Here is a 57,671-nt window from a genome sequence, read left to right on the forward strand (position 1 = left end):
GTAAAGCCCATCCGGCATTCCGGATGCGGACCACGGCTGAAGTGAAGAAACATTTGGCCTTTCTGGATACAGGCGAAAGCAGTAATCTGATCGCCTATCAGATTGCCGACGGAGCTAATGGAGACGACTGGTCCAATATTGTTGTCGTCCTCAACGGCAATGAAGACTATCAGAGTGTCAACATCCCGGAAGGAGCCTGGACTATTGCCGTGGATGGCGGGCAGGTAAGCCCGGAAGGGCTCGGCACCATAGAAGGAGGTGTGCTGCAGATCCCGGGCAGAACCGCTATGGTGCTTTACCAGTAACCTTCTGATAACAAACAAAAAACAAGCGAACTATGCTGGACATGCAAAAGCGGTTGACGAACTTCTTCTATGTCAACCTCAGCCTTCCCGCTACCGCCATGGGCTTTGCTCTTTCGGTACAGATTTCTGCCCTGAGCTGGATTCTCAGCACTCAGTACCACCTGGAAATAGAGGACATTGGACTGGTTTGGGCTGCCGGCCCCATAGCGGGCATTATCGGACAGGTCCTCATCGGTGTAATCAGTGATAATGTGTGGTTTTTGAATGGGCGGCGGCGCCCTTTCATACTCATTGGCGGTGTACTGGCGGCGCTTATGCTTCTGGCGCTGCCTAATATCGGAGTCATTTCAGATGCAATGGGGGCGGAGTCTATTCTGGGCATTGCTATTATTGTAGCGCTAACCCTTGATCTGGCCATCAATGTGAGCTTTAATCCTACACGCTCCATCATTGCAGATGTTACCCCCGAGGGCAAAGAACGCACCAAAGGATACACCTGGATGCAGACCATTTCGGGTACATTCGGCGTACTGGCTTATGCGGTAGGTGCCATTTGGAACAACTTTGTACTCATTTATTTCGGAGCTGGCCTGGTGCTCGTCCTTTCGGTACTGCCCGTCTTTTTTATAGAAGAACCCCGGGTGCTTAAGAGTTCCGGAGCGGAAGAGGAAAACGAAACGAAACCAGGCTTTTCCCTTTCGGAAACGCTGAATGCCATACGGCCCCTTTGGGGATTCCTGGTCTATGCCATTTATGCCATGACTTTACGGATAATGGATATTGACCGGGAGCCGGGTTTTGTGGAGGGCTTCTGCCTGGCGCTTACTGCGGTGGTGATGATACAAGCCCTGCTCAAGAGTGAAACCGGGAAGCGTAAATCAGAGGCGGGGCTGATCGGTTTTCAGAAAGTACTGGCGGCTCATTCCTTCACCTGGATTGGGGTGCAGACCATGTTTGTCTACATGTTTTCCTACGTGCAGCACGATGTGTACGGCTTCAGGGCGGGCGATGTGATTCCTGAAGACATTAAAATCGAAATGGGCCGGGTGGTCTCAATTGCTTTCCTGGTCCTTAATGCGGTTGCTGCCATCCTGCCTGCAACCGTTCTGGAGCCAATGGCGGATAAATTTGGGCGCGTTAAAGTACACTTTGCCTGTATTGCTGTGATGGCGGTTGGGTACTTCAGCTTTTTGGTGCCGGGTATCAGCCCAACGCTCATTTATGTGCTGATGGGCGTGGCGGGCGTCGGCTGGGCAGCTACCGTGAGCCTGCCCTTTGCCATCATGTCGCAAAAAGTGGATCAGGCTAAAATGGGGCTTTACATGGGGCTGTTCAACCTGTCGGTAGTGTTGCCTCAGCTAGTTGCCAGTTTAGGTGTGGGGCAGCTGATTGGCAACGCCGAAAATAAGAGCATCACCTTCGTGGTATGTGGCGTGACGCTCGGTATTTCTGCCCTGGCCTGGCTTATGGTTAAGGAAGAACAGACCGGAGACGCAGCAGCGGTTGCGCCGGCAGGACATTAGAAAACAGGAAACCCGCATTTTTTCATAGCTGGTTTCCTGTTTCACCTACCACCGGTACAGTTTGGCATCCTTTGTAAACCGCTTACGCACATCCTGAATCGCTGCTTCAATCTCGGCTTCGGAGCGGTAAGTCCGCTGTACGCCTACTTTAGTCAGATTGCCTGCTTTTTCGGTATAGGGTTCGTACCCGGCATCGTAGATGTCGTCGATGAGTTGCTTTACATTATCCGGGTTGCCAAAGACCCCAACAATAATGACGTAAGACTGCTGCCCGGGAACAGGTGTAGGCTGTTCCGTATCTGTGCTTTCCGCTCTTTCGGAAGAGCTTTCCGCCTTGTTTTCTGATTCCGCCACAGCTTCGTTCTCTGACGGAGCCGCATTAGCTGATGCTTCGTCACCCGGCCGCACGTTCACTCTTGAAGTCGGCACAGGGTGCAGGGGTTGCTCCTGTGTCTGATCAGCACCAAAGAGCAGGAAATAGATGGCTACGCCAACCACGATTGTTGCCGCTCCAATAGCTGCAATCAGCCCATTGTTCGTGGCTTGTGCTTTTTTCGCCGATACGGGGCGTGCGGCTGTTTTTCCAGGCTGTTCCTTCACCGGTTGGGCCCGGTGGGACCGGGCTACCGGATAGAAGCTTACCGTGGGCAGCCCATAGGATTCCACATCGTAGTTATTCCCGTCAGGTAAGAATTGCAGATTGTTTTCATAGTCCCGGTACAAGCGCCCCACTTTGGGGAAGACGACAATTTCTCTTCGCCCAATCGCTTCTTTTACTTCATGGACGTAATCCTCAAGCGTCTTTGCAGCATCTGTAGCCGGCAGGCCGTAGCGGTCCTGAATCATGCTGCATAACAGGCCATCATCGCTCACCAAATTGGGATTGAAGGAAATGGTATTCCCCGGTGGGTGCAACTCCCCCTGCACCTGATCAATTACTGCAGGCTGATAGGCAGCCTCAAAGCTGCCCAGCCCTGGCAGGGCAACGGCCTTATTTTTGTAAAGAAGTAAACTGATATAACTACCTATATCCATTTCCATATCTGCTGCTTTTTGCTGTATTCCGGGCGGTTGTGCCGCCTCAGCTCTGCAAAGGTACGCCTTTAGGCATTAAAATGCTCACTTGACTAAGCTAATCAATTTTGGCCACTTTCCAATATATGCTACCTTTGGCAACCACAATTTAGGGTATTTGTTATACCTGCTGTGGTCAATCCTTCAAAACTTAACGCATTCATGTCGATCCGCGATATACTCCAGCAAAGAATTCTAGTCATTGACGGTGCTATGGGCACTATGATTCAGCAGTACCAACTTAAGGAAGCTGACTACCGTGGCCAGCGATTTGCAGACTGGCCCCGGGATATTCAGGGGAACAACGATATTTTGTCCATTACCCAGCCCCAAATCATAGAGGCGATCCACAAGGCTTACCTGGAAGCCGGAGCGGACATCATTGAAACCAATACTTTCAGCGGTACCCGTATTGCCCAGGCCGACTATGGTATGGAGGAATACGCCTACGAGATCAACCTCAAGGCGGCGCAGGCTGCCCGCAGGGCTGCCGATGAATTTACGGCTAAAAACCCGGAGCGCCCCCGGTTTGTCGCTGGTGCTATAGGGCCGACTAACCGCACGGCCTCGCTATCTCCTGATGTTAACGACCCCGGCTACCGGGCGGTTACCTTCGATGAGCTGCGGGACAATTACTACGAGCAGGCCAAAGGCCTTATGGATGGCGGAGCCGACCTCTTCCTCATCGAAACCGTTTTCGATACGCTCAATGCCAAAGCGGCTCTCTTTGCTATTGACTTGTTGCATGAGGAACGGGGCAGGGAACTGCCTGTCATGGTGTCGGGTACGATTACGGATGCCAGCGGAAGAACGCTATCAGGCCAAACTGCTGAGGCGTTCTGGATTTCCGTCAGCCACATGCCGCTGCTTAGTGTGGGGCTGAATTGTGCGTTGGGTGCACAGGAAATGCGCCCGCATATTGAGGCGCTTTCCGATATGGCCGATTGCTTCATTAGTGCTTATCCCAATGCCGGCCTGCCCAATGAATTTGGAGAATACGACCAGGAACCGGAAGAAATGAAAAAATACATCCGGGATTTTGCGGAGAGTGGCTTCGTCAATATCATTGGGGGGTGCTGTGGGACTACCCCTGAGCATATTCAGCTCATGGCTGAGGCTGTAGCCGGTTTACCTCCGCGCCAGGTCTCCCCATCTCCGGAATACACCCTGCTTAGCGGGCTGGAACCACTCATCATCCGCCCCGAGACCAACTTCGTTAATGTGGGAGAACGGACTAATGTCACCGGCTCCCGAAAGTTTGCACGCCTGATTAAATCCGGGGCGTATGACGAGGCTCTTTCCGTAGCCCAGCATCAGGTGGAAGGCGGAGCACAGATCATTGACGTGAATATGGATGAAGGGCTGCTGGATTCTGAAAAAGCAATGACGGATTTTCTCAACCTGGTCATGGCCGAACCTGATATTGCCAGGCTGCCCATTATGATCGACTCTTCCAAATTCTCCGTCATCGAAGCGGGGCTGAAGTGCGTTCAGGGCAAGTGCGTGGTCAATTCCATCTCCCTGAAGGAAGGGGAGGAGGCCTTTATCCAACAGGCGAAAACCGTTCGGCGCTATGGTGCCGCAACGGTCGTCATGGCTTTTGACGAAGAAGGGCAGGCCGACACCATCGAGCGCAAGGTGGCCATTTGCGAGCGGGCCTATAACATTCTCACCCAACAGGTAGGCTTCCGTCCACAAGACATCATCTTCGATCCTAATATATTCGCAGTAGCCACTGGTATAGAGGCGCATAACGAATACGCCATTAACTTCATCGAAGCCACCCGTCTGATCAAGAAGCGCTGCCCGGGCGCAAAGGTCAGCGGTGGAGTAAGTAATATCAGTTTTTCTTTCCGGGGCAACAACGTAGTCCGGGAAGCTATGCATGCTGCATTCCTTTACCACGCTATCAAAGCGGGCATGGATATGGGCATTGTGAATGCCGGCATGATTGAAGTATATGATGAGATACCCAGAGACCTGCTGGAACGGGTGGAAGATGTGCTTTTCAACCGAAGGGAAGATGCTACCGAGCGCCTCACCGACTTTGCCGAAAGCGTAAAGGGCGATGGCGGCCGGACCTTCAAAAAAGATACGGCCTGGCGGGAAGCGCCTCTGCACGAGCGCATCAAACATGCCCTGGTGCGTGGCATCACCGAACACATTGAAGCGGACGCGGAGGAGGCCAGGCAACAGCTGCCTTCACCTCTTGATGTGATTGAGGGCCCGCTGATGGATGGCATGAATGTAGTGGGCGACCTCTTTGGGGAAGGTAAGATGTTCCTGCCTCAGGTGGTGAAAAGCGCCCGGGTGATGAAGAAAGCCGTGGCTTATCTTACGCCTTATATTGAAGCTCAAAAAGCAGCGGGCGAAGACCGCAGTAAAGGCAAAGTCCTGCTGGCCACCGTCAAGGGCGATGTACACGATATCGGTAAGAATATCGTCGGCGTGGTCCTGGGCTGCAACAATTACGACATCATCGACATGGGCGTGATGGTCCCGGCAGACAAAATACTCGCCAAGGCAAAGGAAACCGGTGCAGACATTATCGGACTGAGTGGACTGATTACGCCTTCGCTGGATGAGATGGTGCATGTGGCAAAGGAGATGGAGCGGCAGGGCTTTACCGTGCCACTGCTGATTGGCGGGGCGACGACTTCTAAAACCCACACCGCAGTAAAAGTGGAGCCTCAGTACTCCGGCCCCGTTGTACACGTACTGGACGCCTCCCGGAGCGTATCAGTAGTCAGCAGTTTGCTCAACGAAAATGAAAGCCAACGGAGCAACTACGTGCTGGACATCCGCAAGGACTACGAACGGGTACGCGAACTGCGCGGCAACCGAAAGTCCAACAAAAAGTACCATACCCTGAAACAAGCGAGAGCGCACCGGTTGGAGCTGGATTGGGCCGCCACCCCTGCCGTTAAGCCTGCACAGCCTGGCTTGCAGGTGATCGAAGATTACAATCTTGAAGATTTAACTGAATTTATCGACTGGACGCCATTCTTCAGCAGCTGGCAGCTCAAAGGCAAGTTCCCGGCGATTTTGGAAGATGAAGTTGTAGGTATCGAAGCTCAAAAACTGTACAATGATGCCCGCAGCATGCTCCGGCAGATTATTGATGAAAAGTGGCTGACCGCTAAAGCTGTATTTGGGCTGTTCCCTGCTAATGTAGTGGGTGAGGAATCTGTCGCCGTATTTACCGGTGAGGATCGGAAAGAACAGCAAGCCCTGCTTCATTTTCTGCGGCAGCAGCGCCAAAAAGCACCCGGCCAGCCTAATTTGAGCCTGTCAGATTATATTCGAAAGGCGGAAGACGGGCCTGACTATATCGGCGCTTTTGCGGTAACGGCAGGCATTGGGATCGAACCTCACATCAAGCGCTTTGAAGCGGAGCACGATGACTACCATGCCATCATGCTTAAAGCGCTGGCTGACCGGCTTGCGGAGGCCTTAGCGGAGCGCCTGCATCAGCGGGTACGTAAGGAATTCTGGGGCTATGACCAGTCGGAAGAGCTGGATAATGAAGCGCTGATCGCGGAAAAATACAAGGGCATCCGCCCTGCTCCCGGCTACCCGGCCTGTCCGGAGCATACTGAAAAGGGGACCATTTGGGAACTCCTGAAGGTAGAGGAAAATATCGGTATCCAGCTAACCGAGTCCTATGCTATGTACCCGGCTGCCTCGGTGAGTGGTTACTACTTCGCTCATCCGGAATCGAAGTACTTTGGCCTGGGGCAGATCAGTAAAGATCAGGTGGAGGACTATGCCCGCCGCAAAGGAATGTCAGTGGAGGAAGCAGAACGTTGGCTGGCTCCGGTGCTGAATTATGATGTGTAAGCCTGCAACAGCCATTGCAACAGATAAGCCAGCCCGATGCCCAGGTAATTGCCAATGGCATAACCCAGCAATCCCATGGCGATGCCGGAAAGGATTAGCTGCCGGTTACCGGTGATGCTGGCGATCTGGCCTATAAACGGGGGGCCGTAGATGGCAGCTACGGAGGTAAAAAGAAAAGTGTCCCGATCAATACGGAAAAGCCGGGCCAGAAGCAGGTGCAAAAGGATAGTGCCCAGCAGGGCTACTGCTGTGAACTGAACAATGCCCAGCCCCTTTTCAAGAATACTTTGGAAATCGGCCAGCATGCCCAGAGCCACGCAAAAAATCAGCAGAAAGTATTCACCGGTCTCGAAGGTGTTTTCCCAGTTCCTGACGGTGGGTATAAAAGACACTGCCAGGCTCAGGCTCGTCAGCATCAGGATGAGAAACGCCAGTTGGCCCAGTTGGCCGTAGACCAGCCAGGTTAGCCCCAGAGCGCTGCCTATCACCAGCATCGTTAAGCCTATCGCACGGATGGCATGCCCGTAGCTGAATGCCTGGTAGGGGTCAGTTTCTGTTTCGTCCGCCGTTGCTGCCTTGTCGTGCTGAAACTCCGGCAGTACAGCTTTCAGCCATTTGGGCACCACCGAAGTGAGCAGCAACAGGTACACGCCACCCAGCAGCACATCTGCCGCATTTACCAGAATGATGGTTTCCTGCGGTGCTTTCAGTGCGAGCCCGATGGCTTGCATGTTGGGTGTACCTCCGGTGTAAATCCCTGCGAGCATACCTGCCAGCCGCCAGGTATCCGGCAGGTCATTCAGGAACCAATATGCTGCGGCTAACGTTGCCACAACACCACTCAGCACACACAACCCGAAGCTCAGCACGCTGCTGCCTGCGTGGGATAACCACCGTTTCAGGTCAGTTGCATAAAGCAGAAGTGGAATTGCAAACAAAATCCCGACCTCCGTAGCGGTAGTTGAGAACGGATCGTTGAGCGGGAAAAGGCTGGTATTCTTGAGAAGAATGCCTGTTGCATAGCAGAGCACCACCGGGCTCAGCCAGTCCGGCAACAGCCCCCGGCGGGCAAGCCTGCGGCTCAGGAAAGGAACCCCCAGCAAGATCGCACCTTGCAGCAAAATCCAGGGCATGAGTTATTTTTTTGGCAGGTAGTTTAAGGTGAGCTGCTGACGGTCAGACCAGCCTATGATCAACCGGCCGGGACGGTCTACAGGATGTTTAAGCATCCATCTGGCCACCGGCATCACCACATGGTCTTCCAGCGCCCTTTGAAGAGGCCGTGCCCCGTAGCGCTCGTCAAAACCGATACGGGCCAGGTAGTGGACCAGCGCAGGCTCGAATTGTACCTCCAGCCCGGTCTTCTGGAACCCTTCCCGGCCTTTTAAGCCTTCCAGTTCCTTCTCAGTGATTTTGAGAATGTCTTTGGCTTTCAGGGATTCAAAAACAACCAGTTCATCAATACGATTTACGAATTCCGGGCGGAAGTGGCGTTCCACTGCCGAACGGTAAGCTGCAGCATCGGGATATTTATCTCCGAAGCCAGGCACAGAGCGGTTGCTGGCGCCGAGGTTGGAGGTCATGATGACAATCGTATTGCGGAAATTGGTTTCCCGTCCGTAGGCATCCACCAGCACGCCTTCATCGAGCAGGCCGAGCAGCGCATCAAAGATGGAAAGGTCCGCTTTCTCCACCTCATCCAGCAAGAGGACAGAGAAGGGCCGCTCCCGGACTTCCTTAACGAGCTGACCGGGTTGCCGGCCCGCCCCGATAAGCCTGGTGAGTTGCTCCGGATGCTGAAACTCGCTCATGTCTATTCGGATCAGAGGCGACTGGCGCTGGCCTTTGCCGAAGAAGTACTCAGACAAGGCTTTCACGCTCGCTGTTTTGCCAACGCCTGTAGGTCCGGCAAACAAAAAGGAGGCGATGGGGCGATGAGGGTTGTTTAACCCGGCTTTGAAGATTTTGACGACCCGGGTGAGGGCATCTACAGCCTGTGGCTGGCCAATAATCCGGGCTTCAAAGTGGCTTTTTAGGGCTTTCTGGTCCAGCGGCAGCTCATCCCTTAGAAATAACTCCGGCAAGCCCGTTTGCTGGATGAAATTCCGGATAACCTCCGTTTTGCCAATTTGCCGCTCCTGCCTGGACCGGGCTTCATTCAGGGATTGCCCCAGGAAGCTGACTGCTTTGCCGGGAAAACTGGCATAGGGGTGGTATCGTAACAGCAGCCGGTAAACCAACTCCCGGGCTTCCGGTAGAATATCCACTTTCAGGTTTTGGGCGGCATAATTAGCCAGCTCATTCATGACTTTACTGACCTGCTGCTCCGTTAGTTCCCCTATTTCAATAACCTGAAAAGCCTCTGCAAATCCGGGCAGTAACCTGCGCATACTTTCCAGTTCCTGTGGCGTAGCCTCTCCGACCATATGGAGCTTTCCCTGCTGGAGGAAGTTCATTAAAAAAGCCGCTACACTGTCTTCCGGCCCTTCGCCCCCGGTCTGCAGCAATTGCACCATCTGTTCCACCCAGATAATGCCGTTTGCCATGCTGAGTTCTTCCACCAGGGTTTCTACCGTTTCTTCCCAGTCGCCCAGGTATTTAGCGCTTGCCGTTATTCGCTGTGGCATAATGCGCCAGAAAGTGTATCCCAGCTGCTGTTTACGGGACTGGTTGCTGATGCGTTTTAGTGCTGCCGTGAGCACCGCGCTTTTTCCAGTGCCGGACCGCCCGACAATAAGGACATTGGAACGGGTGCCTGCAATTTTATCCATTGCCTGCGCAACGGCTTCTTCCCGTTCCCAGGCGGCGTCCGGAAATACACTGAGGCTACGCTGCTGGCTCTTGGTGGGCGGATAAGGTTCTGCCAGCCGGTTGAGCACTTCGTAGGTGCGCTCATGGCTCCAGCCTCCCCAAAAGTATTCTCTTTCATAATTCACCCTGAGCTCTACATGGTCCAGCACAGGTTTGGGGTAACGCATCAGGCGGTATAGCTTCTCAGGGGTAGCCTGATTGAGCAGGGTGAGGCTCGCATGTTGTACAAGGGCATCAAACTGCTTAGGCTCGTAATAGAAGAAATTTTCGCGAAAGGTGGGAATGTGGCACTCATAATGCCCATCTTCTACCGCGCCGTAAACGATGGGCAACCGGATTTTTAGCGTGTCCGGCAACGGGAATACCCCTCCCTGAGACCGGTAGGAGGGGCGTACCTGAAGCTCGACCATTTTCAGCCGGGGGGATTGAATTTCCGATGGCGGGTAGTCATCGTACTTTTTATACTGCTTCTGAAGGTAGGATAGCAAAGTCTTCTTTAACCCCGCCAGGCTACTGTCCACAGCTTCAATATCCGTACCTACGAGCTGCCCGAGCAGGGTGTCTTCGTTAATAGGATAATAAAGCAGCGGATATATAATTTTTTCCATACCGGGAATTATTCCCGGCTAAGATAATTATTTCTGTCAGACCTGAAACGGCCGCTTAAAAGTCATTGTCATGGAGCATAGGGACCGTTTCCATACGCTCTACTTTACGGCGTATTTTAAGGATGTGCTGCAGCTGTTTGTTGAGGAATTCATTGATATCTTTTGGCACACCAGTTTGGGCAACGGCTTCGCGGTAGGCTCTGGAGATTTTCTTTTCACTATCCTCGCAGAATTCTACAACCTTTGATTTATTGTTGAGCAGCAGAGCCTCCCGGAAATCGCCCCAGTGCTCGTACAAGTAGGAGCGGGACTGCTTGCTGATGGGCATAGGCGTGGGTGGCAGTGCATTCATCCACTCAAAAAGCGGCTCATAGAGGCTGTTCCGATAGCGAGCGAGGCTTTCCAGGTATTGCACCAGACTCTCATCGGTTGCTACTGCGGCAGCTTCCCGGTAACGCTCTTCCGCATCTTTGTTGCGCATCATGAGGTTATTGATTAATGCTATGCCGGAGGCATGCGTATTGGCGTCGTAACGTTTCTTATTCCAGGGTTTATCTTGATTGTTAGCCATAATTTGATTGTTGTTTTTTTGTGATGGAGAAAGCGAGTCATTAAAAAGGCCCGGCAAGGCTATTCTTTACCGTTCATAGCAGATGCTTTCAGCATGGTATTCAGCTTTTCGCCTCCCTTGATGCCGAAATCCAGTGTGCGGATGGGGAATGGAATCATTATATCATGCTGATCGAAGGCTTTTTTGATGGCGATGACTGACTCGCTTTGGGCATTAAGCAGCCCTTTCTGCGTGATGTCGGCCAGCCAGAAGCGTACGATGAAATTGATGGAACTGTCGCCGTAGCCTTCGTAGTAGAATTCTACAGGAAAACGCTCGTCATATTCTACGTTGTCTTTTACTGCTTTGACGGTTACCGCACGCACTTTTTCGAGGTCTTCCCCATAGGAAATGCCGCAGCTCAGTGCTAACCGGCGCCGGCCTGATACGGTATAGTTTGTCAGGGGATTTTGAATAATACTTTTGTTAGGCAGAAGCACTTCCTCCCCACTCAGCTGCTCCAGTATGGTTGAGCGCAGGTTGACTTTCCTGATCTTGCCAAAGTAACCATTGGTTTCAATCAGGTCACCAACATTATAGAGGGATTTGGTTGACATCAGGATACCTGAGAACAGGTTCATGAGTGGCTCCTGAACGGCAAGGCCAACGGCCAGACCTACCACGCCGGCACCCGCCAGCAGGGAGGTCAGCGCCCGGTCGAGACCGAGAATCCCCAGGACCACGAAGAGCATTACCATTAAAAAACCGGAAGTGATGATGTTGGCCAAAAGCCCGTTGATGGTATGATTTCCGGAGAATCTGGACACTACTTTACCTGCATATGTCTTTATGAACCGGGACAGGAAGATGGAAGCGACCAGTACGAGGACAGCTAAAATGATATTAGGCAGATTAGCTATTAATCCTTCCAGCCACCCCTCTAGTGTGTTCCAAAAAGCTTCCAGCGAGGCATTGAAGTCGTTCAAGGTACAAGTTGGGTTTGTTCAGTCTTTGAACGGGGACAGCCCCGAGATGTTCATCCCTGACAAATCAGCCTGCAGGCTTCCACTTAAAGGCAGCGGTAGCTACCCTTCGGCTGTTGCGCCCATCAGGCATAGGCTCTTCCAGGATGAGGTTTTTTGCCTGCTCCCGTTCGAAGACTTCGCGCATGTTGCGAATACTCCCTACAGGCACCCCGGCCTCTCCCAGTTTCTTCATCCATGCAGCCCGGTCAGCCCGTTCAAAGGCAGGGCGCAGCTGATCGCAAAGCTGGCTACGATGCTGTACCCGGCTTTTGTTACTGGCAAAGCGCTCATCCTGCGTTAACTCCGGCAGGCCAAGGCATTGGCAAAGCTGAGTAAACTGGCCTTCGGTACCCGCTGCCAGGACAAGAGGCTTGCCATCACTACCGTAAAAGATATCGCCGTAAGGTGCTATATTAGGATGCTGCATGCCCATAGGCTGAGGGATATGCCCCTCCATTAGCCAGTTGGTAGCCTGATTGGCGAGCGAGGCAATAGCTGCATCGAGGAGAGAAGTGGAGACGAAACTCCCTTTGCCGGTCCGGTAGCGGTGCAGCAGTGCCAGGAGTACCGCTTCTTTGAGCTGATGAGCGGCCAGAATATCAATAAGGGCTACGGGCATTTTGACCGGGTCCCGGCCTGGTTCGCCATTCATATACAGGAAGCCAGCCTCGGCTTGGAGCACCACATCAAAAGCGGGCAGGGGGTCGTCGGCACCAAATGCATCCAACTGCGCATAGATCAAGGCAGGGTTGTGCTCGTACAGCGTGTCATAATCCATGCCCAGCTTTTGTGCAGAGGCCCGCTTAAAGTTGCTCACCACGATGTCCGCATCTGCGATCAACTCCAGGACTTCCGCTCTGCCCTGAGGGGCAGAGAGGTCGATCATTCGAACATTTTTTTTGTAATTTACGCTACAGTAATAGGCGGAGTAATCCGCTTCAGCTGGTTCTGAGGGCAGCTTCCAGCGGCGGGTCACATCACCTTCGGTCCGGGCATTTTCAACCTTAACCACTTCTGCACCAAGCTCGGCGAAAAACAATCCGATGGCAGGCCCCGCCAGTACGCTGGCCAGCTCAACTACTCTGAGCCCTTCGAAAAACTGTTGCTTATCCAAATGAAAAATATTTTATGAAAATTTGTTCTGCTGCTCAAATTCGGGAACTCGACGCATATACCATAAATCACGAGCCGATTTCCTCCCTCGAACTAATGGAACGGGCGGCAGCCTGCTTCACCCGGTGGCTTATTCAGGCCTATCCGGACCAACAACGGCCGGTGCATATCTTTTGCGGGATTGGCAATAATGCCGGAGACGGTCTTGTGGCAGCACGGCTGCTTCATCACTCGGGGTACGATGTGAGGGTGCATACCTGCCGGATTAGCCCCAACCGGTCGGAGGATTTTGAAGCCAACCTGAAGCGGTTGCCCGGGCATGGCGCTATCGGAGCCAGCCCCATTGCTGAAGGGGACCCGATGCCAGAGTTACCGGAAGAGGCACTGGTCATTGATGCCCTGTTTGGTTCGGGGCTTAACCGTCCTGTAAAGGGATACTGGGGCGATCTGCTACAACACCTCAATGGCCTGAATGTAAACAGAGTGGCTATTGATATTCCATCGGGCGTTTACGCTGACCAATCCACAACCGGAGTGGCTTTTCACGCGCATCGTACTTTTGCTTTTGAGTTGCCTAAACTGGCTTTCCTTTTTCCGGAAAATGCTGAAAGGGTAGGCCAGTGGACGGTCCGGTCAATCGGCTTGCACCCTGAAGCCATCGCTCAGGCAGAAACTTCCAACTACTATCTGACGGAAGAAACAGCGTGCACGCTACTGCGGCCACGAGCTAAGTTTTCTCACAAAGGCACCCACGGGCATGCCCTGCTTATCATGGGTAGCTATGGCAAGATGGGAGCTGCCCTGCTGGCTGCGCGTGGTGCATTGCGGTCTGGTGCAGGGCTGGTGAGCCTGCATGTTCCCAAAATCAGCTATAACATCGTCCAAACGGCCCTTCCGGAAGCCATGGTCAGCCTGGACGGGCACGAACTCCAATTCACTGAAGTCCCGCAACTCGATGCGTATCAGGCTATAGGCATAGGCTGCGGGCTTGGGCAGGGCACGCTTACGCAAAAAGCACTGTCCCAACTCATTGCCCTGGCCGATCAGCCACTCGTCCTCGATGCCGATGCCCTGAATATAATCAGCACACAGCCAGATTTGCTGAAAGCACTTCCTTCCCAGAGTATCCTCACGCCCCACCCCAAAGAATTCGAGCGCTTGTTTGGCCCCACCCCCAATCACTTCAAACGCCACGAACTACAAATCCGTAAAGCCCGGGAGCACGGGGTAATCATTGTGCTCAAAGGCGCGCATACCAGTATCGCCCTCCCCAATGGGCGTTCGTACTTCAACAGCACCGGGAATGCCGGCATGGCTACCGGTGGCAGTGGTGATGTGTTGGCAGGTATAATTACCGGGCTGCTGGCGCAAGGCTATACACCGGAAGCAGCTGCCCTGCTTGGCGTCTTTTTGCACGGGCTGGCCGGCGATTGTGCCCTGCAACGGGAAAGCGAGGAATCCCTGATCGCCGGCGACATCCCGGATGCCCTGGGCCTGGCCTACCAGCAATTGCGTAAAGCCGGCAACCGCCATTAATCTAAAAAGCAGGGCGGTTCAGAGAAAAACAGAATGAAAGAAGCTTGCAATTTCTAAATTGGCCCTTCAACAACCGTAAGAACTGCCATGATCGACAAATTCAAACAAGCGATAAATGATGCTACCGGGGCCTTGCGTGAACAAGCCGCACAGTTCGGTGAAGGCGCCAAAGAAAAAAGCTTCCAACTGATCGAAGAATGGCTAACGGTCTTCCCTAAACTGGAAATCTACGGGCTTGAAATTCGCAGCTTTGCCCTTAGTGTGGCTATTAGCCCTGCTTTGGAAGTCGAAATGGTAGGCCGGCATGAGGATTTCCGGCCGGAACGACTGGATGAAATTATTCAGGAGACGCGCAAGAATGCGGCCCTTGTCTCTGTCTTTACCACCATACGGACCACTTACAATCTGCACCGCCGGACACTGGCTAACCTCAACGATCCGCTTGTAGTTAAAGTACGGGTGCGGCTTTCTCCGGAGATTAAGGTTTATCTGGGCGTACCCTTAATTGAGTAACGTTGAGCATGCGCTCATTTATCAGACGGGTACTTAGGGTTTTACTGACTGCAGGCCCGGTTATTTGAGCGGACCGGGCACCAAGAGCCGTAGCGCCTGATAGGGTTGGAGCTTCAAAACAGGGCCACAGAACTCCGCCTGCCACCAACAGTATAAAGTGTATTAGTGATGTTCAGGATTGCCCTTCTGCGGTACGGCTTTCACAATAAGGAGGGAAGCCTAATCATTCAGCTGGCAAGTCCAAATCGTCACCGCCCGTTCACCCCGGTTGATCACTACAGGCAGATCCACCTGAGTGACCGGGTCAACCAGTACCCCCGTATTATCGAAGCCTTTATACAAATGAAGCTCCAGACGGTCCTCCCATTCCGGGTAAAAGTTCAGGTACTTCTCGGTTTCCTTTAAGACGCGCTCGAAGGAGAACCAGTTGTCGGCATCAAACTGATAGAACCAAAGCGCCAGGGCATAGGCACCGAAATGAGAATCTGGGAAGTGCTCATCGTAGCAGCGTTCCACCAGTTCGCCAGCCAGTTCTGCCGCTTTGCTGTTGCTGTAGCGCTCCAGGGAAATTTGTTCTACCTGCTCGCCTACGAATTCAGCAAGGCTGGATTTAGAGTCGATCACTTCCTGAAAAGCAGTTTCGTCTTCAAAAATAGAAGTAAAATACTCCAGTTCCCAGTTGCTGAGGATCACCCCATTGTACATATTGCTGCGGAAAGCCTGTGCAGCCGGCTGTTTGAAAGCATGCATGAGGTCTAGTATTTTATCTTCACCGATACCAGGTACCGTTTCCACCTGCCGGAGATCCTCAAAACGGCGCCCGGGCAGCTCAGTGCGGGCTTTAAGCAGGCGGTCAGCGACCTTCTCTCCAATCCCCGTGCCTTTTTCCTGCCGACGGTCGCGGATAGCATCAGATAAGGCAGTGGCATCATCAATGTGGTTGAGAAAACCGAGCAGTCGGCGCTCCATTGCGGGCAGCAGTTCTTTCCTGAGATCCATAGTTGCACTCATTTTAGATGCAAAAGATAGCAGGTCTGCCGTAAATGAACGGTCTTTTCAGGAAATTTTACATAAAATTAAAATGGAGACCATAAACGGGCTTATAACCCGTACTGCTTAATCTTGCGGTAAAGGGTCCGCTCTGAGATACCTAAATCGGAAGCTGCTTCCTTTCGCCGGCCATTGTGCTTGCGCAGGGCTTTATAGATGAGCTCCTTTTCGTTGTCTTCCAGCGAAAGATTCTCTTCCAGCTCTTCCGTTTGAGCGTAGTGTTGCTGCTGTTCCGGATCATCGTGGTTGAGAATGATAGGCTTGACGCTATCGGGCAAATCCTGAGTCGGGAAGTCGTCATCGTGGTAGTCGTGGAGAAAGTCGGTGACGTCGCGTTTGTCGGCCGCATTCGTACCCGGGTAGTCGGAGGAAGGCGCCTGCAGGCTGCGGATATCACTTGCATCCGGCACGCGGAGGTCGTTATTGCGGATGAGCTCAAAAACGAGCGTTTTCAAGTCATTCAGGTCGTTCTTCATATCAAGCATGAGCTTGTAGAAGATTTCCCGTTCCTGCATGCTTACTCCATCTCCATCGTTTCCTTTGCGATCGGCAATCATTGGAAGATTGCGGCGGCTGAGCTGAGGTGCATACTGCAACAGCTGCCCGGCATCCAGGAGTTTCTCCTCTGCCATAACCGACGCCTGCTCCGCCACATTTTTGAGTTCCCGGATATTACCTGGCCAGCTGTAGTTTTCCAGCATCAGGCGGGCTTTTTCATCAAGCTGAATAGAGGCGGTGCGGTACTTTTCGGCAAAGTCAGTAGCAAACTTCCGGAAGAGCATGTAAATATCCTCCCGTCGTTCCCGCAGCGGCGGTACACTGATGGGCACGGTATTCAGGCGGTAGTAAAGGTCTTCCCGAAACTTACCTTTCTTTACCGCTTCCAGCAGGGAAACATTGGTAGCCGCAATGATGCGCACATCCGTTTTATGCACCTTGGAGGCACCTACCCGGATGAATTCTCCGGTTTCCAGCACGCGCAGCAGAAAAGACTGCGTATCCATGGGCATTTCGCCGATCTCATCCAGGAAAATCGTACCTCCGTCATAAGTCTCAAAATAGCCTTTACGCTCGCTTGTAGCCCCGGTGAAGGCCCCTTTTTCATGTCCGAACAGCTCTGAGTTAATCGTACCCTCCGGAATAGCCCCGCAGTTGATGGCAATGAAGTTGTTGTGCTTGCGGGCACTCAGCGCATGAATAATTTTGGAAAATACCTCCTTGCCCACACCGCTTTCCCCGGTAATCAGTACAGACAAGTCTGTACCTGATACGCGGACGGCAGTGCTCAGCGCGCGGTCGAGTAGGGGAGACCGCCCGATGATGCCAAAGCGTTGTTTAATGGATTGGAGGTTGGCGTCCATTTAAGGTAGTTGGTTTTCGGTATGAAAAATCTGGCTTAGGCCTGTACCATCTCGCCAATCAGGGTGGCGCTTGTGGCATCGTTTACTTTCACGTAGCAGTAGTCGCCGGGTTGGTAACCAGGCTGTTTGTCGAAAACCAGCATTTTATTCTGGGAATTCCGGCCCTTGAACTGCTGATCAGACTTCCTGGAATCGCCTTCGATCAATACTTTGAAGGTCTTACCGATGTCCTGCTTGTTGTGGGCAAAGGATACCTGCGTTTGCAAACGGATGATTTCCTGCAGGCGGCGTTTCTTCACCTCAAGTGGGATGTCATCTTCATACTTACGGGCAGCCATTGTGCCGGGGCGTTCTGAGTAGTAGAACATATAGGACATACTGTAATTCGCAAATTCAATCATGCTCAGGGTTTCCTGATGCTCTTCTTCCGTTTCGCTGCAGAAGCCGGCGATAATATCGGAGGAAATCGCACAGTCAGGCATGATTTCGTAGATGCGGCGTACCTTGTTCATATACCACTCCCGGTCGTAAGTCCGGTTCATCAGGTCAAGCACACGGCTGTTGCCAGACTGTACCGGCAGGTGGATGTACTTGCAGATGTTATCGTACTTTTTCATGGTATAGAGCACCTCGTCCGTAATGTCTTTCGGGTGAGAAGTGCTGAACCGTATGCGGAGGTCAGGGTGGACTAGTGCCACCATCTCCAGGAGATTGGCAAAGGTGACTGTTTCTTCGGTCTCCGGGTTTTCCCATTTGTAGGAGTCGACGTTTTGCCCCAGCAGGGTAACTTCCCGGTAGCCCCGTTCGTACAAATCAGTGGCTTCCGCTACGATGCTGAACGCATTGCGGCTCCGTTCCCGCCCACGGGTGAAAGGCACCACGCAGAAGGAGCACATATTGTCACAGCCCCGCATGATGGAAATAAAAGCCGTCACGCCATTACTGTCGAGGCGCATGGGGTTGATGTCGGCGTAGGTCTCTTCACGGGAAAGAAAGACGTTGATGCCTTTGTCCCCGTCTTCGGCTGTAGCAATCAGTTTGGGCAGGTCACGGTAAGCGTCCGGGCCAATGACGAGGTCTACCAGCTTTTCTTCGTCCAGCAATTTGGTCTTCAGCCGCTCTGCCATACAGCCAAGGACACCTACCAAAGTGCCGGGGCGGTTGTTTTTTACCTTGTCGAACACCCGCAGCCGCTTGCGTACGGTATCTTCCGCTTTTTCCCGGATAGAGCAGGTGTTGATGAGGATGAGGTCTGCAATTTCCATATTGCGGGTAGACTGATATCCTTCCTGCCCCAAAATGGACGCTACAATCTCGCTGTCGCTAAAGTTCATCTGGCAGCCGTAGCTCTCAATGTAGAAATGCCGAACCCCTTCCGGGTGGGCCTCTGCGGCCTGCTCCTGAAAAAAAGCTTCGCCTTGTCGCTGTTCGTCTATGGTCTTGGTCAAGCCGACCAAGGTTGGATTATCATCGTACATCGTCGTCCCGTTTTCAAAGTAGTCGGCAAAGATAAAATAAATTCACCGGCTGAGTGACAATTTGGCAGGTAGATTTTGTAATTTGTCTAAGGGCTTCTCGAAAGTTGTGTATTTGATTTTTGCCCCACTACTTATTATGAAAACCTTAACAACTCCGGGCACACCGGGTTCAGCCAAAATCGCATCAAATACCTGTACATCCAAACCTGAAAACCATGAAAATGACACTTCGCACCCTGATCCCATTATTCGTACTGGCTTTTTCAGCTATGGCCTGTGACGGACGCTCCGGCTCCTCAGATTATTCCTATGCCATGGAGGAAGCTCAGGCTATTCCTGATCAAACCACCGAAGCTAAGTCTGGTGGCGGGCCTGGTGAGGCTGTCCCGGAAAAGAAAGTGATCCGCACGGCCCGGTTGCGGATGGAAGTGGCCGACTACGAGGAGGCGATTAGGAAGGCGAAGCAGGTCATCACGGCATTTGAGGCCGAAATTACATCCGAGGAAGAACGGCAGTACGGGCAGCAACTGGAGAATCAGCTGGTGATCCGGCTGGCACCTGCACAACTGGACTCCATGCTCAATGCCCTGGAGGGGCTGGCGCTGCAAATTGACTCTCGTTCGGTTAATGCGGAGGATGTTACGCGGCAGTACGTTGACCTTGAAACCCGGCTGGCATCCAAGCGTGCCGTCATTGCCCGTTACCAGGAGCTTTTGGCGGAAGCCCGGAATGTAAACGACGTGCTGGCTGTGGAGAACAACCTGCGACAGGTCATCGAGGAGGTGGAGTCTATGGAGGCTCAGTTCCGTTACCTGAAGCAGCAGGTAGACCGGAGCACCATTTACCTGACTTTGTACGAGACCAGCTCAGCGGGTATTGCCCAGCGCAGCTTTGGCAGTAAAATAGCGATGGCTTTTGCAGATGGATGGGGGCTGCTGAAGAACCTGGTACTCGGTGCCATTACTGCCTGGCCCGTACTGATTCTACTGGCACTGCTCATTTGGTGGTGGCGCCGGCGCCGGTCAAAGCGATAGCACTACAACAAGATGGAGTTGCTCAACCTGTATCCGGTCAGATTTGGCAGTCGGCCTGTGAGGTGCTGCAAAGGGGGAATCCGACACAGTCTATCCTAGCCGGTTACGGCCTGAAAAGCCCATCATCATAGGCACCACAAACAGGATTATTGCAAAGAGTATCATCAAAGAAAAAGTTCCGCCTGTCATGATTGTCGATTTTGGTGATGAATTAACTTCAAGGTAAGCGGAACAGCGGCCGGGAGCGTTGACAGGGGTCAGCGGCGGGGCTGATTTTTGATAGGGTGTGGTTTATGGTAAAGGAAAGCGGAGGGTGAAAGTGGTACCACGCCCTTCGCCCATGCTTTCTACTGAAACACTGCCTTCATGCCGTTCCATAATACGTTTGACAATAGCCAGCCCGGCACCCGTCCCGGGGAAACGATCCCGGGTATGCACAGACTTGAACAATTCAAAAAGTCGTTCTCGATTTTGGAGCGGGATGCCTATGCCGTTGTCTTTTACCGCCAGGATGACTGTTCCATCCTTCTTTTGTCCGGTAACCTGAATCTGCGGATGATCCACGGACCGGGTAGCTTTGACGGCATTGCTCAGCAGGTTAGTCATGACCTGACGAAAGAGTAGGGGGTCGAAGTAGCAGTCCGGCAGGGGAGACTGGATCGTGAAACGGTATCGTTTCAGGAGATCAGGATAATAGTGTTTCAATTGGTTGAAAATATCGTTCGTTAGGGTTTCAGTTGAGATCTTTTCAGGCTGCAACTCCATTTCATCCGCTGTTAAATAGAGCGATACGTCTTCCACCATTTCCTTCATATGGGTCAGCACGCGCTGTAAATGGTCAAGAGACTGCCGGGCACCGATGTTAAGGGTGTCTTTTGCTTCTATTTAGATCAGTTCGGCGAAGTTTAAGGCAGAGGAGAGCGGCGCCTTCAGATCGTGGCTCACGGTATAGTTAAAGGTATTCAGTTTATCTTCTTTATTGGCCAGCAGATCGTCGATCGTTTTCAGGTCTTGCGTTTTTCATTGCCGTACACTTTTATTTCACGGGAAGTTCTTTGAAAATTGGAAAGAAAGATTCATAGCATGCCTGACATAAAATCGGACAGCCCTCAGTCCAATCTGAAACACGGACAAGCTATCGATTCGGTCTTTACGGCAGAATTTGCCCAACTGAGCTGAGGTTCGGGCATCAAACTCGAACAAGATACAGATGATGAAAGCCAGGCTAGCCACGATCAAGAGATTGAACAAGGTTTGAGGCTCTTCAATCCTGGTTTTATGAATGTGGAATCCGCGAGATTTGATATCGCCGAAAAAGGTTTCAATGTGATACCTCTTTCGGTAATATGTTTCGGCTTGTGGGCCATATTCCAAGCTGGTCAACAGATACAAAGGTCGGTCATATCGGGTCCGGTCATGCCAGAACAAGACATTGACTGGCCCAAACCCTTGCTTAGTCACATACATTTGGGGCAGGAACAAGCTTTTTTGACCGATACTTGCGGCCAAATGGCCAAAAGCCGAAGCATTCTCCATGTTCGGATGATCGGCTACCAAAGTATCCTTCGCCGTTTTTAGCACGTACTCCCAACCGTGAGCCAAACAAGACTGTTGCAACTCGCAGCCGTCGAATTCGGCATCTCCCAGCAGGAAAATCCGGCAATCCTGTTCCAGGATACTGTCCATAAGCATCGCCACTTGACCGATAATGGCCACGTGCATGTGTTCCGGGAAATGGCCTTTGGGAGCTTTACGAACTACCCAACAAATGGGAATGGCTCGCCTGCGCCAGATTACACTGACCATCAGCGCCATGCAGTCTTTGCCCACACAGGAGCCATCGATGGCCAGAACTAACTCTCCAGCCTTGCTCAGAGAGTGGAGAATCGGAAGAAGGTAGGGTATAAAGTGTACCGTGACATCGGTCCACTTATTTTGCAACCAACGCTTGGCCTTCTTGACCCGACTTTCCAGGTCAGTGGGGTCTTCCATATGGCGGCCCAACTCTGATAAAGATGCCCGGCCACCTTTGATTAAGGCACCTAATAAACCAGATAAGACGGTTAATCGACGCAAGGCGTTGCCTTGTGGAACCTCAGATTGATGCTTTATCAACCATTTTTTAGATCTTTGCAGAACGGCATTTTGAAAGGGTTTTCTGCAAAGATTTTTAAAATCTCAGAAAACCCTTATTTTTTCTGTCTCTCTTTCCAAACTTTCAATGAACTTTTTGCCGAGCTAAAAGTGTACGGCAATGAATCTCTCTTTCCAAACTTTCAATGAACTTTTTGCCGAGCTAAAAGTGTACGGCAATGAATTGCGTTTTGACCTCTACTTCCCGCTGCAGGATTTCAGCAAATTTTTTCCTTCGCCTGACTTTAGCGCCAGAAAGGTCGCTACGCTGAGAGCAAGTAGACTGACCAAGACAAAGATAATAATCCAGGTTTGGTATTTCCATTGTGCAATCCGCTTTTGATACTGTAATTGCCGGATATCTTCCTGCTGCTTTTGATTTTTGAATTTGGCGCTGTAAAAAGCAGTCAGACGTGCTTTTTCCTCATTGAAAAGTTCGGCATCCGCTTGCTGTATAATTTTGACGGATGCCAGCGCTGATTCAAAATCTCCGATGGTGGTGTAGTACTGCTCGGCCAGTTCCAGCGCCCGCAGTCTGGTTGTTTGAGATTTAATGTCCGCTTCCTGTAATTCCCGGACTATGGTTCCGGTCTGCTTCAGGGCGCCGATGGCGAGGTAGTATTTCCCTAAGGACACCTTGACCTTGTTTATGTAAAGCCCCTCCACATACAGGAAGGCGCTATCCAGCAGCGGTTTGGCGCGCTCGGGTTGCTGAAGTTTTTCGATGTATAACTCCGCAACGGTGATGTAGGCAAAGCCGGCTGTTTTCATATTCAAGCGTTTATCCAGCCGGTCCAGGTTTTGTATGCACAATTGCCCATAGTGCAAGGCAGAGTCTAGTGGTCTGTCAAAGTTAAAGATAGGGGTTGGAAAAGACATCTAAAAGGTTGAACTTACCTGCAACGAACCTCAGTTGCGATGAATAAAAAATACATTATCAGGCTAAGCGAATCAGAGCGCGAAGAAGCTCTGCGGGTCACTACACAGCTAAAAGGGAGCAATCAAAAAGTACGTCGGGCTCAAATTCTTCTACAGGCCGACGTTAACGGCGCGAACTGGCCCGATAAGCAAATCTCGGAGGCTTACCGCTGCCGCGTCAGCACTGTAGAAAATACACGCAGGCGCTTCGTTGAGCATGGTTTTTCGGAATGTTTGAACCGTAAAAAGCGGGACACCCCACCAAACCCCAAGCTGCTTGATGGAAAACAGGAGGCGTCCATCATTGCCATGCGGCTTGGGGCTGCTCCCAAAGGCTATGCCAACTGGTCTTTGCGGCTGCTTGCCCGCAAGGTGGTGGAATTGGGAGTGGTTGAGCAGATCAGCCACGAGACGGTACGCAATACGCTAAAAAAAACGGTATGAATTCGCAGCAGAGCCTTGAGTATTGGGTTATCCCACCAGAAACAGACGCAGAGTTTGTGGCGTGTATGGAAGAGGTGCTAGATACCTACGAATTGCCCTACGACCCTCTGCGCCCGATGGTGTGCATGGATGAACAGCCAGTCCAGCTCGTAAAGGAGACACGCAAGCCCATTGAGGCTACTAAAGCACGCCCTAAACGGGTCGACTATGAATACGAGCGGGCTGGGACAGCCAGTATCTTTATGTTTTGCGAACCCTTGGCAGGCTGGCGCCAAGCCACAGCACGCGATCAGCGGACCAAAGCCGACTGGGCCTTAGAAGTTGCACAGCTGCTTGATACCCGATACGTTGACTGCAAACAGGTCACACTAGTTTGTGACAATCTGAACACCCACACTAAAGGGGCATTCTATGAGGTGTTCACGCCTGAAAAAGCAAGAGCCTATGTCAAGCGCATCCATTTTGTGTACACACCAAAACATGGCAGCTGGCTTAATATTGCAGAGAATGAGCTTAGCGCAATGACAAGGCAGTGCCTCAAAAACCGGCGAATAGGGACATTGGAAACGCTACAAGAAGAAATAGCAGCATGGGCGACGGATGTCAATCTAACTCAACGGGAAGTTGACTGGCAAATGAAAGTCGGTGATGCTCGCATCAAACTCAAGGCGGTCTATCCTAAAGTCAAGACATGAGCCTTCCATAGCCAACCCCCATCTTTTATGTTGACAGACCACTAGATAAAATGAAGTGCCGCCCCTGGCTTACCTCATTCCGGGCAAGTCAGGGGTAATGGCAGCACAAGCTCCAGACCATTAATTTGTGCAATTAATTACGGAAGGAGGTTGGATGAGGCGTTCATCCAGCCTCCATTTTTTTTAAAAAAAATGCTGGCTCTGGGAATTTTTCTTTCCCGCCTGCTGTATGTATGTCTGACAACAGCAAATAACCCTTCAAAAATACATCAGGGCGTATAGATTTCACGCTCTAAAGAAGTAAGCCATATTGTATCCGAACCGTAGCAGCGTTTCTGTACAGCGCTCTGGTGCCCGCCTGTGTGGGGTAGGGTATACCGTTTGGTGCGATAGGGTTTATGCAAGCATCTGGATACTGCGGTCGATGGTTCGAATCCATCTGGCGCTTAATCGTGCCATAGTTCAGCTGGTTAGAACACAGTACTTGTTTTCACGGGGCTTTGCCCTGTACCAAACGCCATTTTGGGCAATGGACTGATAATCCATCTGGAAGTTCTCAGGTTCTTCCCTGTAAAAAACCTGGACCGTACGTGCAGCAGCGGATGCCCGTGGATTTTATAGTCAGGCTGTAAGCGATTCACCATCCGAAGGGCTACCGGTTGGGCAGGATACCGTCTGCCGGAGGCTGTGCACTTGGAAAGGCTTTTGGTGCTGCTCCGACGGGAAACTGTCATACAATGTACCAAATGTCTTTTTCGCAGCGCCGTGGGTAGCAGGTACGCCTGTTGCATTACGGGGCGGCGGGCTATGGTAATCCCCGGGAATTCGGCAGGGTTGTCAAGGCTCAACTGTACAGGCTGCCACAGACTGAATGCCGGGCTCGTATCCCTGGGATTGAGGCGCCGTTGCTGTACGTTTTGTAAGGAATCAAAATTTTTAAATAGTTCACAACTGCAAAAAACCAAGTCATGAAATTCGTAACGATCAGCCGTCATGAGGTTGGCCTGTTGTTCCGGGGCAAGTCCTTTGTAGGCGTGCGCCTCGAAGGTTGGCATGTAGTGGGCTGGAGGCAGGAATTGCTGGTGTTCGACCGGACCACGCCATTAGTTTTGCCTGTTGACCTGAGCATTTTGCTGGAGGATGAGCGCTTTCGGGCTGAAGTCCACCTGGTAGAAGTAAAGGACCACGAGCGTTGCCTGGAGTACCGGGACGGGCTGTTCCACAACCTGTTGTTGCCAGGGCGCCATGTCTACTGGAAGTCTGGTATCGACTACGACTTCCGGATGGTAGATACCCGCAAGGATGAAGTCGGGGCCGTTATCGAACCAGAGTTGCTCACCAAATTGGTGGTTTTCCGTCAGGTACACCGGTATGATGTGGCTGCTTATGAGACCGGGCTGTTGCTGATTGACGGTGAACTGAAGCAAAAGCTGTCTGCCGGACGGCACTACTTCTGGAAAACGGCTGAGGACCTGAAAGTGCTTTTGGCCGACCTGAGGGTGCAGACGATGGAAGTCAGCGGTCAGGAAATCCTCACCAAAGACCGGGTGGGCATCCGGCTCAACTTCCAATTGCAATACCGCATTACGGATGTGGAGCGGGCATTGCTGGAAGTGAGCGATATGCCCCGCCAATTGTACCTGTTGGTGCAATTAGCACTGCGGTCTTATGTGGGCACCCGAACGCTGGATGAAATCCTGGCGGACAAGGACGCCGTTTACACCAGTATAAGGGACGAACTGGTTGAAGCCGCTGAAAGCCTGGGGGTAGCCGTTTTATCCGGAGGCCTGAGGGACATCATCCTGCCCGGCGAAATCCGGGAGATCATGAACCGGGTCCTCGTGGCTGAAAAGCAGACTCAGGCCAATACCATCCTCCGGCGGGACGAAGCAGCTGCCACCCGTAGCCTGCTCAACTCCGCTAAGCTGATGGAGGACAACGCCATGCTGCTCCGCCTCAAGGAGATGGAGTACGTGGAGAAGATCGCTGAGAAGATCAACAGCCTTTCTGTCTCCGGTGGCGGACAGGTGATTGATCAGTTGCGCGAGCTTTTTATCGCGGATAAAAAGTAGACAAGGGTTTGCTTGCAGGGCTGCTCAGTTTTGGGCAGCCCTTTTTCAATTCGCTTAGAAATCAAAGTCCAGTCTCATCGTCAAATTGCGGGGCGCTTCCATAATGCCCGGCCGGGGCGAGTAGGCTTCATTGAGCAGGTTGTTGAGCAGCAGGGAAAGTTTAACAGACTCGGTGAGCTTATAGCTGCCGCGGAGGTTGACCACGGTAAAGCCCCGGTCGTTGCGCTCCCGGAAGTCCCGCAGCCCGTTGATGAACAGCAGGAATGCCGCATCAATGGCTTCGATCTGGCTGTTGTAGAACGTCTCAACGCCAAAAGACGCCTTTTTGTAATCCGCCTGCAGGTCGAGCTTGAACAGGTGGCGGGAGCGGTACTTCAGGATATTCTCATCTAAAGACGAATTGTTGGCGTTGATTTGCCCCTGTGTGCGGTCTTGGCCGGCAGGGACGCGGGTCGTATCAAAGGCTTCAAAACGCGGATCAACGTAGGTGTATCCAGCTAGTAAGCTTACCGGAAGACCTAAAATTTCGCCTCTGCCAGCGGCGGTGACTTCGAATCCATCAATCTGGGTATCCCCGATATTGATGGCCTGAAAACTAAAGCCTACGATATTGAACTCCATCATATCAAAGTAGCGGGAGCGGAAAACCGCAAAGTCCAGAAACCCTTCAAAATTGGAAATCCGGAAGCCTTGCTTAACGCCTAATTCTGCTGTCCAGCCGGTTTCAGATTGCAAGGTGGGATTGGGTACAATGCGTAGCGCGCCGGCTTCTGTCACGATATATTTTTCAGCTACGGTAGGGTAGCGGTAGCCCTGTCCCCAGCTCGCCCGCAGGAAGGTCGCCTTGCCGGCCTGATAGTTGAGCCCGAGGCGCGCCACGGGTTTGGCTTCCTCCTCATCGGAAGGGTCCACCGTGCCGCCATCGTACTCGAATCCCGGATTGCGCAGCACATTACGCTCGTAGCGGAACCCTACCGACGCATTCAGTTTGCCAAAAAACTCCTTATCGAATTGGGCGTAGGCCGCCAGGTTGCGGGAGGTGAAGGTGGTGTCGCCGTACAGCTCCGCTTCGATATCCGTGCCTGATCCGACCAGGCCGGCTGTGAAGACCAGGTCTGCTGCTGCCATCCGGCGCTGGAACTGATACTCCGCGTAGAACATATCCGAGAAATTGCTCTGATTAAGGTCGTTCTCATTGTCGATATTGTAGAAGCGGCTCAGGATGCGGTGGCGGTTGTTGGCGCCATCGTAGTAGGTGACAGTTGGGTCTATATTGTAGCGCAACCGGCGGCGGCCACCGAGCGTATTGGGCCCCGGCTGATAAGCGGCGGTATCGCTGGCCCAATAAAAAAAGGAGGCGGTCTCCCCGGCATTAATATTGGCATTCAGCCCGATGGTCAGGCGGTCGGTAGCGCGATAGCGGGTGCCTACATTGAAGCGGCCGGTGCGGCGGAATGCTCCTTCGTTGTAACTCTCTTCATTCAGGTAATAGCCGCCCATAACCAGGTCCAGCTTGCCCATCTTACGGCGGTGGGCCACACTCGCTCCGATGGTGCGCGGTGCGGTATCCCACCATTTCAGACGTTCATCTTCGGGGCTGAAATTATGGGTGTAAAAGACCGCTGCTTCGGTCTCCGGTGCTGATTTGGCGTAAGCTGTACGGACGTTGATGATGCCGTTGAGTGCGGAAGAGCCGTATAAAGCCGAGCCCGCGCCCTTGACCACTTCCACCTGCGCGATATTTTCGATCGGCACATCGTCCCAGTTGGGGAAGCCGGCATCGGCAGATAGGATAGGAATATCATCCACCAGCAGCAGCACCCGGCTGCCAGCGCCTTGTGAATAGCCCGAGCCGCCCCGGATATTCGCCTGCCCGTCGATGATGGTGACGCCCGGCAGTTTCTCCAGCGCCTCGTCAATGGATACCTTGCCCGTGTTCTCAATCAGGTCAGGTTGAAGGACTTCCAGGGAGACGGTCACCTTGCTGAGCGGCTTTTCGAATTTACCGCTGGTTACGGTAGCGGTTTCGAGCACGGTAGCGCGGGGATCAAGCGCCATATTTAGCTCAATGGTGCCCCCTTCCGGTAGGTTTACTTCTGTTTCATAGGTTTCATAACCCACATAGCTGGCTTTCAGGAGGTGTTTGCCTGCATCGGCCTCCAGCTCGTAGAACCCATCGAAGTTGGTTACCGTACCCTGACCTTGCAGGCTGATGGTCGCTGCAATCAGAGGCTCCCCGGTTTTGGCGTCCGTCACCCGGCCGGTGAGCAGGGTTTGCTGAGCGGTAAGGAAAGCGGAAAAGGACAGAAAAATTAGCAGAAGGTAGTACTTGGTCATATGCAATGAATTAGGCACAGCACTTAAAAGTAGTGGCTGTGGATGATCTCCAAAATGTTCAGGGTGCTAATTTCAGGGCGTGTGGAAGCACAAATCTAAGGCATTCGTGTTACTTGACAAGCAAGTTCCTGAAAAAAATCGCTTTGCACGCAGCCGACAGATTCCAATAAATCCATTTAGCTTTCCCAAAAGTTTTCTAACTTCGGCAGCTAAATAGAGTTGATAAAAGTAAATTTTATGTGCCCATGATTCATCTTTTCTGCCAGCTCTGCATCACGTCCTCACCTTAGTAGCTTAGGCTACTAGGTTCCGGGCGCTCTTTGATCTGACAAAAAAGCTTGATCCATGACCTACACAAAACCTACATTCATCAACTCTAATTCTTTACCAAACAACACGATTATGAATCGAATTGTACTGATTTTCTTGGGGGTTATCCTCGCCAGCGTTGGGTACGCACAGGATTGCCAGCCGGACGAAACAGTTCCGGATTCGGTGGTGGTTGCTCCACTGCCTTACAATGAAATGCTCCGTCCTGACGGAGGCATCAAAGATACGGCATGCGTAGGCAGCCCATATGAGTTTGTCTTTACATTCAATATTCCGGCAATTTACAATGTGAGCGGGTTTGAAGTGCCGCTCATTGATGTGAGCATCCCTGCGGAAGATGGGATTGATAACTTGCCGGCCTCTATGGATTATGTTTGTAATCCGCCCAACTGCGTGTTTGCCGCCGAGACTAAAGGCTGCATCCTGGTGTCTGGTACAGCCACGGCTGATGAAGTAGGACAGCATGACCTGACGATCGCAGCAGTTATTAATGCCGGGCTCGAACTTCAAGTTACGGTCCCGGGCGATCTGGAGGCAGATGCCCACTACTATCTTTTTGTAAAGGAAGAAGGCGGCACCAACTGCTTCTCCAACACCAACGAGGCCTTTGCAGCTGACTTTGAGCTGAGCAACCGCCCCAACCCATTCGGGGACCTCACGCAGGTGGTGGTGGATGCCAAACAGTCGGGCATGTACCAGTTCTTCGTTACGGATTTGCTGGGTCGTCAGGTGCACCAACAGCAAATTCAGCTGATCGAAGGTGAAAACCATATCGACTTCAACGGTAGCCAACTGGCAGAAGGCATGTACCTTTACGGTATCACCGATGGCCGCCACGCCGCTACTTCCAAAATGATTATTAACCGGTAGTACCCCTGCCGGGTCTCCAAGAATTCAGTCCTTCTGACAAGGAGCGGGGTGCTGCCCACCCTGCAGCGTGAAGCCCCGCTCCGACACCCTATAAAATTTTCTTTACTGGCAAACCGTTCTTGTACAGCGCCTTGTGCTGCACAAGGGCGGTCTTGTTATTTAAAATTCAGAAGGACATGAAGTACTTATACCTAACCATCCTGCTTTGGGGGCTTAGCCTTTCGGCGAAAGCCAACTGCCCCGGCTGTACGGTCAATCTCCCCGCTCTCCCGGAGGATACCATCTACATTTCGGCTGCCCCGGACGGGCAGGTCGGTCAATTTTACAGCGAAGACCTGTCGTTCCGCCTGCCCCAAACCACCACGCCGGTTAATGCCACCGACCCGGATACGCCTCCGGGGCTCCCAATTTCCCAAATGACGATCAGCTCTGTGGCGAATGTGCCGCCTGGGCTGCAGTGGGAAGCCAATCAGCTGGCCTTCGACGTTAGTGAGGTGACGGATGGCTGTGTGCGCTTCTGCGGGACGCCTCTGATTCCGGGGCTGTATGAGGTGGAAGTCATCATTTCGGCTCAGGTTTTGGTGGCTACGCAGACCTCGGCGGTGACCATTCCTATTCTTATCCTGCCCGGACAGGTCATTTCAGAAGGCTTTACTATCGACAATACCTCGGGTTGCGGAGAAGTGGTGGCGAACTTTATCAATAATGTGCCTTCCAACGGCACCGATGGCTTCAGCTATATCTGGGACTTCGGCAACGGGCAAAGCTCCACCGCTGAAAATCCGGGCACGCAGGTTTACGATACACCCGGCGAGTACGGCGTAAGCTATCAGGCGATTGTGGACACCTTCGGGCATCAGCTGACGGAGGTGGTCATCACGGATGTGGACTGCAACGATATCTTCGGGGGCGCGCCCGACCTCGTTTTGGAAGTCTACAACCCGCTGGGCGACAAAATTTTTGCCTCTGATGTCGTGCAGAATGCCAGTCTGCCTGTTGTTTTTGCGCCTGGCATTTTCATCGAAAACGGCCCCTACCAGATTCAGGTCGTGGATGACGATCAGGGGCTGGACGGAGGCGATGACGTCTGCGGCGTTTTTGGCTTTGTGAAGACTTCAAACGGGGAGCTGGAAGACGATGGCGCTACGGTAGACATTACCATCATCAATCCTGTTGACACCATCCGCTCCGAAGGCATCATAACAGTCTACGAGCAACCGGAAAAGCCCGAACTGCAGGGCTATAGCGGTGAGGATCTCTGCGATGGCGACTCCCTGACGCTGATGACCAACTACACCGAAAACACCCAATGGTACCTCGACACAGTGCCCCTGTTTGAGGCGAATGGCGATCTGCTCTCTGTGGGCGAAAGCGGCTTCTACTGGGTCACGTACACCAATGCTGATGGCTGCAGCGCCACTTCTGACACCCTTTTGCTGGATTTCAACGACCTGCCGGCTTTCCCTATCTTCCAGATCGAGCAAAACCTGCTCTTTCTGCTGGATCCGGACACCCTGCCTGATCCCTACGAGCTGCAGTGGTACCTGGATGAGCAGCCCCTGGAAGGCGGCAATGATTTGGAATACTGCATCAGCACCTCAGGCAGTTACACCCTGGAGGTAGTCAATCCGCTTACGGGCTGCAGCCGATCATACACCCAAAGTATGACCTATGACCCCGATTTCCCCAACTGCATGCCGGTAAGTGTGGAAGAGGCGGCGCTTCAGGCTTTAAAGGCTTACCCAACGCTGCTTGCCCCCGGTGCGCCGGTTTGGATCAGCGGGGATATGCCCGGCGGCCCAATGAATATCCGGTTGATGAATACGCTTGGTCAACAGCTGCAATCGTGGCGGTTGGAAGGGGGCGATGTGGGCGAAACGCTGCGGCTCGACCTCCCGATATTAGCCACCGGCGTACATTATTTACAAATTCAGACCAAAGCTGGCGGGAAGACGATCCCGGTCGTCATTCAATAGGCTTTTGAAAGCTGAGATTAAAAAAGATTGTGTCTTAACTGTTAAAATATATGAAAAATCATATATTGAGGGGCTAAACAAGCAAGAGCAACCTAAAAAGCCAGGGCGCGTTGTTCGGTCCGGAGCAGCTATTGATTTGGTACTCAGCAGGGTATCTGAAAAAAGTGTAGCTTTGCGGGCTGAACACTGCGCATAATCCCAAACTGAATTCGGCACCGCAAGTCTGAACTCCAGGTCTTAGATAGTCGGTCCGATGGTGGAATATCCCACCGTACTCTTGCGAACCCTGAATTATGACAGTTGAGATTAGAAGAAAAGAAATAGGCAACCTTCTACTTGAGAACATCCCGGAAATCCCTGTCTTGCTGAAAGACAAGCTACAATTGTATCAGCAGACGCGCGAGGCGGCTTTGGCCGATTGGCTGCCCGATGGCAGTGGGTTACTGATCTCAACCCGGTTTGGAGAAGCTGCACAGATTCACGAAGTGGTCCGCCCCGGGCACTTCCGTAAACAACTGACCTTTTTTGACGAGCCGGTTTATATTGCCCGCACCTGCCCCGATGCTGACCGTCAGGGGTTCCTGTTTGCGCGGGATACCGGTGGTAACGAGGCTTATCAGCTGTACTTCTATGACTTACGGAAGCAGGAATACGAAATGCTGACGGATGGGGAATCCAAGCACAGCAGTGGCGTATGGAACCGGGAGGGCAGCGCTTTTATTTACAGCAGTACCAAGCGCAACGGCATTGATCAGGATTTGTACCTCTACGACCTGGCAGGTGGTACAGGCGAACGACTGGCCTTTACCGGCAAGGGCTATTGGTACCCGGTCGCCTGGGCATCAGGCGGGCGGTATGTGACCGTTATCAACTACCGGTCGATCAATGAAAGCCACTTGCATATTCTGGATGTGGAGACGGGTATGTTGCAGACCATTCAGGCTGATCCGAATATTGCCTGCCGCTCCGGCAGCTGGTCCGCCGACGGCCGCCGGATTTACTATACGTCTGATGCCGATAGCGAATGGCGCGGGCTGATGTTTTACGACCTGGATACACAATCGAAGCAAAAGATTACTCAGGGGCTGGACTGGGAAGTGGAAGGCTTGCAGCTTTCTGCCGATGGCACACAGCTGGCCTTTGTTATCAATAAGAACGGCATTTCCGAATTGTACCTTTACGATACGGCCCGGGAACGCTACGAACGCGTCGAAGTCCTCCCGGAAGGCGTCATTGCCGATATGCGCTGGCACCCCAAGGCCCTGCGCCTTGCCCTGACCATCAATACGCCTCAGGCGCCGGCCGATGCCTATGTGCTGGATGTGGAAACGATGGACCTGCAGCAGTGGACCTTTTCAGAAGTGGGTGGGTTAGACCGCAAAGGGTTTGTCAAGCCCAGGCTCATTCATTATCCGACTTTTGATCAGGTAGGGGGCAAAGACCGGGAGATTCCTGCCTTTTATTACCGGCCGGAGCCACAAGATGCGCCCATGCCCGTGCTGATATACATCCACGGTGGCCCGGAGAGTCAGTTCCGGCCTGGCTTTTCACCGGCTTTTCAGTACTACCTTAAAGAACTTGGCGTGGCTGTGCTCGCTCCGAATGTGCGGGGCTCTTCGGGCTATGGGAAGCACTACCTCAAGCTGGATAACGGCTTTAAGCGGGAGGATTCTGTGCGGGACATCGGGGCACTGCTTGACTGGATTGAACAGCAGCCCGAACTGGACAGCCGTCGTGTGGCGGTTATGGGCGGTTCCTACGGTGGCTACATGGTGCTGGCAAGCATGTCGCATTACAACGACCGTCTTTGTTGCGGGATTGACATCGTGGGCATCAGTAATTTCATTACCTTCCTGAAGAATACCAAGTCTTACCGCCGCGATCTTCGCCGGGTGGAGTACGGGGATGAGCGTGATCCGGCTATGCGCCGGCATCTGGAGCAGATTTCTCCGACGACTAATGCTCATAAGATCACCAAGCCGATGCTTATTGTGCAGGGGCAAAATGACCCAAGGGTGCCGGCCAGTGAGGCGGAGCAAATGCTGCGGGCAATCCGTACGAATGGGGGAGAGGCGTGGTACTTGCTGGCTAAGGATGAGGGGCATGGCTTCCGGAAAAAGTCGAATCGTGATTTTTACAATCAGGCGGTGATCTTATTCCTGCAGACTTATCTGATGCAGCCGCTGGAGGTGGGGGTGCCTGAGGCGTTGGTGACGAGTTAGGGCTTTGATTGCAATTGAATTTGAGGTGAGTTCATGATATAGGGCGTAATGTGCGACTTCTACGAAGTCGGTTAGCATTGGTGCTGCTTGTGTTACTAAGGTGTGACTTCTACGAAGTCGGCTAGTGTGGGTTTTGCTATGGAAGAGTGGGGTGTAATTCTGCCTGGCACCGCTGCGGTGGCCAGATTCTGCGAAGTCTTATGCCTGTTAAGTTGCCGGAGGCATCTCCGTTTGGGTTGTCTGTTTTATTCGTTTTTTTAGTCACCAGATCATTATGAATGCACCGCTAATGGAGTGCTATTACAATCAGCGCAGTGCCCGGCTGGCCTTCCGCAAAACCACGGAAGCAGATATTCCGTCCTGGTCGGTTTTCTTTACAGGTAATGACCGGCTGCATTTCCTGGGCATGCCTCTGGACGGTACGCCCATGGAGCTCTCTGCCTGGTGGATTCACAAGCAAGCAGAGCGGTACCGGGACACGGGTTTTGGGCACCTGGCGGCTACGCTGCCATCGGCGGGCGGGCTCATTGGCATGGCGGGCGTCATTCCCCGTGACCTGGACGGGGAAACTTTTTACGAAGTGGCTTACTCCCTTATGCCCGGCTACTGGGGACAGGGCTACGGCACCGAAATGGCGCAACAGATGAAGAGCTGGGCTTTCGAACACCTGCCGGTGGAGCAGGTCATTTCCATTATCCATAAAGACAATTTGGCGAGTCAGCACGTTGCCCGCAAGAATGGGCTGCTGCCCTGGAAGGAGACGGATTACAGCGGAATGCCGGTGGTGGTGTACAGGGGGCTTAGGTAGGGGATGGGCCTGAGTACTCAACTCTGCACATCAGAAGCTTGTTAGGTGTTCTGTATTCAGGTGGCCGAATTCTTAGATGTGCGGATCACGGTCCTACCAATTTACCCGAACCAGGCCAAAACCACAAATCAAAGCTCGAATGGCGATAGAAAAATCAACACCGGCTTCCGGCCTTTCCAGGAGAGGGGCTCCCCTGGCGGTCTCCGCTGCCCGGGTGGACATGGACCTCTTCTTTGAAGCTGCTCAAAATCTGTACGATCCGGAGGAGAATCCCGAAGGGTACTTCACCCTGAATGTGGCGGAGAATGCCCTGATGATCCCGATGATGAAGGCGCGCATAGATAAAATTTTGCAGCAGGGCGCTGTTCCCGAATGGGCCTTCCAGTATACCGATCCGAATGGGCACCCGGAAGTCCGGGAGACCGTGGCGGCATTTATGGAGCAATACCTGTGCCAATGTCCCATTGCGCCTGATTCCATCGCCTTTTCTGCCGGTGCTGCAGCGACCATAGAGGTGAGTACGTTTATGCTGGCCGATGAGGGGGATGTGGTGGTGATTCCGGCCCCCGCTTACCCCATGTACACCAATGATGTGGGCTTGAAAAGCGGATTGCAGCGCTACGATTTGCAAACGCATCACCATCCTGCCGATCATGGGGATCTTTCCCCCCTGACCACCGCACACCTGGATGCTGCCTGGGCGGATATCAGCGGGCAGGGGCAAAGGTTCAAAATCCTGCTGCTGACTTCACCGGATAATCCCACCGGCTGCATGTACTCGGAACAACAGCTGAGGGAGATTGCCGAGTGGTGCATGGCACATGAGGTGCACCTGGTTGTCAGTGAAATTTACGGCTTATCATTGGTGAATATCGAGGACGGTGACATCCGGGCAGATTATACGCCGGCAACGGTGCCCCAATCTTTCGCACAGCTCATGGCGGAGCTTCAAAGCGATTACCTGCACCTCTGGTACGCCCTGTCCAAGGATTTTGCCATGTCAGGGTTCCGGTTTGGTATCGTACATTCCTTGAATGAAAGCTTCCTCAAGGGTTTTGGGAATGTCAATATCCCGCAGATGGTTTCCAACCTTGCGCAGTGGGTGATCGGGGAGCTGATGAAAGACCACGCCTTCCTGGAGCGCTACATCGCAACCAACAAAGCCCGGCTTACCGGGAGCTACAAAGCAGTCGTCAAGGCCCTTCGGGAGTTGGAAGTGCCCTACGTCCCCAGCCGCGGCAGCCTGTTTGTTTGGGCTGATTTTTCCAAATACCTGAAAGAGGATAGCGAAAAGGGGAAGGAAGACCTTTGGATGGACATTTACCACAGTACCGGCATACTGCTGACGCCCGGTGCCGGATTCCAGCATAAGAAGTATGGGGTGTTTAGGATAGTGTATACTACATTGCCTTTGAGCCATTTGGAGGTGGCGCTGGAGCGGTTGAAGACTTTTTTTCAAGACCGGGCCAGTTGATTCACTTCCTTTCAGTTTTGTTTTTACAGAACTGTGGCAATGTGTCTTTTCTTACCATTTTTTGCAAATTAATAAATAGAAATTCTGACAAAATTCTGACTTGTAAAAATATTTTTAGTTAATATTTTCTTAAAAAATCCGGGGTCAAAACAACATTTGCATTTCCAAGGTTAGGCGTGTCATTTTTCACTTCAAACTATGAATATGACACTGTCAAAGACCTTGTTGTCAGGAGCATTCCTGTTCCTGGCCACCATGTTCACGCACGCCTACGCACAGCAGAGCGCTGCCATTCAGGAGATGCTCGATCTCGAAGCCGATCAGTATTTTGCCGACCGGGACAGCGCTTACCTTGATCCCTACTACGGATTGAAAAAGCTGATTTATGGAAATAAGCGCTTTGCAGAGAACAAGAGTATCAAACCGCGTCAGACCGACGAAGACCTGCGCAACAACGAGCTGGGGCAGAAGCCTTTTGCTACGATTATTGGCTGTGCGGACAGCCGTGTGCCCAATGAGATTATTTTTGATCAGGGGGTGGGAGACCTCTTTATTACCCGTACAGCTGGGCAGGTGATGGCTGAAGCTTCTTATGGGACCATTGAGTACGCCACGGTAGTGCTGAATACCCGTCTGATTGTTGTGCTGGGCCATGAATCCTGCGGAGCCGTAAAGGCAGCCATGCAGCTGCCGGAAAACCCTCCGGGCCACGTGGTGACGCTCATCAATGCCATTAAACCCGCTTCCCTTTATGCGAAAGACAACGCAACAGGCGAGGATGACATGCTGGATACCGCCGTTCGTAAGAATGTACTGGAGCAGGTTGAACTTCTCCGGGTCTGGAACCGGTACTGAGCCGCAAGTTTGCAAACGGTGAAGTCCTCATCGTCGGCGCAGTGTACAACCTGCACTCCGGTCAGGTGGAGTTTTTGGAAGAGACGATCAAGTCACTGCCAAAATTTGTTCAATAGCCTATGAAAAAACTGCTGTTACTACTGCTGTGTGCATGGCTTGCCAGCCCGCTTGCGGCCCAAACTGTTGAAGAAGACAAACTGGGAGCCTGGTACATGTACTTTTACAATGCCAGGTTTGGAGATGGCCCCTTCGGGATTCAGGGCGATTATCAGTTCCGATTCTGGAACTTCGGCAATGACCTGGAGCAGGTGCTGATCCGAAATGGATTGACGTACACCCCAAAGGATGCTGGTGTAACCTTCACACTGGGCTATGCGAGTATCACAACGGGCACACCGGGAGAAAGCACCAACACGGTCCATGAAAACCGGATTTATCAGGAAGCTATTTTTTCCCAGCGGCTGGGTGGCCGTTTTCTGCTTACCCACCGTTTCCGGTCGGAGCAACGCTGGCTGGAGGATCAGGACTTCCGTACCCGCTACCGGTACAATATTTTTGTGAATGTACCGCTCAATGCCACCGATTTTGGGAAGGGAGTCGTCTACCTGGCCCTGTACAATGAGATTTTCATCAATGGTCAAACCGATATTGGAGACGGCCGCGAAGTGCAATATTTTGACCGGAACCGGACCTATCTTGGTATTGGGTTCGGGCTGCGTGACAACCTGCGCATCCAACTGGGTGCTATGAATCAAACCACCGCCAACTGGAGCAAATGGCAGGCACAATTCAGTGCGCACCATAACTTCTCCTTTAGATAAGATTTTATCGTAAAAGCCAAAAATGAATTGCACCCTGTACGGTTTATACTGACGATTAAGTGGTTTGCCGCAGCAAACCTACTTAATGTCAGCATTTACGCTGGGAAGTGTCTTGCGCTTGCCCTGATAAGCTATGCTTCGTTAGTGGTCGATGTCGCAAATCTAAGATTCCAGACGATGAATGTCTGGACTGTAAGCCCAGACGATGAAGTCTGGATCAAAGACCCGACATTTATCGTTCCCCGTGCTGGCCGTCAGCGCCCCAGTAGGTGACCACTTCGTATTGCGTATATTCGGTACAGGGTGTGTTTGTTAGGTAGTACCGGTCCGGCTAGACCTTCCTTTGCACAAGGAACATTGGTGCAGGGATGCCCATTCGGGGTATTGGTCAAACCGCTTCCTGCTCACGGTCGGGGAAGAAGTATTTTGTGGTGGGGGCAAGCAAGCTAAAGTCAAAGATGACATCGGAGGGGGGCGTAATAATTCTTAGCGAAAGCAATGAAGCAGACTGAACCCGACATCAAGTACTACTTTCCCCGATTAGCAATACGCTTCATATCTATAGCCAGGCCTTCTGTGATTTCCAACTGATCCTCCCAGTCGTAAATGCGCCACGCGTTGTTGCCTTGTTCGGCAATCAGCACCTTTCGGGTATCTGTAAAAATCCAAACGACTTTGGCTACGCCAAATTGAATCAGGTCCTCTGTTTTTTCATGGTAGTACCCTAAAGGGTTGCGGACTTCCTGAAGATCTGCTTTGGTATCGATCTCGATCACTAATTCAGGGGGAATATCCAAATACTGATCGTTTAAGTCTTCCACCAAGTCCGATTTGATTACGGCTATATCCGCTGCTCTCCAGGCGTTTTTGCCAAAACGCAGCCCGAGCTCGTTCGTAAAGATCAGGTATTCATTTCCATAAAAGGATCGGAGGAGATAGATCAACTCTGCAACAATGAGCGCTTGTAGTTTGCTGCTACCCATGATTTCATCCATTTGCTTGTTACCGGTCAGGTAGTCCTTGTAGCCTTGGTAGTAAATGGGCTTGCCGCCAACCATTTCATAGACCAGACTTTTAGGGATTTGCTCGGTAGCTTGTTCCATCATTTGACGATTTATTGAAATGGTAAACAATCTGGGGGCAGTGTAAGTTCCCTGTGCTATTTTATCCAGGTGCTGCAGCTCAGAAACAGGCAGAACTAGCAGTGCCCAGCATTTAAAGCCCCCATCCTGTCGTCCAGTTTCCCGCTGGGCGATAGGTTACCTAAGCCCTGGCCTATATCAACCCATCGCCTCGCTGGAAGCGCGACGACGGGAGTGGGGCGAAGTCAATGCAAAAAACATAACACTCACTCAGTCAGCAGCATCATTGACACCCGCTGCCCGTACATTCGTTCAGTAGTCGCCCGGGCTTGCAGGAGGATTTGTATCTTTCTGCCGTTTCCAGGATATGTTAAACCTTGTAGCTTATGACTAAACGCGCGCTTACGCTGATTGTGGGGTTGTTTTGACTAAAGATCACTGCAACAAAAACAGGCGCAAACGTCCAACTTTCTAAGCACAAAAAAAACAATAGAATGCCGATAACAAACCTCTCTATAGGAATTGCAGTAGTGTTCATACTGACTTCCTTTACTCTACAGGGGCAAAATGACAATAGCTTGAGCAAGGCATTAGAGTATAAAATAAAACAAAAGGTCTTACAAGATTTACAAGCCTCAAAGTATCTGCTGCTTAGCCAAAGGGCGGATAAATTGTCTAAACCCATGGATCGAGGCTTTTCGACTAAGGTTTTTTTTGTTTCTGGTTTTGTTCAGGTTCTTCCAAAGGTAGCAATACGCCGATCGGCACTTAAAATACCAAGTGAAGAGGGTTGGAGGCTATTTACAGTAGAATTTCCGACTGAGGCCCATATTAACGGGGATTTTTTCCGATGGGTAGGGCATATATTTAGTGTTTCTCCACTTTTCTACAAGGATATAGCTCTAGTTGCCGTCACAGAAAAAGAAAATGTAGTTTTATTAAACAGTTGGTCCAGCAGAGACTACTCTATTGAGAAATATTTCCAATTCCGTTCTGATAAGCCCGAATCTTACATACCGTACTTAAAAATACAATTGTATAGGCAGAACCCTGATAATATGTTTTTTAGGAGTCATAAGCTTGATACACTGCTATTCGAATGCATTTCGACTTATCATAATGGTATTAAATCAATTCATTGCCGTACACTTTTAGCTCGGCAAAAAGTTCATTGAAAGTTTGGAAAGAGAGACAGAAAAAATAAGGGTTTTCTGAGATTTTAAAAATCTTTGCAGAAAACCCTTTCAAAATGCCGTTCTGCAAAGATCTAAAAAATGGTTGATAAAGCATCAATCTGAGGTTCCACAAGGCAACGCCTTGCGTCGATTAACCGTCTTATCTGGTTTATTAGGTGCCTTAATCAAAGGTGGCCGGGCATCTTTATCAGAGTTGGGCCGCCATATGGAAGACCCCACTGACCTGGAAAGTCGGGTCAAGAAGGCCAAGCGTTGGTTGCAAAATAAGTGGACCGATGTCACGGTACACTTTATACCCTACCTTCTTCCGATTCTCCACTCTCTGAGCAAGGCTGGAGAGTTAGTTCTGGCCATCGATGGCTCCTGTGTGGGCAAAGACTGCATGGCGCTGATGGTCAGTGTAATCTGGCGCAGGCGAGCCATTCCCATTTGTTGGGTAGTTCGTAAAGCTCCCAAACTGCCCTTCCCGGAACACATGCACGTGGCCATTATCGGTCAAGTGGCGATGCTTATGGACAGTATCCTGGAACAGGATTGCCGGATTTTCCTGCTGGGAGATGCCGAATTCGACGGCTGCGAGTTGCAACAGTCTTGTTTGGCTCACGGTTGGGAGTACGTGCTAAAAACGGCGAAGGATACTTTGGTAGCCGATCATCCGAACATGGAGAATGCTTCGGCTTTTGGCCATTTGGCCGCAAGTATCGGTCAAAAAAGCTTGTTCCTGCCCCAAATGTATGTGACTAAGCAAGGGTTTGGGCCAGTCAATGTCTTGTTCTGGCATGACCGGACCCGATATGACCGACCTTTGTATCTGTTGACCAGCTTGGAATATGGCCCGCAAGCCGAAACATATTACCGAAAGAGGTATCACATTGAAACCTTTTTCGGCGATATCAAATCTCGCGGATTCCACATTCATAAAACCAGGATTGAAGAGCCTCAAACCTTGTTCAATCTCTTGATCGTGGCTAGCCTGGCTTTCATCATCTGTATCTTGTTCGAGTTTGATGCCCGAACCTCAGCCCAGTTGGGTAAATTCTGCCGTAAAGACCGAATCGATAGCTTGTCCGTGTTTCAGATTGGACTGAGGGCTGTCCGATTTTATGTCAGGCATGCTTTAAATCTTTCTTTCCAATTTTCAAAGAACTTCCCGTAAAATAAAAGTGTACGGCAATGAATAAATCAAAACAAATTATCAAAGTCCCAAAAGACACGCCGAGTAAGTTCAAAATAGAAACTACTGAAAGATTATCGGGGGCTTCCGAGAACTATATTTCTTCAATCATCGGAAAATATAAACCCGCCCCCTTCAAAAACTACGAAGAGAAGAAGCAGTACCTACAGGCCCATCTGATGAGCAACATCTACCTCTACAAGCTCAGGCAAAAAATGGATACGATACCAGAAGGGCAGGACTTTGATCAGCTTAGAGACAGCCTTTTGCCTGCTTACGACGAATACTTGGACCGTTGCCTGCCTCTGCACTACGGCTGCTGTTGGGTAGACTACGAAAAGGTTGAAGCGCTTAAATCTCACCTGCCAATAAATACCCGGTTTTTAATGGAAAGGCGTGGCCGTTTTCAAGTAGTAGTGGGAGAAGGCCGCCCTTTCAATAAACATGTAGAGTTCTATAAATTCTACGTGGATACGACCCTAATGCTGACTAAAAGGCCTGACCCGCAGTTTGAAAGGGCGCTAGGCTACGATGGATATAAGAGGGTGCGCTATGATTTGTTTTACCACCCTTGGCTCAAGGGGACTGGTGACGAGTTTTACCCACCGCCACCGCGTGTTTTGCATCACGGGGAACTGGACCCATGGTGGCTATCCGGTTGTACCATGGGTACAAGCTATGACACTATAAGTGGACATTACTATCTGCCCTACCGAAGTATTTCCGCCCCGGTAAATCATTATTTACTGGCATTGGACACGGAAACCCGCGATGTTTTTTTCGTCAGCGGCAAGGATATTTTCCTGTCCGAGGTAGGGCCGTTGTACACAAGCATGAAGGTCAAATGGGATAACAGCAAGCGCATCCTGAATTTTGATGATACCAATTACTACTTATTGAAGGATAGCGATTACCACCGGTACACCTACATTCAAGACCGCCTCTACCGCTACCTGGTAGAACGGCTAGACCGCAGCAACGTCACCTACGAAGATGAGGAGAAGGTAGTGCTGCGCTGCAAGGGAAAGGAATACAAAAAAGAAATCGAACTGGAAGTCACCCTCTACTTTGACGATCCAGAGAATTTGGAGGTCCGGAAATTAGAATAAAAAACAGCCACAGTCCGGGACTCCGGGCTGTGGCTGTACTATGCAAACAATAGGTTCGTCAGAAAATTTACTGCCGCACCACCTTTAGTACTTCCCTGTAGCCATCCTGCGTGAAGACTTCCAGGAAGTAAAGCCCTGCGGGCAGATAGCTGGCGTCCCAGTCTATGGACTGCTCTCCTTCGCGCAGGGGCGTTTGAGCCAGCTGCTGCCCAAACTCATTGAACAGAGCCGCTGTACCATCCGCTGGAAGTGCTGCAGAGAATTGCAGGGTGAAGGTACGGCGCACGGGGTTGGGCACTATGGTGGCCTTGAGGACCTCGGGCTGCGCGTTTTCCCAGTATAGGCTGTCGGGGGCGGAAAGATTGATACCGCCTGAATTGTTTCGGAAGCGAATATCCCCAAAGGTCGCAGAAGCGGAGCCGTTCGGGTCAGTGGTAAATACGGCCAGCCCCATTTCCACACACGAGTTCATGGGCAGGTAAGCCTGATAAAAGGTTTGCCAGGAGGCATTGCTCCAGGTACGGTACCGGGCGCGAATCAAGTCGCCGTCACGTTGCAGGCGCAGCCAATAAGGGAAAGACGCCTGTATCAGCGTGCTGTTTTTAGGCCCGTTGTCTGTAGTACGGATTTCCCGCCGGATCAAATTGGTGAGGTTAGAATACACCGCTACCATCTTAGCGCCCGGGGCATCGCTCTCGCGTATCATCAGTCCGGCGTAACCGCCGTCCACGCTTTCGATACGTGCCTGAATACCACCGTCATTGCATAGCTCTATGTTTGCAAAAGCGAGGTTGTCAGCATTTTGATTCAGGAGGTTGTAGCCGCCGGTGCTTATGGTCAAGTCATCGTTGTTGGGGCTATCGGCAGAGCAGAGGCTGTAGTTGAAGTCGCTGCCATCTCCCTGATCCCCAATATTGGTTGCCGACCATCCTGCAGGCAGTGCGTTGCCTTCCTCTACGGAAACAGTAGCGCTGCATTGGTCTGATGCACCATTGAAATCGGTGATGGTGTAGGTGACATTAATGGTACTGCCAATGTCATCACAGTCGAAGAAGCTCTGGCTGATGGATTCTGAAGCAAGCCCGTCTGCGCAGAAGGTGGTGCTTTCTGAAACCCCAAATGCACCACTGGAGGCCACGGTGTTACCCAGCTCATCGCTCAGGTTGTAAGACCCACCATCACCCCCGCTATCTGAAATGGTGAATACGTAGTCGCCACCAGAGAGGCTAAACGAATCCGTAACGGTCCTATTGGCTTGAAAGAAGGCATATAAACCCTGAGCTATGGTATTACCGCCATCGGTATCGGTCAAGGTCCATCTGGTTTCCGAGGGGAAGCTGTCGAGTGCGATAGTCAGGGTGAAGTTGTTGCCGTAACTGCAGGGGGGGCACCCCATGATGCTATTGCCACCAATCTCCTCAGGCAGTAGGGTGCCCTGCCCATTGGTGTCTAGTACCACTGTCACATCCTGGCAGATAGCAGATGGCGGTGCACAGTATTCGCTTACTCTAAAATCATCGAGCAGAATACCACGTCCGCGTTGTGGCGTTTCATTACTTGTCGTGTCCAATACCAGGTCCAAGCTGTCCTGATCGTTGGCGTCGGTTACGGTAAAAGCAAACTGAAGGTAATCAGATAAGCTTGGCAGCAGAATCTCTTCGGTTGTCCACGTGGACGCCAAATTCTGGTTAGGAGAATATTCCGCAAGTTGTGTCCACTCTCCACCTTCTGCTGTTCTGTACAACAAGTTTAGCGTTGGCTGATAATTCATAATACTGTCCAAAAGAGTTGGGTCAAAATTAAGGCTCCACTTGAAAAGCGAGCCTTCAAACCCAGGGTCAAGATCTTTAACTGATAAGGTCCACTCTCCGTTAAGAGGGCAGCCTTCTAAGCTGGAGAAGTCTCCTTCGGGCTTGTAACTGCCCTCCGGGAAGTAAGAAGCAGAAACTTCAGAGGTCAGGCCGTCAATTAAGCTGGGAACAGTAGTGTAAACGTGAGACGGGGTAAAGCTCAAGTGTTCATCCCTGAGCGTGCCAAAATCGGTACTCTCCATGCTGAAGCAGTACTCATAAGGGGTGCCAGGCGTCAGGTCGTTACGACCTATAAAATCCGTTCGAATAAATGGCTCGCCTAAATGTTCCAAGATCTGGGGAGAAGAAAAGTGTTTAATTATTTTAGCAGATTGCCCATTAGGGCAGGATAGCTCTATATCCAGGTTGTCATAACGTTCGTGCTCCAGGCTAATGCAAACACTGGAAAGCATGGACTCAGTGAGTGTGGCATCCCTCGGGAAGCCACTGAGCTTAATGGTAGAAGGGCTCGTAAGTGGAAAAAAAGGTATGATTCCATCCACCCGGCCAATCGCTAAGTTCTCGTTAGCTACAGCTGTTTGTGGCGACGGACCTACCGACGATATAAGGCCTTCTAAAATGTTATAGGCAAAAGAAACCACAGGAACCTCAGAAAACGAACTGACATCAAATAATGGCGAAATAAGTGTGTCTTTCCTGACTGTTGGACTGATAAATGCCGCCATGTTATCACCATTAAGGGGTTGGTTAGCCAATCCGGTAGTATCGAATACCTTTTCGGGGAACTGCCAGGCTGAGGGGCTGCTGGATTGAAGTGTCCAACATTCTGGTTTGGCTCCAGTACCTTCGAAACCTGTAAAATATGGACTCCTAAGTGTAAGTGTCCAAGGAGAACCACATGAATAGGTTAGTCTAACAGTGGAGGACGGGCGAGAGAGGTGCCCATCGCAAATGGCGATAACCTCAAACCTGTAATTGCCGTCTCGGTCGAAAACAAAGAACTCGCTGTTAAATTGATTAGTAGAAATAAAGCTATACCAATGAGGCGATCCCTCCAGAGCATACCGGACGAGAAAAGAGTCCGCATCTGATGAATCCCAGCTTAGGACAGCAATATTGTCAAAAAGACTAGCTTGAACATTCTGAGGTGGTAAACAATCCTCTTCTTCTTGAATATGAATATTGTCAATCCTGGCAAAAGCATTGTGATACCCTTCAAATCGGACCACGTAACTTTCGGCGTTGGTGTTAAGTTTTGGCAGCGGTATTCTTGCTGTAGCCCAGCCGTTTGTGGGGGTTTTAAAATCCACCAGGACTTTTTCACTCAAAGGCGACGATGAACCAAACGATTGATAGGCCACCCTAAAAGCAGGAGCAGGCTTGAAAGCGATACTGCTGGTACAGAAGCTGGTACTTTCGCTGAAGTCGAAGCTGCCGCCCGATGCGATCACTGCTCCGGTGCCATCTGTAAGGGTATAGGAACCATTGCCATATAAACAGCAAATACCGTCCCTGTCATTAATAGTGAAGGTATAGTCTCCTGGCTCCAGGCTGATGTTCTCTGTAATAGTGCGTGCTGTGTTCGAGAAAAATAAATTATTCCCATCGTAGGGGCCACCGGAAGCTACTATAGCACCGTCAGCATCAGAGACCGTCCACGAAGTTTCATCAGGAAAGCCGTCGACATTGATGGCTAGGGTCAGGTTGAGTCCGTAACAAGAGGAGCAGGGGGCACAGCTGGACCCACCGCAGTCTATGCCACTCTCATCACCGTTTTGGATGCCATCATAGCAGGATGGCGAAACGGTCGTGCTGCAGGTGGTGGGTGCTTCCTCAATCCAGTAATCAAAAGTTAACAGGTGGTTTTCCGCTTCGTTCCAAAGGATAGATGGTGATTCTAAACGGGCTGTGTGCTGTGTGTCCGAAAAGCAGTCATAATTCCCGGTGAAAGTTGCTCTGCGCCCCCCTGTAACCTCTTCAAATAATAACGGGAATCCATCTTGTATCCAGCATCCTTCAGGAGCTGAAGCATTTTCAAAGCCCTGGAATACAGGAAAAGGGGAGTATTCACCACATAAAGTTCTAAATTCTAAGGGCTCTGAAGGATTGCTGAAGATATCGGCGGATCCACAAGACTCAGTGATGACGTAAAAATCGTAAGGGGTATCTGATTCTAATCCCGTAGCCAGATATAGAGAAGTATCAAGCCCTGAGATGGTTTGACCTTGACCGGGTGAAAAACCTCTGAGCCCAATCTCGATGGCGTACTCTAAGGCATCACCGGGAGCACTCCAACTTAATAAAGCAGAAGTTTCAGATAGGCTGTCAACAGACAGTGCTGTTGGCGCTGTACACTGTACCTTTTCATCTGCTCCAATATAGGGATGCGCTGGTCTGGTGTGGCCATCAATATCATCACTAATACCGGGAATGGTTATGCCCTGTCCCTGTACCGCTAAATTGAACCCAGAGAGATGCAGATCATTAGTACTTACGAACACAATGCTGTCAGAGACGGAGTTGGCATTGTAAGATGAAGATGCGGTCTGCCATTCTTCCAGCGAGTTGTAAAATTGGTTGGCCACCACCGCGAGGGCTCCATTGCCGTCAGTGCGGTAGTACAGATTATAGTCGAGCACATCATCGTTATTGGTTGGAGCATCGAGGTCAATGGCTTCCGAAGTATTGGAGATGAAAATGTTGTTCCGAATATCATACCCATCCGAAGAGGAATTGACCCATAGAGCCTGATCATCATCAGCAAGGCCCGTATTGAAAAATAAGTCCACACTATCGGAACCGAATAAATAGTATGCATCCCCGGTACCGAATGCCCGCCCCATATTGTTTGAGACATTTGCTCGATCGGCAGCCCCCATAGATGAAGTATTGATGTCGCTTAAAAAATAAGCAAAAGTTGCGGCGCCCAGAACTTGGTTTTTCTGAACTATTGGTGATTTTGAATTCGCCACCCAGATTCCGTAAGAAGAACCAACAGGCGGCATTTCATGGATTATATTACCGGTTGCAACAGGACTGTTCAGGTTTCGAAAATGAATACCGGTAGATTGAGCTGAAATTTCGCACCCCTCTACGGTGATATTATTTCCATCAGTTACCTGACTTGAAGAACCATTTATCCGGATACCGGTGCCTCCACCGTTAATCTTTACATTTTTGATAAGACCGTTGTTCATGCTGTTGCCGGTGGAGCCTAGTGTAAATTGATTGCCGTTAGCTACAATACCTGCACTGTTGGAACTTGTGTTATTGACATCAATGATACAGTCCTGGATCGTATTAAAATCGGCCTCATTCCAAAGTTGAATGCCCCAGGAAGTCGAGCTGCCCGTGTGCCGGATGGTCAAGTCTTCTATTGTTATATAGTCGGCTCCGTTAAGCTCTACTGCCATAACACCGGAACCAGAGCCATCATAGGTAATTATGGTTTGATCTGCACCTGCTCCGGAGAGTGTCACCGTATTGGTCTCGCTGGCTCCCTCATAAGGGAACAGTTTAATTTGTTCCTGGTAGGTACCTGGGGCAATGTTGAAAATGACGGGGCCGTTTACACCGCAAGTGACTAAGCCGGCGATAGCGTCATGGATTGTCTGGAAGTCAGCATCACCACTACTTCCCACACTGTAGGAACCAGATAGTTGGGATTCACAACCTGAAGAAAAGCCAAAGGGGCCTGCCCAGTCCTGTACCGGAGCGCCAGCGCAGTTGGTCCTGATGTATAAGTCATAGGCAGTCAGAGGGGTTAAGCCTGTTACAGAGATTCCATTGCTGGTGGCATTACCAAAGTTGATTACGTTAGTGCCCTGAGAAGCGCCCTGCGCTACAATTTCCCAATCATAAGAGGTCCCACAGACATCTGTCCAAGTCAGGTCTATTTCGGTTCCTGCTGAGTTGGCGGTGCTCAAAGAGAATGGGGGGATACATTGGGGAGGGGCATCATAAACCGCAATGTCATCAATGGCAGCATCTGAAAAAAAGTCTACTCCTATTGTGCCTATGATCCGGAACTTGAAGTTGGAACTACCGGCATAACTACAAAGCGTAATCTCTGCCTTGAGATAACTGTCCGATTCCGAGGTTTGCTGCTCCCCACTAATAGACCAAAGAGGAGTTGACCAGGTGGCCCCACCATCATCAGAAGCTTCTACGGCTATGCTTCCCATTGATTGCCCATACATATGATAGTAGAATTCGAGAGCAGGGTTGCTCAAGTTGGAAAAATCAAATACGGGCGATTCCAAAATGGCTTGTTTTTCAAAGCAGCTACTCCCTTCCATATAGAGGTACTTGCCAGAGCCACTTGTGTTATCCCCGCTAGGGCCTGTTAGGGAAGAAGTCGTACCATTTGCATCGACAATCCAGTCTGTATCATCATCTGTTACATTTGTAAATCCTCCGGAGAGCGTGCAAATACTAGAGCAGGATTTGTCGCATTCCGTTTCTGTTTCAAATGTTTCCACAAAGGGAAATGAACTGATTTGTGCATTGAGGTTTAGGCCCATGAGTAAGACTAGGCCAAAAAGTAGATTCTTTTGCATGGAGATTAAGTTTGTTAAGGAAAAATATGGTAGTAGGAGCTTAAGTGTTGTTTCGGATATTGCGTTTTGAGCTGCTATCGTCAGAAAAAATCAGTCATACCTTGGTCAACTTGTGCAGGTCTGCGGTTTCTGAATGGGGTCCTGTGAACTCCATGGATATGCCTGATGAACCACCTTTGAGGAGAATAATCAGAGAAGTGGGAAAACGTATGAAGCCTTTTACGGGCTGATTACTAATGAGGCGAAGGATCTTGTGCCCCGCACGGATTAAATACCGGGACAATAAGAAGAATATACAAGACATGAGCGATGAGGCAACTAAAAGGACCTCATCCCAAGAGCTGTTTTTGGAAGGCATGCATATATGTTTTTGTTGTTACATCTACCCACATCTTCTGAAGAGAAAGAAAGTGGAGATGCATGCCTGTAAAACTATTAACGGGATGATTAAAAGCCTGCTATTTAAAGCTTCCTGTTACTCTAAAATCGTAAAAACTACTCTCATTTGGTAAAAACGACAGGAAGGTTTGTTTGTAAAAGGCTGGTATTCAATGAGGTGTTTTATTCTTCTTCGTTTCGGATCATCTGAGTATATTGCTTCGGGGTAAGCCCGGTCTGATCCTTGAAGGCTCGGTAAAAAGTGGCGGTAGAATTAAATCCGGATAATCTTCCAATTTCATCGAAGGAAAAAGAGTGGTTCTTCTGCAATTCAATCTTGGCACGTTCTACTCTAAACCGGTTGAGGAATGTAGAGAAGTTCATCTGAGTGTAGTAGCTAATGGTTTTGGATATATAGGTACGGTTGGAGTTGCAAAGTTTAGCCAGGTCACTGATGCGGAAATCGGGCTGAAGGTAGCATTCCTCTTTTTCAATAATGCTTACGATTTGCCTCCACAGCTCATAATGGTGGGTAAATGGTATGGTGTTTTCATCTTCCTCGATGGGCGTTGATATGTCAGGTTGGTTCCACTCTGCTGTTGGTGATTGGACATGATAACCTGACTTGGGCTTTAGCAGAGCTTCGAACTGACGCTGGGTTTCTTTTTCTTTAAGAAATAGCACCCTATAGCTTACTTGTAGCCTCCTGTGATTTTTTATCAGCATAACGACTGCTACTCCGAGGATAAAAATGAAAGCAAGGGAAAGCGTCAGTATGTTTCGCTGTGAACGCAGCCTGACCTGTTGGTTATTAATGATTTGGGCATTCTCTTTTGTTTCGTGGATGATTTGCAGCTCACTGACAATTCGGCTGGTGTTTTCATCGTATATGGAATCAAGGAAGTGTTCGTACTCCCAAAGTTCTTTCTCAAAAGTAGCAGCATCTTCGAGCTCTGACATCGCAATCAAATGATAAATCCATTTTCCCTGCTGGGTTCGGTTATTAGAGGGAGAGAGCGTATCGAGCCTTGCTCTTGCAGCCTCAAACTCACCTCTTGCAATCTCTAACTTGGCTTTAAAAACCTGAAGCCCTTCATTCAGATAGTAATACCCTTTTTCTTCAATCAGGCGGGTCGCTTTTTCCAGGTAGTATTTTGACTTCTCCTCCTCTCCGGCTTCATGATGAAAAGCCGCCAGATGTATGCATACATTCGTATACTCGTAAGTGTTGCCCGCTTGCTCATAAAGTTGTAGGGACCGCGTAAGCTTTGTTTCAGCCTTATAATCTTTAAGTTCCTCGTCAATAGTAGCTTCATTGTGCAAAACTAATGCCAGCCCTTCTGTGTTCCCGGCATCTTCAAATTTGCTCCTTGCTGATTCAAGGTAGGATCTGGCTTCGCTGAATTTGCGCTGATGAATAAGAAGCAAACCAATATTTAATTCAGATTGGGCTATGCCATTTTGATTGCCGATGCTTTTTTCCAGTTCTAAAGAAGCAAGATAGGCCGCTAAGCCTTCTTCATAACGGTCTGTCATGTCATAGACGATCCCCAGGTTATTGAGTAACTTCCCTTTGAATAAAGGTGACTGCTCCGCATAACCAGATTCCAGCGCTTTCAGGTATGCATTTCCGCTTAGATAGTAGTTGCCGTTAAAGTAATGAGCGATGCCCATGTAGTAGTGCGCCTGAGCCAGAATGGAATCTTCTGCCGCCGGGGCTTCCTCCACTATTGTGCTCAGTATCTGTAGCGCAGAGTCAGGTTGCCCTGGCAGCAACGCCTTCACAGAATCAAGTCCGTTCTGTGCCGTAACGGATGAGGCATATAATAATGATGCTAACAGAAATGTTAGTAATCGATTCATCTATACTATCCCCCGATACGGGGGTGAAATAAATTTGAGAAGGTAAATAGAGGTGCTGTGTTAGCATCTCTAATGAAAATACTTTTGTCTGCTGAGCCCTCAGCTTTGTTTTTACACCAACGAGTGCGCAATATAGTAAATAATTGCCTCACCCACTGTTTGAAAGGGTGCCGGGCTACATTAGATTTTAATTAAATTAAATCCAAACCGCGCACGCTCGTGTGCGCGAGTTTGGCTGGTTGAAAAAAATCTGCTATGTTATATAGCATGGGAAGCGATCGTGGATACAGGCTCTCTTCTCCACAGCCACACAATCAGTCAAACCAAATCGCTTTGCCATAGCCCGTGCCCTCCAGCTCCTCCACCCGCGCTTTGAGCCTTTGGCTGAGCAGCCGGATAAGCCGGGTCCCAAAGGCCGTACCGCGATCCGTAACGGCAGCTGCCTTTCCTACGCCATTGTCCTGTACTTTCAGCAGGTAGCCGCCTCGCGCCGGCCGGGAAAAATGCAGACGGATTTCTCCCTGACGGTTATCCGGAAAGGCATACTTCAGAGCATTGGTAATCAGTTCATTGGTGATGAGGCCCACGGGGATGGCCGTTTCTGCATCCAGCTCCACCGGTTCGACTTCATAGCGGATTTGTATCCGACGGTCGTCCAGCCCAAAGGAATCTGCTACCGTTTCACCCAGTTCGTGGAGGTAGGTCTGCATATTCAGGGCGGCGGGCGTAGCTCCGGTGTAGAGCTGCTGATGGATCAGCCCCATGGCGTCCACCCGGTTTTGGCCTTCGCGTATGGCATCAAGGGCGTTTTCGTCCTGTATGTAGCGGGATTGCAGGCTAAGCAGGCTGGAGAGGACCTGCAGGTTGTTTTTGACCCGGTGGTGGATTTCGTAGAGGAGGGCTTCAATGGAGCGGTTTTTCTGCCGGATGGTCCGGTAGCCTTGCAGCAGCATAAGCGCCAGTACCAGGAGCAGCCCGGCTATGCCGACCGAATACCATCGGATGGTGCGTTCCCGGCTGAGTGCCTGTTGCTGCTGGTAAATGGTAGCCTCCTTTTGAGCCGTTTCGTAACGGGTCTGCAGTTCTGCCACTTTTTCATCTGCTTCTGCGGTGAACAAGCTGTCGTGGACGGCGGTGTATCTTTTGTAGTAGACGAGTGCCGAGTCGTACTGTCCCAGCCCTTCGTAGGCCTGAGATAAATTTATTAGGGCTTCCGGCCACTTGTACTGTTCTCCTGTCTGTTGCAACTGCTGCCACAGCGAGCGTACAATCGGAAGGGCTAAACCATACTCCTCCATCCGGATATAAATATCCACGATATTGTTCAGTGTGGCCATCTCCAAACTTACAAATCCGGTGGAAATGGCTATTTCGTTGGCTTCCTGATAATCAGAGAGCGCCTCCTCGTACCGCTCCATATATTTGAGAATATTCCCCCGGGTATTTTGCGACAGCGCGATATCCACAAGGTCACCGGCATTTTGACGTAGCTGCAGGGCTTCGTTTGCATAGTTCAGCGCGGTATCCAATTCATCTAACTGCAGGTTAATATCTGCCAGGAGTTGTGCAGTCACGCCAAGGTCAACCTCAGGTGCACCAGCAGTTTTTAGTTGCTCATAGCCACGGAGCGCATAGTCAAGGGCCTCCTGATAATTCCCCTGATTATAGAGCGCGTCCCCCACATCACTGTTGGCCATGCCAATCTCTGCCTCCTCACCGAGAGATTCCCGGATGCCCAGCACCTGAAAGGCGATGGTTGCCGCTTTCTCGTACTGCCCCAGATAGTTGGCTACCCACTGCAGTTTACTGAGTACCCGCGCCTGGCCGGCGAGGTTGCCGGAGGCTTCAAAAATAGCATTGGCCTGTTCAAAGTAATGGATAGCGGAGTCGGGCTGACTGGAGTTGGCATGGATACGGCCTATTGCGGTTAGCAATTCTGCCTTCTGGGTAGCTGTCGTTTCGTCACTGATGAGGTGCAGTCCCTGATAGCCATACTCCAATCCCTGTTCCAGGTCATATCCATTCATAAGGTGAGTCAGCTCAATGAGTACACTAAGGGAAGCCGTGTCTGACTGAGCAGTTTGGAGCGATTGCTCAAGGCTGTCAATGACCGGGGTTTGGCTGAACAGGGCTATGGGAAAGAAAAGGAATAGTAATGTTTTTTTGTGGTGTGTGTTCATAAATGTTTGGGCGTGAAAGTGTTGTCTGTAGGTGTAGGGCTCAAAGCATTTTGATACGCTCCTGCAGCTTTGCGCGGTAGGACCTGCCTACCGGGATTTTATGTTTTCCGATATATACATAAAGCCCTCCTATTTTATCGATCTGATTCAGGTTGACAAGATAGGAGCGATGTACCCGCATAAAGTCATTATTTTGCAGGATATCGTGAAATTTTTTCAGGGTTAGCGTAGCCAGATGGGTCCGGTCATTGGTGACGACCTTGCAATAGTAGTCGTCCGCCTCGGCCCAGAGGATATCCTTCAGGCGTACCTTGACCTGCAAGTCATTTGTCTTGATAAAAATGCAATCCTGCAGGGTTTTGGTCGCAAGGGAAGAGGGGGCAGGTGCACCTCCGGAAAGTTGGCCGGACTGACCAAGGGCCAGCTCAATGGCATGCCGCACGTCCCTTCCCCTGAAGGGTTTGGAAAGGAAAGCGTGCGGTTGTACACCTTTAGCGCGTACGAAAGTGACGTCATCAGCGTTGCTGGTCAGAAAAATGAGCGGGAAGCTATGCTTTTTGGCGATGATTTCTGCTGTTTCCACCCCGTCGAGCTCACCTTCCAGCTGAATGTCCAGCAGCGCTAAGTCTGGAATCTCCGATTGCAGAAGCTCCAGAGCCGCTTCTCCACTGCGGACGCTTCCGGTAATCCTGTAGCCCATCTCTATCAGGCGGTCTTCGAGGTCTGCCGCAATGATGGGGTCGTCTTCCACGATTAAAATACCAGGGTTAGGCATAAATTTAAGCTAAGATTACGGTCGCCGTTAAGTAATTAAACTATACACAAAGGAGCAAAATTTTGCTCACATCCGGGAAAGGGTATCTCTGACTATACTTTTAACCTGATATTCAGAAAAGGGTTTGCAAATTATTGGAAATTTCTGTTCGAGCATGTAATGGCTTCCAACAGTTCCGATGGGCAGCGTACTGCTCCAGATGACCGGCAATTCAAACTGCCAGTGTAGCTGGGTCGCCAGAAAAAGTAATTTATTGATATACTGAGGAGTGATGGCAATAATTGCCAGGTCGCTGTCAATGGCCCTGAGCGGATTGAGTACATTAGTGGGCAATCTTTTACTTGATAGATGATAGCTTTTCGAATGGTAAACCGCTCCGCCCATTTCCTCTATACATACTGATAAGTGCGCCGCTATAACCGGGCACGGCTCAATCAGGTAGACTTTAAACCGATGTTTCATAATGGGCAAAGATGATTCGGCTTCACGGCATTTTTTATTCTTTTTCAGTGAAGCCCCCTTGTAGCCCAGTAAAAAGCATTTAGAGCCAGGAATGACGCGCTTTGCTTTCTGCTTTGGGGGCGCAAGTACGGTCTTGTTTTGGGCCGTACTTACAATTGTGATCCCCCAAATTCTAAAACTTTCCGGCCTTAGTTCGTTTTTATCATCCTGATTACCTGAGAGGGCCATCCTTCCTGCCGCACCTCCATGAGGTACAGCCCGGACGGCAGGCTGCTCACGTCACACTCTGTAGCCACCTCGCCCGGCTGCAGTTGCCGCTGCCCCACGACTTGCCCCACCTGATTGCGCAGGATGGCCGTGCCCCCGCTTTCGGGGGCTTTGGAAAAGGCGAGGGTGAAGGCGTCTCGTGCCGGGTTGGGGAAGACACTGGCCTCCCGTTCTTCCGGCTGTGCTGCTGCGGCGCCATCATTGAAGAGGGCCAGGCTATTGCCACCCACGTTGGACTGCCACTGCACCCGGCTGAAGGTGGCCTGTGCCTGCCCGTTCGGGTCAGTGGTGAAGACGGCCAGCCCCATTTCCACGCAGGGCTGCATAGGCAGGTAAGCCTGATGGAAGAGGGTCCAGCTGCCGTTGTCCGAGGTGCGGTAGAAGGCCCGGATGTAGTCGTTCTGCCGCACGAGCCTTAGCCAGTAGGGGAAGGGTGCGAAAGAGGTATTGGAAGCCCTCGGCCCGTTGTCGGCAGTGCGGATTTCCCGCCTCAGCAGACTGGTGAGGTTGGAATACACGGCGACCATTTTAGCGCCCGGAGCGCTGCTTTCGCGTATCATGAGCCCGGCGTAGCCCCCGCTGACGTCCTCGATGCGGGCTTGAATACCGCCGTTGTTGCACAGCTCGCGCCCGATGAAGGCGAGGTTGTCGCTGTTGCTGGGGATGAGATTGTAGGCACCGGTGGATACAGTGAAGTCGCCCCGGTTAGGATTTTTACGTGCGCAGGGGGCGTAAGCGTAGTCGCTGCCGGCACCCTGATCGCCGATGTTGCTGGCGGCCCAGCCGGAGGGCAGGGCGGTGCCGGGTTCCACGCTAACCATAGCTATACATTGGTCTGTATTCCCACTGAAATCTTCCACCGTCACAGTGATGGGGAAGGCTGCCCCGGCCTGATCACAGGTAAAGAAAGCGGGAGGGAAGCTTACAGAAGCAATCCCACAATTATCACTGCTGGCCCCCGCATTATAAACATCGGTTGGCTTTAGCGCATATGTTCCGTTTGGCTCCAGGTTGACGGTGGTGTTAAGGCAAAGCGCAACAGGTGCTACGTTGTCCTCGACGGTGACAGTAGTGCTGCAGGTGCTGACGTTTCCGTTGACATCGGTGACGGTGAGCGTATCGGCATTGGCGCCGGCCTCTGCACATCCGAAGCTGGTCTGGCTGAGGGAAAGCGAAGCGACCCCGCAGGCATCGCTGGAGCCGTTGTCGGCTGCCGCTGCGGTAGTGCTTCCGTTGCCGTTGGCATCGAGCTGCACGGTGACGTTCTGGCAAAGCGCGGTAGGTGCTACGTTATCCTCGACGGTGACAGTAGTGTTGCAAGTGCTGACGTTTCCGTTGACATCGGTGACGGTGAGGGTCTCGGCATTGGCCCCGGCCTCTGCACATCCGAAGCTGGTCTGGCTGAGGGAAAGCGAAGAGACCCCGCAAGCATCGCTGGAGCCGTTGTCGGCTGCCGCTGCGGTAGTACTTCCGTTGCCATTTGCATCGAGCTGCACGGTGACGTTCTGGCAAAGCGCGGTAGGTGCGACGTTGTCCTCCACGGTGACGGTAGTGCTGCAGGTGCTGACGTTCCCGTTGACATCAGTGACGGTGAGGGTCTCGGCATTGGCACCAACCTCTGCACATCCGAAGGTGGTCTGGCTGAGGGAAAGCGAAGCGACCCCGCATGCATCGCCGGAGCCGTTGTCGGCTGCCGCTGCGGTAGTACTTCCGTTGCCGTTGGCATCGAGCTGCACGGTGAGGTTCCGGCAAAGCGCAACAGGGGCGACGTTATCCTCGACGGTGACAGTAGTGTTGCAAGTGCTGACGTTTCCGTTGACATCGGTGACGGTGAGCGTCTCGGCATTGGCGCCGGCCTCTGCACATCCGAAGCTGGTCTGGCTGAGGGAAAGCGAAGAGACCCCGCAAGCATCGCCGGAGCCGTTGTCGGCTGCCGCTGCGGTAGTGCTTCCGTTGCCGTTGGCATCGAGCTGCACGGTGACGTTCTGGCAAAGCGCGGTAGGTGCTACGTTGTCCTCAACGGTGACAGTAGTGCTGCAGGTGCTGACGTTCCCGTTGACATCAGTGACGGTGAGGGTCTCGGCATTAGCGCCAACCTCTGCACATCCGAAGCTGGTCTGGCTGAGGGAAAGCGAAGCGACCCCGCAAGCATCGCTGGAGCCGTTGTCGGCTGCCGCTGCGGTAGTGCTTCCGTTGCCGTTGGCATCGAGCTGCACGGTGAGGTTCTGGCAAAGCGCGGTAGGTGCTACGTTGTCCTCAACGGTGACAGTAGTGTTGCAAGTGCTGACGTTTCCGTTGACATCGGTGACGGTGAGGGTCTCGGCATTGGCGCCGGCCTCTGCACATCCGAAGCTGGTCTGGCTAAGGGAAAGCGAAGCGACCCCGCAGGCATCGCTGGAGCCGTTGTCCACTGCTTCTGCGGTAGTACTTCCGTTACCGTTGGCATCGAGCTGCACGGTGACGTTCTGGCAAAGCGCAGTGGGAGGCTGTTCGTCCCTGACCTCTAAGGAATAGCTGCAAGTTGCCGTTCCGGAGCCGGAGATCACTCGCCATTCGATTTCATGATGGCCGGGGTTGAAGGCCTGTTCGGAGCTGTTGGAAGGCATCCACCCGCTCCAGTCGCTGGCAGGGGCCTGGTTGGCATCAGTGGTGCGGGTACGGAATTCGAGTGTAGTGCCGCCGCAGGCATCGCTAATGGCCGGTACTGGCAAGGCGATGGTACTGGAGCAAGCATCCAGGTCGGTTACTTCGGAGAAGTCTGCCGGGCAGCTCAGCGAAGGCAGCAGGTCATCATTGAGGATGGTCCCGGTGGCGGTGGTATTGCCAAATACGACATCAAGGCTGCCGGCCTGCAGGTTGCTAAGGCTGATGGTGAACATCTCATCCGTCTCGATGAGGCAGTCGCCATTGACTGCCACGGTGATGAATTGTGTTTCCATCTCCATACCAGCGAATGAAAGGGTGCCGCTGTTAGCCACGTAGTCGCCATCGGAAACGGCTGCCGTACCGTCTGCGGTAGCGAAGTCAACGGTGAAAGGC

Annotated in this window: 39 protein-coding genes (2 of these 39 cut by a window edge); 19 read left to right on the forward strand and 20 right to left on the reverse strand. The window is 51.5% G+C overall.

Features of this window, described 5'->3' with window-relative positions; all coding sequences use genetic code 11:
- Both pulA and IX84_RS19680 read left to right on the forward strand, forming a co-directional pair.
- Window positions 1-305, forward strand: partial view of a type I pullulanase gene (gene pulA / locus IX84_RS19675; protein WP_052516230.1) — the end only. 1,705 nt of this gene lie to the left of the window's left edge; only the last 305 of its 2,010 coding nucleotides appear in the window; its start codon lies beyond the left edge, outside the window; it ends in the stop codon at window positions 303-305.
- A gap of 32 nt (window positions 306-337) precedes the next feature.
- Complete coding sequence (locus IX84_RS19680) at window positions 338-1,828, forward strand: MFS transporter (protein WP_044224717.1); 1,491 nt, start codon at window positions 338-340, stop codon at window positions 1,826-1,828.
- 45 nt (window positions 1,829-1,873) lie between these two features.
- Here IX84_RS19680 and IX84_RS19685 read toward each other — a convergent pair whose 3' ends face one another.
- Window positions 1,874-2,869, reverse strand: coding sequence for an HU domain-containing protein (locus IX84_RS19685; protein WP_044224721.1), 996 nt, complete (start codon window positions 2,867-2,869; stop codon window positions 1,874-1,876).
- A 195-nt stretch (window positions 2,870-3,064) separates the two neighbouring features.
- On the opposite strand from IX84_RS19685, the gene metH reads away from it, so the two are divergent.
- Window positions 3,065-6,742 (forward strand): methionine synthase, encoded by a 3,678-nt coding sequence (gene metH, locus IX84_RS19690; RefSeq protein WP_044224724.1) that lies wholly within the window; start codon window positions 3,065-3,067, stop codon window positions 6,740-6,742.
- Here the strand turns inward: metH and IX84_RS19695 are convergent.
- The 5 genes from IX84_RS19695 to IX84_RS19715 all read right to left on the reverse strand — a co-directional run bounded on the left by IX84_RS19695 (window position 6,730) and on the right by IX84_RS19715 (window position 12,850).
- Window positions 6,730-7,875 (reverse strand): DUF819 family protein, encoded by a 1,146-nt coding sequence (locus IX84_RS19695; RefSeq protein WP_052516231.1) that lies wholly within the window; start codon window positions 7,873-7,875, stop codon window positions 6,730-6,732. The two genes, metH and IX84_RS19695, sit on opposite strands and share 13 nt — an antisense overlap.
- 3 nt (window positions 7,876-7,878) lie before the next feature.
- Window positions 7,879-10,161 (reverse strand): AAA family ATPase, encoded by a 2,283-nt coding sequence (locus tag IX84_RS19700; protein WP_044224730.1) that lies wholly within the window; start codon window positions 10,159-10,161, stop codon window positions 7,879-7,881.
- 55 nt (window positions 10,162-10,216) lie between these two features.
- On the reverse strand, window positions 10,217-10,732 hold the full coding sequence (locus tag IX84_RS19705) for a PA2169 family four-helix-bundle protein (protein WP_044224733.1): 516 nt from the start codon (window positions 10,730-10,732) through the stop codon (window positions 10,217-10,219).
- A 59-nt stretch (window positions 10,733-10,791) separates the two neighbouring features.
- Complete coding sequence (locus tag IX84_RS19710; protein WP_044224735.1) at window positions 10,792-11,697, reverse strand: mechanosensitive ion channel family protein; 906 nt, start codon at window positions 11,695-11,697, stop codon at window positions 10,792-10,794.
- A 64-nt stretch (window positions 11,698-11,761) separates the two neighbouring features.
- Window positions 11,762-12,850 carry a CaiB/BaiF CoA transferase family protein gene (locus tag IX84_RS19715; protein WP_044224737.1) on the reverse strand — a complete coding sequence of 363 codons (1,089 nt, stop codon included), beginning with the start codon at window positions 12,848-12,850 and terminating at the stop codon, window positions 11,762-11,764.
- A gap of 14 nt (window positions 12,851-12,864) precedes the next feature.
- Between IX84_RS19715 and IX84_RS19720 the strand changes: the two genes are divergently transcribed.
- Together IX84_RS19720 and IX84_RS19725 are read left to right on the forward strand one after the other, a co-directional pair.
- A complete protein-coding gene (locus IX84_RS19720) occupies window positions 12,865-14,385 on the forward strand; it encodes a bifunctional ADP-dependent NAD(P)H-hydrate dehydratase/NAD(P)H-hydrate epimerase (protein ID WP_044224740.1) in 1,521 nt (506 codons plus the stop codon).
- 87 nt (window positions 14,386-14,472) lie between these two features.
- Complete coding sequence (locus tag IX84_RS19725; RefSeq protein WP_044224745.1) at window positions 14,473-14,898, forward strand: hypothetical protein; 426 nt, start codon at window positions 14,473-14,475, stop codon at window positions 14,896-14,898.
- Window positions 14,899-15,117: 219 nt separating this feature from the next.
- Here IX84_RS19725 and IX84_RS19730 read toward each other — a convergent pair whose 3' ends face one another.
- From IX84_RS19730 to miaB, 3 genes are all read right to left on the reverse strand, one after another.
- Complete coding sequence (locus IX84_RS19730; RefSeq protein ID WP_044224748.1) at window positions 15,118-15,897, reverse strand: hypothetical protein; 780 nt, start codon at window positions 15,895-15,897, stop codon at window positions 15,118-15,120.
- Between the two features lie 101 nt (window positions 15,898-15,998).
- Complete coding sequence (locus IX84_RS19735; RefSeq protein ID WP_044224750.1) at window positions 15,999-17,309, reverse strand: sigma-54 interaction domain-containing protein; 1,311 nt, start codon at window positions 17,307-17,309, stop codon at window positions 15,999-16,001.
- A gap of 35 nt (window positions 17,310-17,344) precedes the next feature.
- Entirely contained in the window at window positions 17,345-18,787 is a 1,443-nt protein-coding gene (gene miaB / locus IX84_RS19740; RefSeq protein ID WP_044224753.1) for a tRNA (N6-isopentenyl adenosine(37)-C2)-methylthiotransferase MiaB, read from the reverse strand.
- Window positions 18,788-19,002: 215 nt separating this feature from the next.
- Between miaB and IX84_RS19745 the strand changes: the two genes are divergently transcribed.
- On the forward strand, window positions 19,003-19,821 hold the full coding sequence (locus IX84_RS19745; RefSeq protein ID WP_044224756.1) for a DUF4349 domain-containing protein: 819 nt from the start codon (window positions 19,003-19,005) through the stop codon (window positions 19,819-19,821).
- Window positions 19,822-20,112: 291 nt separating this feature from the next.
- Here IX84_RS19745 and IX84_RS19750 read toward each other — a convergent pair whose 3' ends face one another.
- From IX84_RS19750 to IX84_RS19765, 3 genes are all read right to left on the reverse strand, one after another.
- Window positions 20,113-20,646, reverse strand: coding sequence for a sensor histidine kinase (locus IX84_RS19750; protein ID WP_152605153.1), 534 nt, complete (start codon window positions 20,644-20,646; stop codon window positions 20,113-20,115).
- Between the two features lie 216 nt (window positions 20,647-20,862).
- Entirely contained in the window at window positions 20,863-21,936 is a 1,074-nt protein-coding gene (locus tag IX84_RS19755; protein ID WP_044221381.1) for a transposase, read from the reverse strand.
- A gap of 216 nt (window positions 21,937-22,152) precedes the next feature.
- Window positions 22,153-22,725 carry a hypothetical protein gene (locus IX84_RS19765; RefSeq protein ID WP_152605154.1) on the reverse strand — a complete coding sequence of 191 codons (573 nt, stop codon included), beginning with the start codon at window positions 22,723-22,725 and terminating at the stop codon, window positions 22,153-22,155.
- 147 nt (window positions 22,726-22,872) lie between these two features.
- Here IX84_RS19765 and IX84_RS19770 point away from each other — a divergent pair, with 147 nt between their 5' ends.
- The 3 genes from IX84_RS19770 to IX84_RS19780 all read left to right on the forward strand — a co-directional run bounded on the left by IX84_RS19770 (window position 22,873) and on the right by IX84_RS19780 (window position 26,083).
- Window positions 22,873-23,316, forward strand: coding sequence for a helix-turn-helix domain-containing protein (locus tag IX84_RS19770; protein WP_044224607.1), 444 nt, complete (start codon window positions 22,873-22,875; stop codon window positions 23,314-23,316).
- Window positions 23,313-24,011, forward strand: a complete 699-nt coding sequence (locus IX84_RS19775; protein ID WP_044224604.1) for an IS630 family transposase — start codon at window positions 23,313-23,315, stop codon at window positions 24,009-24,011. Before IX84_RS19770 ends, IX84_RS19775 begins: the two co-directional genes overlap by 4 nt.
- Before the next feature lie 968 nt (window positions 24,012-24,979).
- Entirely contained in the window at window positions 24,980-26,083 is a 1,104-nt protein-coding gene (locus IX84_RS19780; RefSeq protein ID WP_044224767.1) for a slipin family protein, read from the forward strand.
- Window positions 26,084-26,137: 54 nt separating this feature from the next.
- Here the strand turns inward: IX84_RS19780 and IX84_RS19785 are convergent, their stop codons facing one another.
- Window positions 26,138-28,420 (reverse strand): TonB-dependent receptor, encoded by a 2,283-nt coding sequence (locus tag IX84_RS19785; RefSeq protein WP_044224769.1) that lies wholly within the window; start codon window positions 28,418-28,420, stop codon window positions 26,138-26,140.
- Window positions 28,421-28,822: 402 nt separating this feature from the next.
- Between IX84_RS19785 and IX84_RS19790 the strand changes: the two genes are divergently transcribed.
- The 7 genes from IX84_RS19790 (at window position 28,823) to IX84_RS19820 (ending at window position 37,776) form a co-directional block, all read left to right on the forward strand.
- Window positions 28,823-29,620: a T9SS type A sorting domain-containing protein gene (locus IX84_RS19790; RefSeq protein ID WP_160213836.1), complete on the forward strand. Its 798-nt coding sequence runs from the start codon at window positions 28,823-28,825 to the stop codon at window positions 29,618-29,620.
- 176 nt (window positions 29,621-29,796) lie between these two features.
- Window positions 29,797-31,596 carry a PKD domain-containing protein gene (locus tag IX84_RS19795; protein WP_044224773.1) on the forward strand — a complete coding sequence of 600 codons (1,800 nt, stop codon included), beginning with the start codon at window positions 29,797-29,799 and terminating at the stop codon, window positions 31,594-31,596.
- A 293-nt stretch (window positions 31,597-31,889) separates the two neighbouring features.
- Window positions 31,890-33,818, forward strand: a complete 1,929-nt coding sequence (locus IX84_RS19800) for a S9 family peptidase (RefSeq protein ID WP_044224776.1) — start codon at window positions 31,890-31,892, stop codon at window positions 33,816-33,818.
- 274 nt (window positions 33,819-34,092) lie between these two features.
- On the forward strand, window positions 34,093-34,626 hold the full coding sequence (locus IX84_RS31250; protein ID WP_081968857.1) for a GNAT family N-acetyltransferase: 534 nt from the start codon (window positions 34,093-34,095) through the stop codon (window positions 34,624-34,626).
- A 139-nt stretch (window positions 34,627-34,765) separates the two neighbouring features.
- Window positions 34,766-36,100, forward strand: a complete 1,335-nt coding sequence (locus IX84_RS19810; RefSeq protein ID WP_044224779.1) for an aminotransferase class I/II-fold pyridoxal phosphate-dependent enzyme — start codon at window positions 34,766-34,768, stop codon at window positions 36,098-36,100.
- Between the two features lie 204 nt (window positions 36,101-36,304).
- Window positions 36,305-36,955: a carbonic anhydrase gene (locus tag IX84_RS19815; RefSeq protein WP_202965276.1), complete on the forward strand. Its 651-nt coding sequence runs from the start codon at window positions 36,305-36,307 to the stop codon at window positions 36,953-36,955.
- Between the two features lie 119 nt (window positions 36,956-37,074).
- Window positions 37,075-37,776, forward strand: coding sequence for a DUF2490 domain-containing protein (locus IX84_RS19820; RefSeq protein WP_044224782.1), 702 nt, complete (start codon window positions 37,075-37,077; stop codon window positions 37,774-37,776).
- Window positions 37,777-38,303: 527 nt separating this feature from the next.
- On the opposite strand, the gene IX84_RS19830 is transcribed toward IX84_RS19820, so the two are convergent.
- Window positions 38,304-38,882, reverse strand: a complete 579-nt coding sequence (locus tag IX84_RS19830; RefSeq protein ID WP_044224788.1) for a Uma2 family endonuclease — start codon at window positions 38,880-38,882, stop codon at window positions 38,304-38,306.
- Window positions 38,883-39,436: 554 nt separating this feature from the next.
- On the opposite strand from IX84_RS19830, the gene IX84_RS19835 reads away from it, so the two are divergent.
- The 3 genes from IX84_RS19835 to IX84_RS19845 all read left to right on the forward strand — a co-directional run bounded on the left by IX84_RS19835 (window position 39,437) and on the right by IX84_RS19845 (window position 42,337).
- Window positions 39,437-40,033, forward strand: coding sequence for a hypothetical protein (locus IX84_RS19835; RefSeq protein ID WP_152605155.1), 597 nt, complete (start codon window positions 39,437-39,439; stop codon window positions 40,031-40,033).
- Window positions 40,034-40,136: 103 nt separating this feature from the next.
- Complete coding sequence (locus tag IX84_RS19840; RefSeq protein WP_044224793.1) at window positions 40,137-41,210, forward strand: transposase; 1,074 nt, start codon at window positions 40,137-40,139, stop codon at window positions 41,208-41,210.
- 17 nt (window positions 41,211-41,227) lie between these two features.
- A complete protein-coding gene (locus IX84_RS19845) occupies window positions 41,228-42,337 on the forward strand; it encodes a hypothetical protein (protein ID WP_044224795.1) in 1,110 nt (369 codons plus the stop codon).
- 67 nt (window positions 42,338-42,404) lie between these two features.
- Here the strand turns inward: IX84_RS19845 and IX84_RS19850 are convergent, their stop codons facing one another.
- The 6 genes from IX84_RS19850 to IX84_RS19880 form a co-directional block, all read right to left on the reverse strand.
- The gene (locus IX84_RS19850; RefSeq protein ID WP_081968858.1) at window positions 42,405-48,707 is read right to left on the reverse strand and encodes a fibronectin type III domain-containing protein; all 6,303 of its coding nucleotides are present in this window, start codon (window positions 48,705-48,707) and stop codon (window positions 42,405-42,407) included.
- A gap of 561 nt (window positions 48,708-49,268) precedes the next feature.
- Window positions 49,269-50,948: a helix-turn-helix domain-containing protein gene (locus IX84_RS19860; RefSeq protein ID WP_081968859.1), complete on the reverse strand. Its 1,680-nt coding sequence runs from the start codon at window positions 50,946-50,948 to the stop codon at window positions 49,269-49,271.
- 314 nt (window positions 50,949-51,262) lie between these two features.
- Window positions 51,263-53,128 carry a sensor histidine kinase gene (locus IX84_RS19865; RefSeq protein ID WP_044224806.1) on the reverse strand — a complete coding sequence of 622 codons (1,866 nt, stop codon included), beginning with the start codon at window positions 53,126-53,128 and terminating at the stop codon, window positions 51,263-51,265.
- A 40-nt stretch (window positions 53,129-53,168) separates the two neighbouring features.
- Window positions 53,169-53,903, reverse strand: a complete 735-nt coding sequence (locus tag IX84_RS19870) for a LytR/AlgR family response regulator transcription factor (RefSeq protein WP_044224809.1) — start codon at window positions 53,901-53,903, stop codon at window positions 53,169-53,171.
- 66 nt (window positions 53,904-53,969) lie between these two features.
- The gene (locus tag IX84_RS33045) at window positions 53,970-54,593 is read right to left on the reverse strand and encodes a hypothetical protein (RefSeq protein ID WP_152605156.1); all 624 of its coding nucleotides are present in this window, start codon (window positions 54,591-54,593) and stop codon (window positions 53,970-53,972) included.
- On the reverse strand, window positions 54,554-57,671 hold the 3' end of the coding sequence (locus tag IX84_RS19880; protein WP_238578309.1) for a choice-of-anchor Q domain-containing protein. It continues 4,178 nt past the right edge of the window; 3,118 of the gene's 7,296 nt are visible here — the last part of the coding sequence; its start codon lies off the right edge, out of view — the gene reads right to left on this strand; it ends in the stop codon at window positions 54,554-54,556. The genes IX84_RS33045 and IX84_RS19880 overlap by 40 nt, the downstream gene beginning before the upstream one ends.

Source organism: Phaeodactylibacter xiamenensis (assembly GCF_000759025.1).
GTDB lineage: Bacteria > Bacteroidota > Bacteroidia > Chitinophagales > Saprospiraceae > Phaeodactylibacter > Phaeodactylibacter xiamenensis.

Bases quoted from the DNA above. Each gene is read 5' to 3' on its own strand.
- IX84_RS19680 (WP_044224717.1), top strand. From the start codon at position 338: ATGCTGGACATGCAAAAGCGGTTGACGAACTTCTTCTATGTCAACCTC.
- IX84_RS19685 (WP_044224721.1), bottom strand. From the start codon at position 2,869: ATGGAAATGGATATAGGTAGTTATATCAGTTTACTTCTTTACAAAAAT.
- metH (WP_044224724.1), top strand. From the start codon at position 3,065: ATGTCGATCCGCGATATACTCCAGCAAAGAATTCTAGTCATTGACGGT.
- IX84_RS19695 (WP_052516231.1), bottom strand. From the start codon at position 7,875: ATGCCCTGGATTTTGCTGCAAGGTGCGATCTTGCTGGGGGTTCCTTTC.
- IX84_RS19700 (WP_044224730.1), bottom strand. From the start codon at position 10,161: ATGGAAAAAATTATATATCCGCTGCTTTATTATCCTATTAACGAAGAC.
- IX84_RS19705 (WP_044224733.1), bottom strand. From the start codon at position 10,732: ATGGCTAACAATCAAGATAAACCCTGGAATAAGAAACGTTACGACGCC.
- IX84_RS19720 (WP_044224740.1), top strand. From the start codon at position 12,865: ATGAAAATTTGTTCTGCTGCTCAAATTCGGGAACTCGACGCATATACC.
- IX84_RS19725 (WP_044224745.1), top strand. From the start codon at position 14,473: ATGATCGACAAATTCAAACAAGCGATAAATGATGCTACCGGGGCCTTG.
- IX84_RS19730 (WP_044224748.1), bottom strand. From the start codon at position 15,897: ATGGATCTCAGGAAAGAACTGCTGCCCGCAATGGAGCGCCGACTGCTC.
- IX84_RS19735 (WP_044224750.1), bottom strand. From the start codon at position 17,309: ATGGACGCCAACCTCCAATCCATTAAACAACGCTTTGGCATCATCGGG.
- miaB (WP_044224753.1), bottom strand. From the start codon at position 18,787: ATGTACGATGATAATCCAACCTTGGTCGGCTTGACCAAGACCATAGAC.
- IX84_RS19745 (WP_044224756.1), top strand. From the start codon at position 19,003: ATGAAAATGACACTTCGCACCCTGATCCCATTATTCGTACTGGCTTTT.
- IX84_RS19765 (WP_152605154.1), bottom strand. From the start codon at position 22,725: ATGAAAACAGCCGGCTTTGCCTACATCACCGTTGCGGAGTTATACATC.
- IX84_RS19770 (WP_044224607.1), top strand. From the start codon at position 22,873: ATGAATAAAAAATACATTATCAGGCTAAGCGAATCAGAGCGCGAAGAA.
- IX84_RS19775 (WP_044224604.1), top strand. From the start codon at position 23,313: ATGAATTCGCAGCAGAGCCTTGAGTATTGGGTTATCCCACCAGAAACA.
- IX84_RS19780 (WP_044224767.1), top strand. From the start codon at position 24,980: ATGAAATTCGTAACGATCAGCCGTCATGAGGTTGGCCTGTTGTTCCGG.
- IX84_RS19785 (WP_044224769.1), bottom strand. From the start codon at position 28,420: ATGACCAAGTACTACCTTCTGCTAATTTTTCTGTCCTTTTCCGCTTTC.
- IX84_RS19790 (WP_160213836.1), top strand. From the start codon at position 28,823: ATGAATCGAATTGTACTGATTTTCTTGGGGGTTATCCTCGCCAGCGTT.
- IX84_RS19795 (WP_044224773.1), top strand. From the start codon at position 29,797: ATGAAGTACTTATACCTAACCATCCTGCTTTGGGGGCTTAGCCTTTCG.
- IX84_RS19800 (WP_044224776.1), top strand. From the start codon at position 31,890: ATGACAGTTGAGATTAGAAGAAAAGAAATAGGCAACCTTCTACTTGAG.
- IX84_RS31250 (WP_081968857.1), top strand. From the start codon at position 34,093: ATGAATGCACCGCTAATGGAGTGCTATTACAATCAGCGCAGTGCCCGG.
- IX84_RS19810 (WP_044224779.1), top strand. From the start codon at position 34,766: ATGGCGATAGAAAAATCAACACCGGCTTCCGGCCTTTCCAGGAGAGGG.
- IX84_RS19815 (WP_202965276.1), top strand. From the start codon at position 36,305: ATGACACTGTCAAAGACCTTGTTGTCAGGAGCATTCCTGTTCCTGGCC.
- IX84_RS19820 (WP_044224782.1), top strand. From the start codon at position 37,075: ATGAAAAAACTGCTGTTACTACTGCTGTGTGCATGGCTTGCCAGCCCG.
- IX84_RS19830 (WP_044224788.1), bottom strand. From the start codon at position 38,882: ATGATGGAACAAGCTACCGAGCAAATCCCTAAAAGTCTGGTCTATGAA.
- IX84_RS19845 (WP_044224795.1), top strand. From the start codon at position 41,228: ATGAATAAATCAAAACAAATTATCAAAGTCCCAAAAGACACGCCGAGT.
- IX84_RS19850 (WP_081968858.1), bottom strand. From the start codon at position 48,707: ATGCAAAAGAATCTACTTTTTGGCCTAGTCTTACTCATGGGCCTAAAC.
- IX84_RS19860 (WP_081968859.1), bottom strand. From the start codon at position 50,948: ATGAATCGATTACTAACATTTCTGTTAGCATCATTATTATATGCCTCA.
- IX84_RS19865 (WP_044224806.1), bottom strand. From the start codon at position 53,128: ATGAACACACACCACAAAAAAACATTACTATTCCTTTTCTTTCCCATA.
- IX84_RS19870 (WP_044224809.1), bottom strand. From the start codon at position 53,903: ATGCCTAACCCTGGTATTTTAATCGTGGAAGACGACCCCATCATTGCG.
- IX84_RS33045 (WP_152605156.1), bottom strand. From the start codon at position 54,593: ATGGCCCTCTCAGGTAATCAGGATGATAAAAACGAACTAAGGCCGGAA.